The following is a 55,603-nucleotide window of genomic DNA, read 5'->3' as shown; positions in this document are numbered from 1 at the left end:
GCGCATGAAAACCTTCAATCAGCAATTCCTGAGATGGGTCCCCAGCGGGCGCAAGTTCGTCATCGGGATTCCGTTCCTGTGGCTGTGCCTGTTTTTCCTGTTGCCGTTCTTCCTGGTGATGAAGATCAGCTTCTCGGAAGCAGCCCTGGCCATTCCGCCCTACTCGGAGATCTACACCTACGCCGAGCAGAAATTCCAGCTGTTGCTCAACATCGGCAACTACTCCCTGCTGGGCGAAGATGAGCTGTACCTCTCCGCCTACCTGGGTTCGTTGAAGGTCGCGCTGTTCAGCACCCTGATGTGCCTGGTGATCGGGTTCCCGATGGCCTACGCCATCACCAAGGCCAGCAAGGAAGCGCAGAACGTTCTGATGCTGCTGATCATGATGCCGACCTGGACCGCGATCCTGATCCGTGTGTATGCGTGGATGGGCATCCTCAGCAACAACGGTCTGCTCAATGCCTTCCTGCTGTGGACCGGGCTGATCGATCACCCGATCGAGATCCTCAACACCAACACCGCCGTCTACATAGGCGTCGTATATGCGTACCTGCCGTTCATGGTGCTGCCGCTGTACGCCAACCTGGTCAAGCATGACCAGAGCCTGCTGGAAGCCGCATCGGACCTGGGTTCGAGCACCTTCAACAGCTTCTGGAAAATCACCGTGCCGTTGGCCAGGAACGGCATCATCGCCGGCTGCATGCTGGTGTTCATCCCGGTGGTCGGTGAGTTCGTGATTCCGGAACTGCTCGGCGGCCCGGAAACCCTGATGATCGGCCGTGTGTTGTGGCAAGAGTTCTTCAACAACCGCGACTGGCCGGTGGCGTCTGCCCTGGCGGTGGTGATGCTGTTGATCCTGATTGTGCCGATTCTGCTGTTCAACCGCAGCCAGGCCAAAGAGATGGAGGCACGGGGATGAAACGCTTCGGATTTTCAAAGTTCATGCTGATTTTCGGCCTGTCGTTTATCTACCTGCCGATGCTGATCCTGGTGATCTACTCGTTCAACGCCTCGAAGCTGGTGACGGTGTGGGGCGGCTGGTCGTTCAAGTGGTATGCCGGTTTGCTCGACAACACCCAACTGATGGGGTCGGTGGTGCGCTCGCTGGAAATCGCCTGCTACACCGCCGTCGCGGCGGTGGCGCTGGGTACGCTTGCAGCGTTCGTGTTGACCCGCGTTACACGCTTCAAGGGTCGTACCCTGTTCGGTGGCCTGGTGACTGCGCCGCTGGTAATGCCAGAGGTGATCACCGGTCTGTCGCTGTTGCTGCTGTTCGTGGCCATGGCGCAGCTGATCGGCTGGCCGCAGGAGCGCGGCATTGTCACCATCTGGATCGCCCACACCACGTTTTGTGCGGCCTACGTCGCGGTGGTAGTCTCCGCCCGCCTTCGCGAGCTGGACCTATCCATCGAAGAAGCGGCCATGGACCTGGGTGCGAAGCCGTTCAAGGTGTTTTTCCTGATCACCATCCCGATGATCGCGCCGTCACTAGCGGCCGGCGGCATGATGTCCTTCGCCCTGTCCCTCGATGACCTGGTGCTGGCGAGCTTCGTGTCGGGTCCGGGTTCCACGACCCTGCCGATGGAAGTGTTCTCGGCGGTGCGTCTGGGGGTCAAACCCGAGATCAATGCCGTGGCCAGCCTGATTCTGCTGGCGGTGTCGATCGTGACCTTCATGGTCTGGTACTTCAGCCGTCGTGCCGAAGAAAGCCGCAAGCGCGCGATCCAGGAAGCCATGGACCAGACCGCCAGCGAATCCTGGCAACAACCGAAAAAGCAAATGGCAGAAGCAGCGGCCTAGCACCACCCCCTGTAGGAGCGAGCATGCTCGCGATGGACGTCAACGAAGGCGTGGGCTATCTGAATGAACGCGTCGTCATTGAGTTTTTCGCGAGCAGGCTCGCTCCTACAAGGAGCGTGAAAGCTTATTTACTGCGTGATTTGAATAAGAAAAGAAATGGAGTTGTACCGATGAAAATGCTTGGCAGGACTCTGCTGACACTGTCCTTATTGGGCGCAATCGCCACTGGCGCCCAGGCCAATGACAAGGTTCTGCGCGTCTACAACTGGTCGGATTACATTGGCCCGGATACCGTCAGGAAGTTCGAAGACGAGACCGGCATCCAGGTGACCTACGATGTGTTCGACAGCAACGAAACCCTTGAAGCACGCCTGCTGGCGGGCAAATCCGGCTACGACATCGTCGTGCCGTCCAACAGTTTCCTGGCCAAGCAGATCAAGGCCGGCGTCTACCAGACGCTGGACAAATCGAAGCTTGCGAACTGGAAAAACCTCAACCCGGTGTTGCTGAAAAACGCCTCCGCGAGCGATCCCGATAACGCCCACGCCATCCCCTACATGTGGGGCTCGATCGGCATCGGCTTCAACCCGCAGAAAGTCAAGGAGGTGCTGGGCAGCAACGCCCCGACCAATTCCTGGGACCTGCTGTTCAAACCGGAAAACGCCGAGAAGCTGAAAGCCTGCGGCATCAGCTTCCTCGACTCGCCGACAGAAATGATCCCGACCGCCCTGCACTACCTGGGCTACCCGGTGAACGATCAGAACAAACAGCACATCGCTGAAGCCGAGGCGCTGTTCATGAAGATTCGCCCGAACGTGGCGTACTTCCATTCGTCGAAATACATCTCGGACCTGGCCAACGGCAACATCTGCGTGGCCGTGGGTTACTCCGGCGACGTGCTGCAGGCCAAGGCCCGCGCCCAGGAAGCCGGGAACAAAGTGAAGATCGACTACAGCATCCCGAAAGAAGGCGCCGCCAGCTTCTATGACATGCTGGCCATCCCGCGCGATGCCGCCAACGTCGAGAACGCTTACCTGTTCATGAACTTCCTGATGCGCCCCGACGTGATCGCCGACATCACCAACAACATCGGCTACAGCAACGCCAACGCGGCGGCCACACCGTTGGTCGATGAGGCGATCCGCAACGATCCGGGCTCCTACCCGCCGGAAGCGGTGATGGCCACGCTCTATGCCGTGCCGGACCAGCCGATCGCCATCCAGCGGATCATGACCCGTGGCTGGACCAAGGTGAAGTTGGGCCAGTAGTTCACTCAAATAATCTGCCGAGTCTGACATTGCCATCGCGAGCAAGCTCGCTCCCACAGGGAGCAGTGTTCCACCGCAGATAATTGTGGGAGCGAGCTTGCTCGCGATGGCGGCCTGTAAGGCACCGTTGATTCAGGCCATAACCCTATTCCCGTTTCCGTTCACGCAGCGCCTTACCACCGCTGCCTCTCCTGCAGTAGAACGGCCTCACCTGGGCTCCCTCGGTCAAGGTGAAGTTTGGCGCCCTCGGGCGCCTTTTTTATTGGGGATCAGTCAACGGCCATTCGGCCAGCGCCCGATAGCGCCCCTTGTGGGATTCGAACAGGGTGAAGCGGTCGGCACGCAGGAAGAATTGCGGCGCGGTCGCGGACTCCGGCACCGGCGCCCGATACTGCCGTGCCAGGGTCAGGTGCGGACGGTATTCCCTGGGTGCTTCCTCCAGACCGAACGGCAACATCGCCTGTTCCAGCGCATACACCAATCGCAACAATGCCGGGGACGCCTGCTCCGGCGCGAGCACCAGCGCCCCTGCCCTGCGCCACACATCCAGCCGGTCCAGCACCACCGTCAAGCGCTCGCCCGGTGAGCGGATGGACGCCGCAGCGGTGCAGATGTCGGCAATCTGCGCCACACCCACAGCGCCCAAAAACTTCAGCGTCAGGTGAAAGTTTTCTGCCGGCACCGGCCGGCCGTTACGCAGTTGCAGAGCACTGCGCCACTGGGCGATGTCCCGGCGCTGGGCAGGCGCGCAATCGAGCGCAAAGAACAGACGCTTGAACGGCTCGCGGGCCCCTTCATTCATGCCGGACACCTCTCGGGAAGACTGTCTGAGTGTACTCAACCCTCGCGTACCGGCCAGCGCATTTCTGACGCCGTCCGGCAGGCGCGTTATAGTTCTAGGGGGCATTCTCAATTAGTTTTCACGCCGCGCCGGGTTGTGCCTTAAAGCGGAGGGGGCCATGCGACAGATCCTCAGCAAAGAGCCATGGTGGGCCAGACCGCCCGAGCCAGGTCAGGATGAACTCAAGCTGGAATGGGGCTGGCTGGTGCATTACAGCGAAGGTGAGCCGCGCTTCGAGTTCATCCGCGAGCGACCGACGGACGAAGAAATCCGGCAGCGCAAGAGTTGCAGGATCACCCCGACGCCGGAGTGATCCCAGGGCCGGCGTCAGACTTCGAGGAGTATTTCAAACCCGCCATACACCAGGCGCTGACCGTCAAACGGCATCGGATTGACGTTCGGCTGCATGCGCGGGTCCTGCATCATCCTGTCCATCCCGGCATTACGAGTAGCCTTGTCCGGCCAGATGATCCAGCCAAAAGCCACGGTTTCGCCGTCCTTGAGTTTCACCGCCATCGGGAAAGAGGTGACCTTGCCCTCCGGCACATCTTCGCCCCAGCATTCGACCACGCTCAAGGCACCGTTTTCCTTGAAGATCGAGGCGGCGATTTCGGCATGTTTGATGTATTGCTCACGGTTGGCGGTGGGTACGGCAGCGATAAAACCATCGACGTAAGACATGAGTGCTCTCCTTGGGTCATGGGGTGTGCTGCTGGATAGTCGGTTGCGCTGGCGTCCGATCGACAGTGCCGGTGCCCAAACCGACCGGCGGTGCAGTGCGGTCCGCCAGGCTGCCTTCGATCTGCGCCGCCATGTAAAGCGTGGCGGCCATGACGCCGCTGGTCGGGCTCTGCACCAGTTTGGTCCAGGCCTTGTCGAAGGTATTGCCCAGGCTACGGCGAATCAGCGCCTCGCTATCAGGCCGGTCAAAGGCCTGGATGAATGCGCGAATGCCAGCCACCCCTAGCGTGATCAAGCCACCGGCCAGTTTCCCCGTCGCTGCGGCCACGGCGCTGGCGGCCCCGCGCGGGGCCATCTCGGCTTCCATCCGCCGGCTGGCGCGCCTGGCCACCGGCGCCATCGCGGTGTCGGTCGAGCCCACCCCCTTGTCGCCACCGGCCTTATGGACTTTGTCGATCAGCGCGGCGAAGGCCGGCAAGGAGTTCAGCGGTTCGGTGTGCACGACCTGGTACAACGAGGCGTCCCTCGTCGGCGGAGGCCCGAGGGCGATGGCCGGGACTTTCTGGATGCGCCCGTTGAGTTGGGCCATCGGCACGCCGTGGCGGTGGGAGATTTTCTGCAGCTCTTCCTTGAGGATGTCGACATAGAACGCCGCTGCCAGGCCGAGAATCGCATCGGGATCGACTTCCACGGCCACCGGCGCCAGGACCTTCTCCTGATAGGCTTCGAGCAGGTACGCCGCCAGGCGTTTTTCCACGGCGTCCTGCTCACCCTTGGTGCTGATGGTGTACCAGCTGACCTTCATCGACAGCCACTCCTGGGTCCAGTAACTGCTGAACCACGGAATGAAATTTTGTTCGGTCAATTCATAGACCCGTGTGCGCCAGTACTCCATGGCGCCGCGGGCGTAGATTTTGGTCTCCTCGGTGGCCGCCTGCGACGCGGCGACGATCTCCCGGTCCACTTGTTGCCAGGTGCTGGCGGGAACGATGACCGGTGCCACTTGCACCACCGGCGCGCGCGCAGACGTGACGCATCCCGCCAACACCACCAGCACGGCAATGATCAGCGAACGCAGGTTCAAGATCGCGGCTTCCTGGAGTTTGCACCGGGCGAAATGCCCGACACGCGTAACCCTCGGATTAAGTATAGGTGGCGGTGTCCCTGAGGACGCCTTCGCGAGCAGGCTCGCTTCCACAGGTAAGCGGTTGGCCACGGACCTGTGGGAGCGAGCCTGCTCGCGAAGGGGCCCGCATCAACAGCGCAAAAACCACCATCACTTGCGTCGATAATCACCATCGCCGCGATTGCCTTCCGCTGGATGGCCGTCAGCGTAGGATCGATCCCAGGCCAACACAAAACCCCGAATCGGAGGGGAACATCATGCTGATCCATCTGCTGACCTGCCTGGCCCTGACGGCGTTCACATTGGGTGTGTTTTCCTGGTACGTCCTGAGCGAGGAGCAAATCTCATGATTCACACCGTCACCCTCGCCGTGCGTTTTCCGGTGTTCGGCAACAATTTCTACGCGCAGGAATTCGAGTCACGTAAAGAGTTGACTCTGATGTTCGACAAAAATTTCGAGGCGTTGCTGATTCCGGCAGCCGATCATCACTTCAGCAACGAAGTGGTCGGGCTCAATGATCAGTTCCGTTTTCTGAATGACGTGCTGGTCGAGCATCTACTGGATGTAGAGCTGGCAAAAGGCTCGGTCCGTTCGTTCGGGTTCTGACAGCGACCGCCGGTTGCCCGGGCTCGAACGGGAACCGCTCACAAGGTTCGCTGGCTATTGCCGATCCCCTTGGCAATATCGATCCCCCAATCCATCGCCGCCTCCATGTCCATCATGTGCGGCCGTGGATCGTGGTTTTCATTGATGACCGTGCCGTCCGGCCGATACACGCCGATGAACATGCCCAATGAACCGTCCTTCAAGATCTCGGCCTTGACTTCGATCCGGCATCCGTTCGACAGCGTTTCCTTGTGGACCTCATGGCGCTCAGTCATTGCTGCTTTCCTCCCGCCTATGGATTGCGAGCCTACCGCCAATGCTAGCTCAGCCCCCGCAAAAGCGCCGACCCGCTGGACCAGAGGCCTGCCCTGACAGCGGCGCAATGCCACCTATACTCAAGACCACCTCCCCCCAAGGGGCCTGCACGTCCAACAATAAAAAGCAGAGGTGGAACATGGTCTGGCAGCAAGTCTACGATCCGTTCGGCAACCCGGTGCTTTCAACGTTCATGGCCGCCGTACCGGTGGTGGTGATGCTGGCGTCCCTCGCGTTTTTCCACGTCAAGGCGCACCTGGCGGCGTTGCTCGCCCTGACCTCGGCCTTGCTGATCGCGATCTTCGCCTTCGGCATGCCGGCGAACATGGCCGGCACGGCGGCGCTGTTCGGTGCGGCCAACGGTCTGCTGCCTATTGGCTGGATTGTGTTGAACATCATCTTCCTGCACCGCCTGACCACCGAGAACGGCTCGTTCAAGGTGCTGCAAGACTCCCTGGCGCGCATCACCGATGACCGGCGCCTGCAATTGCTCCTGATCGCCTTCTGCTTCGGTGCGTTTTTCGAAGGAGCGGCCGGTTTCGGTACGCCGGTGGCGGTGACTGGCGCGATTCTGATCGGCCTGGGGTTTTCGCCGCTCGCCGCTTCAGGGCTGGCGCTGATCGCCAACACCGCCCCCGTGGCGTTCGGCGCCCTCGGTACGCCGATCATCACCCTGGCCAAGGTCACCGGGCTGGATGAAATGGAGCTGTCGATGATGGTCGGCCGGCAGTTGCCGTTCTTCTCGGTGCTGGTGCCGTTCTGGCTGATCTGGGCCTTTGCCGGCTGGCGCAAGATGCTGGAAATCTGGCCGGCGATCCTGGTGGCCGGGGTCAGCTTTGCCGTGCCGCAGTTCCTGGTGTCCAACTATCACGGGCCGATGCTGGTGGATGTGATCGCCGCGCTGATTTCCATGGCCTGCCTGACCGGTTTCCTCAGGGTATGGAAGCCGGCCACGGTACACACTTCCGCCGCCCTGTCCGGCCGGGTCGACAACTCGAAGATCGATGCCGAACACGATGAAAAGCCTGTACCGACTGCAACCTTTGCCAATGAGGCAAAACCGGCCGTGATGCGTGCGTGGATGCCGTGGATCATCCTCACGGTCTTCGTGTTCATCTGGGGCACCCAGGGCTTCAAGAACACCTTCGACACCCGCCCTGCCATCGACCCGCAAACCAGCGCCGCCAAGCTCGACCCCCAGGGCAAACCGCTGCGCGAGGCGAACCCGGTGTTTGCGCCGGTCGTGACCTTCACCACCCTGCACTTGCAGGTCGAGAAAGTCCCGCCCGTGGTGCCCGCACCGAAAACCGAAGAAGCGGTGTACAAGTTCACCTGGTTCACCGCGACCGGCAGCGGCATTCTGCTGGCGGCGATTGTCGGCGGCTTGCTGATGGGCTACTCGATCCCGCAACTGGTCCACCAGTACCTGCGCACCCTGTGGGTGGTGCGTTACTCGCTGATCACCATTGCGGCAATGCTTGCCCTGGGCTTCCTCACACGCTACTCCGGCCTGGATGCCACCATGGGCCTGGCCTTCGCCGCGACGGGCATCTTCTATCCCATGTTCGGCACTCTGCTCGGCTGGCTCGGCGTGGCGTTGACCGGCTCGGACACCGCATCCAACGTGCTATTCGGCGGCTTGCAGCGGGTGACCTCCGAGCAGCTGGGCATCAGCCCGGTGCTGATGGCCGCCGCCAACAGTTCCGGCGGGGTCATGGGCAAGATGGTCGACGCCCAGTCGATCGTGGTCGCCTCCACCGCCACCCGCTGGTACGGCCATGAAGGGGAAATCCTGCGCTACGTGTTCTTCCACTCGATCGTGCTGGCGATTCTGGTCGGTGGACTGGTGACGTTGCAGGCCTACGTTGCGCCGTTCAGCCATATGGTGGTGGGCGGGCATTGAGTCTGCGCGCCCTGCTTACAACGCTTGCAACGCCCGGGCCCAATCGCCCGGGCGTTGGCATTTTCCGCGCACATTCATTGAATGAATGCCCGCTTCAGGCTGACAAATACCCCATGGACAGTTGGCTGTATCAGGCCAATGATGAAGGTCAGTGGCCTTCAGCGAGAATCGTCTACCCATGAACATTCTCTACGATGAACGCGTTGACGGCGCCTTGCCCGACGTCGACAAAGAGGCGCTGTTGCACGCCCTGAAATCCCGCATGCCGAATCTGGAAATCCTCCACCAGCAGGAGGAACTCAAGCCCTACGAATGTGACGGGCTCTCGGCCTATCGCACCACGCCGATGCTGGTGGTGCTGCCCCGATACATCGACGAAGTGCAAGGGGTGCTGCGCGTCTGTCATGAGCGGCACGTCCCCGTCGTGGCCCGTGGCGCGGGCACCGGTTTGTCCGGTGGCGCCTTGCCTTTGGAGAAAGGCGTGCTGCTGGTGATGGCGCGCTTCAACAACATCCTGCACATCGACCCCGCCGCCCGAACTGCGCGGGTTCAGCCCGGCGTACGCAACCTGGCGATTTCCCAGGCGGCGGCACCGTTCGGCCTGTATTACGCGCCGGATCCGTCCTCGCAAATCGCCTGCTCCATTGGCGGCAACGTGGCGGAAAATGCCGGTGGCGTACACTGCCTGAAGTACGGCCTGACCGTGCACAACGTGCTGAAGGTTGACATCCTTACCGTCGACGGCGAGTACCTGAGCCTGGGCTCCAACGCCCTCGATGCCCCCGGTTTCGACCTGTTGGCGCTGTTCACCGGCTCCGAAGGCCTGCTCGGGGTCATCACCGAAGTCACGGTCAAGCTACTGCCCAAACCGCAGACCGCCAAAGTGCTGCTGGCAGCATTCGACTCCGTGGAAAAAGCCGGCCGTGCCGTCGGCGACATCATCGCCGCCGGCATCATCCCCGGTGGCCTGGAAATGATGGACAACCTGGCCATCCGCGCCGCCGAGGACTTCATCCACGCCGGTTATCCGGTGGACGCCCAGGCCATTCTGTTGTGCGAGCTCGATGGTGTCGAAGCTGATGTCCAGGATGACTGCGACCGGGTGCGCCAGGTATTGCAAACGGCCGGCGCAATCGAGTTGCGCCAGGCGAAGGACGAAGCCGAACGCGTGCGTTTCTGGGCCGGGCGCAAGAATGCCTTCCCGGCGGTGGGCCGCCTCTCGCCGGACTATTACTGCATGGACGGCACCATCCCCCGTCGTGAACTGCCCGGCGTGCTGCAGGCCATCGCCGAGCTCTCGAACGAATACGGCCTGCGGGTGGCGAACGTGTTCCACGCCGGCGACGGCAACATGCATCCGTTGATTCTGTTCGACGCCAATCAACCCGGTGAACTTGATCGAGCCGAAACCCTGGGCGGCAGGATTCTGGAATTGTGCGTGAAAGTCGGCGGCAGCATCACCGGTGAACACGGCGTGGGTCGCGAGAAGATCAACCAGATGTGCGCGCAGTTCAACAGCGATGAACTGACCCTGTTCCATGCGATCAAGGCCGCCTTCGACCCGAGCGGCCTGCTCAACCCCGGCAAGAACATTCCGACCCTGCACCGCTGCGCCGAATTCGGCGCCATGCACGTGCACGGCGGGCAATTGCCCTTCCCTGAGCTGGAGCGTTTCTGATGCGCGGCCCTGAAGATTTCGATGACAGCCAGTCGCTGCTGGATCAGGTCAACCAAGCGCTGGAAAACGCCACGCCGTTGCGCATTCAGGGATCAAACAGCAAGGGCTTCCTCGGGCGTGCCACGGCCGGGGAAATTCTCGATACCCGCTCGCACCGGGGCATCGTCAGTTACGACCCGACCGAACTGGTGATCACCGCCCGTTGCGGCACGCCGTTGGCACAGCTGGCGCAGGTGCTGGATGCTGCGCAACAGATGCTGCCCTGCGAACCACCGGCCTTTGGCGACAGCGCCACGGTCGGCGGCATGATCGCCTGCGGACTGTCCGGGCCCCGGCGTCCGTGGTCAGGCTCGGTGCGTGATTTCGTACTCGGCACGCGGGTCATCACAGGGCAAGGCAAGCTGTTGCGCTTCGGTGGCGAGGTGATGAAAAACGTCGCCGGCTACGACCTGTCGCGTCTGATGGCTGGCAGTTATGGCTGCCTCGGGCTGATCACTGAAGTCTCGCTCAAAGTGCTGCCCAAACCCCGGCAGTGCCTCAGCATCAGCCTGGAAATGGACACCGCACAGGCTTTGTTGCGCCTGGCGGAATGGGGCCAGCAGCCGTTGCCGATCAGTGCCGCCTGTCACGACGGTTCACGCCTGCACCTGCGGCTCGAGGGCGGTGAAGGTTCGGTGGCGGCGGCCCATGACCGCCTCGGGGGCGAATGGCTGGACGCTTCATACTGGGACGATCTCAACGAGCAGCGCTTGAGTTTCTTCGATGAAGACCAGCCGCTTTGGCGCCTTTCACTACCACACAACACGCCGCCCCTGTCGTTGCCGGGTCGCCAGTTGCTCGACTGGGGGGGCGCCCAGCGCTGGTTGAAATCCGATGCCGAGGCGGCGTTCATCCGCCAGGTCGTCGACGAGGTCGGCGGCCATGCCACCTGTTTCAGCCACGGTCTGACCGACACTCCGTTCCAGCCGCTGCCCCCGGCCCTGATGCGTTATCACCGCAACCTGAAACAACAACTCGACCCACGGGGCATCTTCAACCCCGGACGCCTGTACGCGGAGCTTTGAACCATGCAGACGACCTTGAGTGAAAACGCCAGCCATCTGCCCCGCGCCGCAGAAGCCGAAAGCATCCTGCGCACCTGCGTGCATTGCGGGTTCTGCAATGCCACGTGCCCGACCTATCAATTGCTCGGCGATGAACTGGACGGACCGCGGGGCCGTATTTATCTGATCAAGCAAGTGCTGGAAGGCAACGACGTCACACAAAAGACCCAACAGCACCTGGACCGCTGCCTGTCGTGCCGCAACTGCGAAACCACCTGCCCGTCGGGCGTCGATTACCACAACCTGCTGGACATCGGCCGAGCGGTGGTCGATGCGGCGGTGCCGCGCCCGCTCGGTCAGCGCCTGTTGCGCGAGGGATTGCGCCAGACCGTGCCGCATCCAGACCTGTTCAAGAGTCTGGTCAATGGCGGTCAGGTGTTCCGTGCGCTGCTGCCCGGCCCGCTGCAAAGCAAGTTGCCGCGCAGAATCTACCCGGCCAAGCCACGGCCCATGACCGTCCGTGAGCGTCAGGTGCTGATGCTCGAAGGATGCGTACAGCCCAGCCTCTCACCCAACACCAATGCCGCGGCGGCGCGGGTGCTGGACCGCTTGGGGATCAGCGTCATCGCGACCCGCGAAGCCGGTTGCTGCGGTGCCGTGGACTATCACTTGGACGCCCAGGCCGCCGGCCTCGACCGCGCCCGGCGCAACATCGACGCGTGGTGGCCGAGCATCGAAAAAGGTGCCGAAGCGATTGTGCAGACGGCCAGCGGTTGCGGCGCCTTCATCAAGGATTACGGCCACCTGCTCGCCAGCGACCCGGCCTATGCCGCCAAGGCGAAAAAGGTCAGTGCGCTGGCCCGGGACCTGGTGGAAGTGTTGCGCGACGAACCGCTGGAAAAGCTCGGCATCCACGCCTCGCAGCGCCTGGCGTTCCATTGCCCCTGCACCTTGCAGCACGGGCAGAAACTCGGCGGCGCCGTGGAAGCGTTGCTGACCGGGTTCGGTTTCAACCTGACGTCCGTTCCCGACGGGCACCTGTGCTGCGGTTCGGCGGGCACCTACTCGCTGACCCAGCCCGAACTGTCACGACAACTGCGCGACAACAAGCTCAACGCCCTGGAAAGCGGCCATCCCGAGGTCATTGTCACGGCCAACATCGGCTGCCAGTCGCACCTCGATGGCGCGGGCCGAACCCCGGTGCGGCACTGGATCGAACTGGTCGAAGCCGCCCTGCCTTAACCGAACCCCGGAGATGCCCATGAACCGCAAAGCCGTCCTGAGCCAGACCGAAGTCAGCCAGATCATCAAAGCCGCCCGCGCCGAAGCACAGGCCAATCAATGGGCCGTGACCATCGTGGTAGTCGATGACGGCGGCCACCCGCTGGCCCTCGAACGCCTCGACGGCTGCGCGCCGGGCAGCGCCTATATCGCTACCGAAAAGGCCCGCACCTCAGCCCTCGGGCGACGTGATTCGAAAAGCTATGAGGACATGATCAACGGTGGGCGCTACGCTTTTCTGTCAGCACCCTTGCTGACCTCGCTGGAGGGTGGCGTACCGATTGTTTTCGATGGCCAGGTGATTGGCGCTGTCGGGGTGTCCGGGGTCAAGCCCGAGCAGGATGCGCAAATAGCGAAGGCCGGGGCGCAGTGCCTGAAATAAAATTCTGGCATCACCCCGCCACCTGTGGGAGCGGGCTTGCCCGCGATGAGGCCATCACAATCAACATCGATGGCGACTGACCCACCGCCATCGCGGGCAAGCCCGCTCCCACAGGGTCTGCGTTGAACCAGCCGAGAGGAACTCCGCCGATGACCCGCCTCACTGCCAAAGACTTTGCCCCGGAACTGCTGGAACTCTACGACTACTACGCCCACGGCAAGATCAACCGTCGGGAGTTTCTCGATCGCGCGGCGTTATTTACCTTCGCAGGTTTGACAGCTGGAGCCCTGCTCGCCGCGCTGAGCCCCAACTATGCGCTGGCCGAACAGGTCTCGTTCACCGATCCGGAGATTGTTGCCGAGTACATCACCTACCCGTCGCCCAAGGGCCACGGCCAGGTTCGCGGTTATCTGGTGCGTCCGGCCAAGGCCACCGGCAAAGTGCCGGCAGTGGTGGTCGTGCATGAAAACCGCGGGCTCAACCCGTACATCGAAGATGTGGCCCGGCGGCTGGCCAAGGCCGGTTTCATCGCCTTTGCCCCGGACGGTCTGAGTTCGGTCGGTGGTTATCCGGGCAATGACGAAAAGGGCCGCGAGCTTCAGGCCACGGTCGACCCGGAAAAGCTGATGAACGACTTTTTCGCCGCTGTCGAATGGATGATGAAACACCCTGCCGCCAACGGAAAAGTCGGCATCACCGGATTCTGCTACGGCGGTGGCGTGACCAACGCCGCTGCCGTGGCCTATCCGGAACTGGGGGCCGCCGTGTCGTTTTATGGACGTCAGCCAGCGACCGAGGACGTACCCCGTATCAAGGCCCCGCTGATGCTGCATTACGGCGAGCTGGATACGCGGATCAACGAAGGCTGGCCGGCCTTTGAGAAAGCGTTGAAGGCCGGGGGCAAGACCTATGAGGCCTACATTTATCCGGGCTGCAATCATGGTTTCCACAACGACTCCACGCCGCGCTTCGACGAGGCGGCGGCGAAACTGGCGTGGGAGCGGACGTTGGGGTGGTTTCGCAAGTATCTGGTTTGACCTGAAGTACTCGGCCAGTAGGGCCGGCCCCATCGCGGGCAAGCCCGCTCCCACAAGGACCTGAGTCGTTCACAGACATGTGCTTCAACTCAGCCCCTGTGGGAGCGGGCTTGCCCGCGATAGCGGTTTGAAGGCAGCCGCAGTTACTTCGGTTGCGCCACGGTCCGCAGATACGGCTTCAGGGTCTTGAAGCCATCCGGGTATTTCTTCTTCGCGTCTTCGTCAGACACCGAGGTCGGGATGATCACGTCTTCACCCGGCCGCCAGTTCACTGGCGTGGCGACGGTGTGCTTGGCATTCAGTTGCAGGGAATCGAGCAGGCGCAGCACTTCATCGAAATTGCGCCCGGCGCTCATCGGATAGACCAGCATGGCCTTGACCTTCTTGTCCGGGCCGACGATGAACACCGAACGCACCGTGGCGTTGTCCACCGCCGTGCGCGCGCCGCCGCTGGCATTGGGGTGGATCATGTCGTAGAGCTTGGCCACCACCAGATTTTCGTCGCCGATCAGCGGATAGTTGACCGCACTGCCCTGGGTTTCGGCGATGTCACCGACCCAGCGGTGGTGGTCACTGACCGGGTCGACGCTGAGACCGAGAACCTTGGTGTTGCGCTTGTCGAATTCCGGCTTGAGTTTGGCCAGGTATCCCAGTTCAGTGGTGCACACCGGGGTGAAATCCTTGGGGTGGGAAAACAGGATGGCCCACCCGTCGCCGATCCATTGGTGAAAGTTGAGGGTGCCTTCGGTGGTTTCGGCGGTGAAATCCGGTGCTTCATCGCCAATGCGGATAGACATGTTCGATCTCCTTGCAGTGATGGACAGGGACGCCGTGAGGACAACGAATGCGCTTTCAACGGCATGGACGCGAAACAGTATAGGAGAGGTTCCGGGACTCGCCGGCCCGCCTACCCCACCAGCGCAATCAGTTGCTGACGCTGGGCATCGGTCAGCATCGGGCCGAAACCGGCCCGGGCATTTTCCGCCATGTAGCGCGGGTTGCCGGTGCCCGGAATCACACACGTCACCGCCGAATGCGACAGCAGGAACTTCAGCGCCAGTTGCGGCCAGCTCTTGACCCCGACTTGCGCCGCCCAGCCTGGCAGCGGCTTGTCCTTGAGCCTGGCCAGCAAGCCGCCACCGCCGAACGGCCGATTGCAGATCACCGCCACGCCCAGCTCACGGCACAACGGCAGCAGGCGTTTCTCGGCACCGCGATCATCCAGGGCGTAGTTGATCTGCAAGAAATCCAGTGGTTCGGCCCTGAGTACCGCCTCCACTTCTTCATAGGCCGCCGCCGTGTAATGGGTGATGCCGATGTAGCGAATGCGCCCTGTTTCTTTCCAGTGGCGCAGGGTCGGCAGGTGAATCTGCCAGTCCAGCAGGTTGTGGATCTGCATCAGGTCGATCCGGTCGGTCTGCAACAGGGCAAAGGATTGTTCCATCTGCGCGATGCCTTCTTCGCGTCCCCGGGTCCACACCTTGGTGGCCAGGAACGCCGGCGAGCGCGGCTCATGGATCGACAGCAGTTCGCCGACGGTCTGTTCGGCACGACCGTACATCGGCGAGCTGTCGATCAGCTTGCCACCCTTGTCGAACAACGCGTCCAGCACTGCGGGCAAGTCTTTGTAAGACGGTTGCGAAGGCTCGACATCGAATCCGCGATAAGTGCCCAACCCTACGATCGGCAAGGACTCGTTGCTGGAAGGAATGGCACGGGTCTGCATGGTCTCGCCTCCTGTTCCCGTCGACGGCACGGGTTGAGCACCCGCCGGACCGAACGTGAAGACCACCGAAGCACCGGCAGCCAGCGTGAGTATTTCTCTACGGGTGTAACCCACAGGATGGCTCATAAAACGTTTCTCACCAGTCGCCCGGATCGGACCTGTTGCACCGACAACCCGGATAACCCGCGCCAAGGGCCGATTGACTACACTCAGAAAGCCTTGCGGCGCCAGCCACTTTCGAACCCCGAGCAGTCAATGCCGCCCACTAACGTTAGCCGAATGTCGCGTACCCTGGTGTTACTCGTTGTCATCATCGCTGCACTGTACCTGGCGCTGTGCGTGGCGCTGTTCGTGTTTCAGCGGGCGCTGATTTATTACCCGCAACCGCGCACCGTCGGCACAGCCGCTACCCTGCTCACACTGCCGGTCGCCGACGCACGGGTGCTGGTCACCATCCGTCCTCACGAAGGTCCCGACGCGCTGATTTATTTCGGCGGCAATGCCGAAGACGTCTCGCGCAACTTGCCCGAGTTCACGCAAGCGTTCCCTGAGCATGCGCTGTATCTGCTGCATTACCGTGGCTACGGCGGGAGTACCGGCTCGCCTTCCGAAGAGGCCTTCGCCCGTGACGCCCTCACCTTGTTCGACCAGGTGCATGCCACCCATCCGCATGTGGCGGTGGTCGGACGCAGCCTGGGTTCCGGGGTCGCCGTGCGCCTTGCTAGCCAGCGCCCGGTGGCACGGCTGGTGCTGATCACGCCCTACAACAGCCTCGAAGGGCTCGCCGCCCGTCGGTTCCGCTGGTTTCCGGTGCGCTGGCTGTTGAAGGACAAATACCAGTCCTGGCAGTACGCCGCCCGCATTACGGTGCCGACGGTGTTGATAGCCGCCGAGCATGACGAGGTGATTCCGCGCTCAAGCACCGAGCGTTTGTATACACACTTCGCCAAAGGCGTGGCATCGCTGCAGGTGATACCAGGGACGGGACATAACTCGATCAGCGAAAGCCCTGAGTACCTCAAGGCGCTGGGGGATGGCTTGTAGCCAGCGGGAAGTTCTGGTTGGAAAAAAAACGGTCCAGGCAAACGCGACCACGCTTGCCCGGACCCAAGGACACTACACGCAATCAAAAACGCGGTTTGACCGCCTTCCACTCCGGTTTGTATCGCTGCATCTGCTTCACGTCATCACGTTGGCGAATGCCGCACGTCAGGTATTGGTCATGCAGCTTGCCCAACTGGTCGTGGTCCAGTTCCAGACCCAGGCCCGGGGCGCGGGTGATTTTCACGCAACCCTCGACAATCGGCAGCTTGCCCCCCTTGATCACCTCTTCATCCGGCTCCTGCCAGGGGTAATGGGTGTCGCATGCGTAATCCAGGTTCGGCACCGCAGCGGCGACATGCGCCATGGCCATCAGGCTGATGCCCAAATGCGAATTGGAATGCATCGACACGCCAAGACCAAAGGTTTCGCACATTTTCGCCAACGCCTGGGTGTCACGCAGGCCACCCCAATAATGGTGGTCGGCGAGGACAATCTGCACGCTGTTCTGCGCCACGCTGCGGCGGAACTCGTCGAAATCCGTGACCACCATATTGGTCGCCAGGGGCAAACCGGTGCGCTTGTGCAGTTCGGCCATGCCCTCCAGGCCCGGCGTCGGATCTTCGTAATACTGCAGGTCATCACCGAGCAATTCGGCCATGCGGATCGAGGTCTCCAGCGACCAGTTGCCGTTCGGATCGATGCGCAACGGGTAACCGGGGAAGGCCTTTTTCAGCGCTTTGATGCACGACACCTCGTGTTCCGGCGCCAGCGTGCCGGCCTTGAGCTTGATGCTCTTGAAGCCGTAGGCCTCGATCATGCGCCGCGCCTGGGCAACGATCTGCTCTTCGTTCAGGGCCTCGCCCCAGTTGTCGGGCTTGTAGGGTGAATCGACGTGTTGCGCGTACTTGAAGAACAAGTAGGCGCTGAACGGGATCTCCTCGCGGACGGCCCCGCCCAGCAAGTCCACCAGAGGCACATTCAACGAGTGCGCCTGCAGATCCAGGAATGCCACTTCGAACGCCGAATAGGCATTGCTGACGGCTTTGCTGGCATGAGAACCCGGCGCCAGTTCGGCACCGGCAATGCTCGCCGGTTTATTCGCCGCCACCGTGGCCTGGACGATGGCGCGCAACTGATTCAGGTTGAACGGGTCAAGGCCGATCAGTTGGGATTGCAGTTGTTGCTGGATCGCCAGTGCCGGAGCGTCGCCATAACTTTCACCCAGGCCGATGTAGCCATTGTCACTCTCGATCTCGATGATCGAACGCAGCGCGAAGGGTTCGTGAATGCCGCTGGCATTGAGCAATGGCGGATCGCGGAAGGCGATGGGGGTGACGGTGACTCGTGTGATTTTCAAGAGGCGGCTCCCGTTGGATCAGATTTCAGGGCTGGATGACTGATTGGCTTTTTTACGTCAGCACCTTCCACCGGCGAATGCAGTGCGTTGCCACGCGGCGCGGTGCGGGCAAAGAAGATCACCACGGCGGCCACCAGCGAAGTGGCGGCCAAGCCGTACAGTCCGCCCTCGATGGAACCGGTGGTTTGCTCCAGGAAGCCAAACGCGGTCGGGGCAACAAAACCGCCGAGGTTGCCGATGGAGTTGATCAGGGCGATCACCGCCGCGGCGATGCGTGCATCCAGATAGCCTTGGGGAATCGGCCAGAACAACGCCGAGGCCGCCTTGAAGCCGATAGCGGCAAAGCAGATGGCAACGAAGGCGAAGACCGGGCCGCCGGTGGTGGACATGAACATGCCGAACGAGGCGATCACCAGGGTCACTGCGACCCAGGCCTGCTGGAACTTCCATTTGCTGGCCAAGGCGGCGAAGCCGTACATCGCGACGATGGAGATGATCCATGGAATCGAGTTGAACAGGCCGACCTGGAAATCGCCGAGGTTGCCCATCTTCTTGATCATGCTCGGCAGCCAGAACGTGGCACCGTAGATGGTCAGGGCGATGGAGAAGTAGATGAAGCAGAACAGCGCGATCTGTTTGTCGGCCAGCAACTTGAACATCGATGGCTTGACCGTCCGGGTGGCGTCACGAGCCTGCTGTTCCAGGTCGATGGCCGCGCTCAGTGCGGCTTTTTCTTCATCGCTCAGCCACTTCGCTTCCCGCGGATGGGATTGCAGCCAGAACCAGACGAAACCGCAAAGCACGATCGAAGCGAAGCCTTCAATCAGAAACATCCACTGCCAGCCGTGCAGGCTCAAACCATTGATGTGCAGCAGCGCACCGGACACCGGCCCCGAAATCACCGAAGCGATGGCCGAGCCGCTGAGGAAAATGGCCATGGCCTTGCCGCGCTCGGACGATGGCAGCCATTGGGTGAAGTAGTAAATGATGCCGGGAAAGAAACCCGCTTCGGCAGCGCCGAGGATGAAACGCAGTACATAAAAACTGGTTTCGCCCCGGACAAAGGCCATCGCCATGGCGGCAGCGCCCCAGGTGAACATGATGCGCGTCAGCCAGGCGCGGGCGCCGTAGCGTTGCAGCAGCATGTTGGATGGCACTTCGAAAATCGCGTAGCCAACGAAGAACAGCCCGGAACCCAGGCCATAAGCGGCAGCGCCTATGCCCAGGTCGGTTTCCATGTGGCTGCGCACGAAGCCGATATTGACCCGGTCGATGTAGTTGACGATGAACATGATCACGAACAGCGGCAGGACGTGGCGCTTGACCTTGGCGGCAGCACGGGCGAGCACATTCGGGTCGGGTGGACTCTGCAGGGTATTCAAGGGGCGACTCCCGATCATTGTTTTTTTAGGGATGATTTTTAGGCCTGGTCCGATGATGGACGCGCACATTGATCCCGTCTAATCTAACTTGGCATTCGATTGATACCTGGATTAGATCAATGTTCGAACTGACTCAACTGCGCTGCTTCACCACTGTGGCCACGGAACTGAATTTCCGCCGTGCCGCCGAACGGCTGAACATGACCCAGCCGCCCCTCAGCCGGCAGATTCAATTGCTGGAACACCACCTGGGCGTCGAGTTGTTCACCCGCAGCACCCGCAGTGTCGCGCTCACCGCCGCCGGTCGGGCTTTCTTCATCGAAGCCCAGAACCTGCTGGAGCGCGCCCAGCAAGCGGCAGTGACAGCCCGGCGATTCGCCGAGGGCGACATCGGTTCGGTCAATATCAGCTTCGTCGGTAGCGCGGTTTACGAGTTCCTGCCCAAGGTCATTGCCGAAGCGCGACTCAAGCAGCCCCACGTCAAAATCGACCTGTCGGAGATGAACACCTACCAGCAGCACGAGGCCCTGCGCGCCCGCCGCATCGATCTCGGCATCGCCCGTGCGCCGCTGCTGGAGCCGGGCTACTCCACCGAATGCCTGGTGCGCGAGCCGTTCGTGCTTGCGGTGCCCAGCACGCATCGCCTGGCCGGTGCCGCAACGGTATCGGTCCAGGACCTCGATGGTCAGCCGTTCCTGATGTACTCCCACGCCGCCTACCCGCCGTTCAACGAACTGCTGACCGGCATGCTGCGCTCGGCCCGCGTCGCCCCGGATTACGTGCAATGGCTGGGCTCGTCCCTGACCATTCTGGCGCTGGTCAACGCCGCCATGGGCCTGGCCCTGGTGCCGCGTTGCGCGACCAGCGTGGTGTTCAGGAACGTGGTGTTTCGCGATATCGATCTGGGCGAAGGCGTGCAGAGTGAGTTGCACCTGATCTGGCGCGAGAACAACGACAACCCGGCGTTTGCGATGTTGCTGGAGGGCATTCGGCGCGCAGTACAGGAGGGATGGGGGGGTATAGATCAGATTTGAATGGCCGTCATCCGCCTGTTCCCCCCTGATTGAGTCCAGCGACCGGCCATGACCGTTAATCCGAGAATTCGCCAGCGCCCAATAAAAACATATTTTTATGTCTATATTGATATTGTCGAATGTTCCCATTCTCAGAGGGTGCCATCATGAATATCAAAACCCTGGCTTTGCTCCTGCTGGCTTTGTGTGCGCAACCGGTCTGGAGCCAGACGCCCACCGCCTCACCCGCTGCTGCCGACAGCCCCGCGCTGACCACGCGCCTGGCCGAGCGTGACCTTTGGGTTGAACACATTTTCTGGATCAGAAACTACGCGTTGGCCAATCAATCCGCCGACCACAAGCAAGCCAAAGTGGCGGCGGACCAGGTGGTCGACAACGCCACCAAAATCGCCAATAGCATCGCCCCGCTCTACGGCCAACCGGCGGCGGATCAATTGCTCAAGCTGCTTGCCGGCCATTGGGGGGCAGTGAAACACTACAGCGATGCCACGGTGGCCAAAGACGCCAAGGGCAAGCAGGCCGCCGTCACCGAGTTGACCAGCAATGCCAAGGCGATTGCGGCGTTCCTGGCCAGCGCCAACCCCAATTTGCCTGAAGCCACACTGGTCAATATGTTGTCGGCCCATGGCGGTCACCACATTGCCCAGATCGATGAATTTGCCGCGCACGATTACGCCGGCGAGGCCCATACCTGGGCGATGATGCGTACGCACATCCTGGCCTTGGCCGACGCGTTGACCGGCGCGCTGGTCAAGCAATTCCCGGACAAGTTCTGATATCGCGCGAGGGCATCCCATGCTGGAAGGACTGGGCCGAACACAGCAAGACCTGCTCAATGCGCTGCTGCACCATGCGGGCGGCATGAGCATTGACGAGCTGGCTGAACATCTGGCCGTCACGCGCACGGCGATCCGCCAACATCTGGCGGCGCTGGAGCGTGACGGCCTGGTGCTGCGCGGCGACACCCGGCCGACGGGTCGTCGCCCCGAGCAGCTGTATCGGCTCACCGACCACGCGCGGGAGCAGTTCCCTCGCCACTATCAGCTACTGGCCAGTGTATTGATCGATGAAGTGGCGGGCATCATCGGGCCTGAGGCCCTGGCCACGCTGATGCGCAACATGGGGCGCAAGTTGGCTCTGGAGCGTGAACAACAGGTCGTGGATGAAGCCAGGATCGTGCAGCACATGAACCAGGCGGGCTACGAAGCCGAAGTGTTTTTTCGCTCGTCCGGCACCCCGGAAATCGTTGCGCATAACTGCGTGTTTCATCGACTGGCCGCCGAGCACCCGGTGGTCTGCGAACTGGACCTGGCCTTGATTGGCGCGTTGGGCGGCGGTGAAGTCGAGCACAGCGAGTGCATGGTGCGTGGCGGGCATGTCTGTCGCTTCAGGCTGCGACCGAGCGAAACCCCGGACACCGCGACAGAGGCTGCTTCAGTCAATACCGATCAACCGGCTTAGCGCTTGCGCGACAGCCGTTGCTGCCAGTTTCCGGCGTTGTCCCGCTGGCAGGCTTCTTCAGAGTCGAACAGCACATGGGCCGCCACCGGGCTGAGCTGAACCTGCGCCTCCCCCAAGGCCATAGCGGTAAATTCGACCATGCGCTCGCCCTGCCCCTTGGCTAGCGCCCGCTCCCTGTTGGCCTGGGTATCGAAGACCCAAACCACCTTAAGGCTGGCCGGGAACCGGGCGTAGTCGACGATATGGGTCAACCACTGAAACCCGACGATTTCCGCTTTGGCCGTCTCGCACGCTTCGGTCAGGGTGGTGACCAGACGCCGTTCGATATGCGCCTGATCGCGTTTGCTCAAACCCATGGATTGATCCTTGTCGGGCGCGAAAAAATCTCATCATACAGCCCCGCCGCCCCCCTTCGTCGGACTCATGGCTTCGCCCGAAAATAGACAGGTCTGCAGCGTGAACCTTGTTTCAAGGCACCAGTCATAGCCCAGCGTTTTTCCCCACTTTCTTCGTTGTCATCTCATCAGAGTTGTCCGTCCATGCGCCAAACCGTCGTTGCCTTGCGCTTTTCTTCACTGTGCCTGTTTTCCCTGCTCCCCGTTTTTTCCAGCCCCGCCCATGCCGATGGGCAGCGGCAACTGGTCGATGCCATCAACGACTATCGCGCCCATCCACAACGCTGCGACCGGCGACCGACGCAACGTTTATCCCCTCTGAAGCTCAAGTCGAACCTGGCCTTGCCCGTTGGCTATGGCGGTGGGCTGAGGGACCGGTTAAAGGCTTCCGGCTACCAGGCAACCATGGTGCGGTCGATCCGCGTGGTAGGTGCACGGGACGCCGATGAGGCGTTCGATTTGTTCCAGGACGAACATTGCGCAGCACTGCTCGACAACCAATACGCCGACATCGGCGTCAGCCGCGCCGGCAGTGAGTGGCAAGTGGTACTGGCGCGCCCGGTGCTCGACGGGCAAACCGGCGATCCACGCAGCGCCGCCCAGGCGTTGCTGGCGCAGGTCAACGCGGCCCGGGCCAGGCCGCGCCTGTGTGGTCGCCAACGCTTCGCCGCCGCGCGGCCGCTGTCCTGGAACGCCGCCCTCGGCGCCGCCGCCCAGGGCCATAGCAAGGCCATGGCCTACGGCAACTATTTCGCCCACCAGGACCCCGACGGCGACATGCCCTACGACCGTGCCAAGGCCGCCGGTTACCGAGGCCGGCAGATCGGTGAAAACATCGCCGCCGGGCAAGGTTCACCGAGTAAGGCCATGGCCGGCTGGCTCGCCAGCCCCGGGCACTGCGCCAACCTGATGAACCCGATGTTCACCCAGGTCGGTGCCGCTTACGCCGCCAACGCGCGCAGCGACAACGGTGTTTACTGGACGATGCTGTTTGGCGCGCCTTGAGACACTGGCCAGACCCACCGTGCGGGCATTAAAAAGCCCGCACTGGGCGGGCTTCGCGGGTGAGTATAAGTAGGTGGCCGGTGCTGGTCTCCGGCTTACAAGGTTTATCAGGCCTCCCACAAAAGAGTCATGAAACTGTAATGGAACTCTTCTGCTTCACACGGCATAAGGGCTGGATCCCAGCGCGGAGATCTTTCTAACCGTGTACCCTTCGGAACGCGCCCCACGTCTCCTTGCTATCCTTTTGCGCATCAGTCTGCGTCTTCACCTACAGTTCTGAGGATAGCAAAACAGGCGCGATTGCCAACTGGGCTTTTAGACCGATTTCGACCAGCAGAAAACAGCGCAGGACGGAAAAATACTATCAATGCGCAGATACCTGCGATGTGGCCGGCACAGCCAGATTTATAGCGCCTGACACACCGCCATCGTCGGATCGCCGCCCGGACCAAGCCCGCTCCCACAGTTTGATCTCCGGTGAACGTGAATCCTGCGGCCGCCAAAAATACCTGTGGGAGCGGGCTTGCCCGCGATGGCGGCGTGTCAGGCTGAATGCAATGTTGCGGGACGGCACCGAATGGTGGTGACGAAAGCAAACTGCAGACAATTGATCCCTCAGACTGTACCTGGCAATCCGTGCCTCATTCAGGCCGACGCACCACTCTCACCTTGCCGCTATCCCCACCGCCGCAGAACAACCGCTCGCCACCATCGGACTCAAGCCCCGACACGCCCATGCCTTCGGGCATTTTCAGGCTCTGCAGCACTTCGCCCGATTGCGGATCGATCCGGCGTAACTCGCTTTCATCGCCCTCCCAGGTACCGTGCCACAGCGCGCCGTCCACCCAGGTCACGCCGGTGACGAAACGGTTGGATTCGATGGTGCGCAGGATCTTGCCGTTCTCGGGGTCGATCTGGTGAATCCTGCGTTCGCGGTACTGGCCCACCCACAACGTCCCTTCGGCCCAGGTCAGCCCCGAATCGGTGCCTGCGCCAGGGGCAGGAATCGTCGAGAGGATGCGGCCGGTGCGCGGGTCGATTTTGTGGATGCGGTCTTCGGCGATCTGGAACAGATGCTCACCATCGAACGCGGTGCCGGCATGGGCCGCGACATCGATCGTGCTCAGCACCTGGCCGCTTTCCGGGTCCAGGGCGTTGATTTTGCTGTTGCTCGCGAACCAGACCTTTTCGCCGTCCCAGGTGACGCCACACACATGGTCGACATCGGCAAACGGGCCATACTCACGAATGATTTCAGCAGTTGCGTGTTTCATCTGGCATTCCTCGATGGGGGTTGGTGGCGTTCATCCTAGCCACCGGGCAGCGGCGCCGGGAGTAACAAGGTCGTCGCGAATCCCGGCACGGGCGGTGTCATCCAGCGCCGCGCGCGACCACGGCCAAACCACTGCACCTTGCCCTGTGCCGCCAGCGTATCGAGCGCCCGTTGCACCGTGCGCTGGCTGGTACCCAGCGCCAATGCCAGGGCGGAACTCGACCACGACTCGCCATCGGCGAGGCAGGCACATACCGCGGCAAATTTTTCCTCGACCGGTTGCGCCAGTGTCACCACGTCCGTACACACCGGCGATTGCAGGGCAAAACCGCGCGCCGTCGCGATGACGCCGGCCAAGGGCTTGAGTGCTTTGCGCAGCCTGCCGATTTCCACGCGAAGCCGGGCGCGATGGGATTCATCCGAGAGCTTCAAACGGAACGCCCGGGCGATCAGCGTTTCCCGCGCAACGTCGGCGGGCCACGCTTCGGCCAATACGCGGACAAGCATGAACAGGATCGGCCGCGTCGCGAGCGATACCGACATGCCACAGCCGCGCACAGCATACCGGCAGGCATCCACCACCAGTGACGTTGAACAAAGCAAGGCTTCAACTTCATCGAGCAACAACGGTCGTGCTTCACCCTGGGCAATCAGGCGTGCCGCCGGGGCATCGAGCAAACGCGCAGCCTGCTCCACCTCCGCCATCAGCGCGGCAATCCCGGTTTGACTGGCAGCCTGCCCGGCCCTCGTCAACGCCTCCCGTGCCTCGTTCGATTGCAGGCGTCGAATGGCGATTCCCGCCAGCACCAGTTCATGGGTTGCCCGCAACGTCGGCGGCAAGGGGCCGGGATCGAGTTCGGCCAATAACTGCTGCGCCTCATCGAGCTGACCGATCAACAGCAGACGGCGGATTTGCAGATAACGCGCATGGGCGGCATTGACCCGGTCACCGTGCTGGTCAAGGGTGACCCGCGCCGTTTCGAGCGCCTTGACCGGCCACCCGAGTTCCCGCGAGGCCAGGGCGATTTCGGCCTCGGCCACCACGCATCGCGCCCGGGCCAGCACTTCCCTGGGCGCAAAGGCCTGTTGCGCACGCTTGACCAGCGCCCTGGCCCGCACTAGATCGCCCAGTTGCGCCATGGCGATACCGCGCAGGGCCAGCGCTGGCGCATCGTCGCGCAAGGCCACGCGGTCCAGTGCGCCCAGCGGGTTCCCCGCCGCTAACGCCTGGGCGGCCGCCGCGATCATCGAGTCCATCGAAATCCCGCCACGCTTGTCACTCCCGCCGTTCGATACCCGGGTTTAGTCTAAATCACGACCTTTCACCAGGAGCGTACAACGATGAACACGCACAAAACCGCGAGCCGGGAACAATGGCTGGCAGCACGCTTGCAATTGCTTGAAGCGGAAAAGGCCCTGACCCGACGCAGCGATGAAGTGGCCAGGCAACGCCAGGCATTGCCATGGGTTCGCCTCGACAAGGCGTACCGCTTCGATACCGACAGCGGCAGCGCAACCCTGGCCGAGCTTTTTCAAGGGCGCTCGCAACTGCTGGTCTACCACTTCATGTTCGGCCCCGACTACACGGCCGGCTGTCCTTCCTGCTCCGCCATCGCCGATGGCTTCGACCCCATCGTCATCCACCTGGCTAACCACGACGTGACCCTGATGGCGATCTCCCGCGCGCCGTTGGCGAAACTGCAGGCCTACAAGCGCCGAATGGGCTGGACTTTCCCCTGGGCCTCGGCCGCCGACAGCGACTTCACCGCCGACTTCAACGTCTACTTCACCGAAGCGCAGCAGCGTGAAGGCTTGGTCGAATACAACTACCAGCGAGGCGGCCATGCCATGGACGCCAGTGAAATACCGGAACCGGTGAAACAGTTCGCCGCGACCTGTGGCACCGACGCGCCGACCTACACCCGCGACAGGCCAGGGCTGAGTACGTTCGTGCTGGAAGACGGCGAGATTTATCACACCTATTCCACCTACGCGCGGGGCCTGGACGGATTGTGGGGCATGTACCAATGGCTCGACCGCGCACCCAAGGGGCGCAATGAAACGGGGCCCTGGTGGCGTCGGCATGATGAGTACAAGTGAGTGCCAGCGGTGTCACTGGCTGCCGATAAAGACATCCGCCAGTTTGTCCACCAGCGCCGGCTTGGTCTGCGCGAACCAGCGTCGGGTCGCCCATTCCTGCCATTCCTCGGCACGGTCCAGGGTGTATCGCGGCACAAAGTCGCCGAGGAACCGGCCGAGGTTATGCAGGGTGACGTCATGCCCGGCGTTGGCCATTTGCTCCAGCAAATCCCTCAGGGCCACTTCGAATTCGGGTGGCCACTGTTCACCGGCCAGCACCTGCTCGACCGAAGGATGTCGATCATGACCAAGCGAATGGAGGACTGGCATTGGCATTTTCCTCGGTACGACGTGGTGGATGAGTCAACCAAAGATGCTGCACAGCTCAATGTTGCGCAACCACTTCACCTGACGAGCCCCGGAATGACGATCGCTTCCCGATACCAATGAAAGGTGTTCGCCGAGCTCCGTCTGCCCGTGCGAATGTTGTCGGTACACCACCAGCACCGCATCGCCCACGTCGGTATTGATCAGTTCGTTCCAACTGAACAACGCGACATAGCCGTCACTGGCCCGCGCCACCACATAGGCGCGTTTCCAGCCTTTGGGGTCGTCGCTCTTCAGCCCGGCCTTGAGGACAATTTCCCGCAGCAGCACCCCGCGATAACCCTTTTTCTGTGCTTTTTGCGCATTGCCCTCGCAGGTATTGCTGGTCAGTCTCACCCAGTCATAACCTGGCATGGCTTGCAGGTCGGCCACGCTCAAGCACAGCGGGTTCTGCACCTGCCCGACCACCTCCAGCGCCTGCCCGGCCACTTCGATGGCTGAGCTTGGCAACAACAGGGGTTTTGCGCTGGGGCGAACAAGGCTTTGCACAGTCGAAAAAATGGAACGCATGGCGATGCTCCTGTCTTGGTTGACCAATCACCGGGGACCCTGGCCGCGCAATGGCAGCCAAGGACCGGTCCGCCGTGCTTAAAGCAACGGCAGGCTGTAGCTGAGGATCAGGCGGTTTTCATCCAGGTCGCTACTGGCATTGCCACGCAAGCTGGCGTTACGCCAGGAAATGCCCACCCCCTTGAGTGGACCGCTTTGCAGTGCGTAGTCGATGCGCAGGTCGCGCTCCCACTCTTTGCGATCACCGGCGGCGGAATCGATGTTGTCGCCGCTGAGATAAGTGACCACGGTCTTGAGCCCCGGCACGCCAAGCACAACGAAGTCATACCCGTACTCGGCCAGCCAGGTGCGCTCGCCGGCACTGAGGAACTTGCCGATCTGCCGGTCGGTGATCAGGTAAGCGGTGGCGCCATCACCCTGGTTGACGAACGGGAACGCGCTGTCACCGGAGACTTGCTGATAGCCCGCGCTGAAGGCATGACCACTCAGGCTGTAGGTAAACAGGGCGCTCCAGGTGTTGTTGTCCACCTCACCGGCGTGTGTGTCGCCCGCTCGCCAGAAACCGCTGCTTTTGTAGCCTTGGGCACGTCCGGCGGCGTTGCCGTTCTTGCCATCGGCGCTGCTGTTGAAATAGCGCAGGTCAGTCTTCAGCGCGCCGGGGCCGATGGCCAGGGTGTGGATCAGGCCGAGGAAGTGCTGCTTGTAGAAATCTTCGAGACTGCCGTAGTAGTACTGGGCGGTCAGGTCCTTGGTGATTTTGTAGTCGCCGCCGGCGAAGACGAAGCTGTCCGAATCGGCCAGCGCGGTGCTGGCCGGGGTACCGGCGGGACGCGTCGCGCCGCCGATGCGCAGATCGATATCGTCGGTGGAGCTGCGGGTCTTGGTGCTTTGCAGTTGGCCGGCGGTGAGGGTCAGGCCGTCGATCTCGCTGGAGGTGATCTGCCCGCCTTCGAAGGTTTGCGGCAGCAGGCGACCGTCGTTGAAGTTGATCACTGGCAGCCTGGGTTGCAGGGTGCCCAGCCGCGCCTCGGTCTTGGAGATCCGTACCTTGCCGGTCACACCACCCTTCGAATATTCATCGACCGCATGGCCGTCGCTGTCCGTGGGAAACAGCGCCCCCGGCGTACGGTCGATGCCGGCCTTGCCCGCACGACCGCCGCTGTCCAGCTTCAGCCCCGTCATGGCGATGGCATCCAGACCGAAGCCGACGGTGCCCTGGGTAAATCCGGAGATCACGTTGAGTTGCAGCCCCTGCCCCCACTCCTTGGCCTGGCTGGCGTAGGCGGCATTGCCCACACTGCCCTGGCTTTCCCGGTTGTCGGAGTTGAAATAGAAATTGCGCAGGCTCAGCGAGGCCTTGCTGTCATCGATAAAACCGGCGGCGATGGCCTGGTGGGTCAAACCACCCAGGGTGATGGCCAGGGCCAGGGGTTGCAGCTTCATTGTGTTTACTCCAGTGCGGGTCTCTTGTTTTTTTGGTGTCCAGGGTCCGGTTTTGCTTGAGCTCTGGCGGGTGGCATTCGCTATATATTTTTGTATACAGCGATAGGCGCGGCGAGAGCCTGGAAACCGGCTGGTCGGGCGGCATCTTTCAAGATCCTGACTTTTAAGTCAAATTAATTTCGGCTGGGCATGCAGCCGTTCAAGGAGGTGGCCGAGTCGCTGGGCGCTACCGGGGCGTCATAACCAAAAACTACTACTGGTATGGTTTTCTGAGGTACACGCGAGCGTTTTTTTGCATGCGATAATTTGAAAAAACAACTAACTTTAGTTCTTCAGGCTACGGGCAAATACAGATTCAATAATAGAGAATGTGGAGCTCATGCAATTTCCAGCCTGAAAAGTTAAATAGGGAAAGCATCCTGTAGGAAATATCTCTCTTGAAAAAAAGAAAAGTTACTTAATGTGTAGGACGAAGCTGACTTAACAAACGATCTACACACCTTAAAATTCTTTCGTACAGCGCCTGACCTGTATAGGTAGACTCACACTAACTTCGGCCAACTAATCGTTCGATCCAACTAGCTATTAGAGAAATAAAAATGCGCGAAATTACGTTAGAAGAAGCCAAAATTATTAGTGGCGCTGTCGGTCCTGCAGGTGCCGTAGCCGGCGGTGTAGCAGACGCTGCGGGATATGTTGGGGGTCTCCTTGGCGGGGGTACGTTCAACAAAAGTGGTTTTTTAGCCTCTGTGGGGACAGGGGCATTGGCTGGTGCAATTTCCGGACCGGCAGGCATAGCCGCGGCTTTGCATAATGCAGGCGTGGGTTTCGGCAGCGGCGTCATAATAGGAAACGCAGACCGGGTCGGTGCTTAGAACAGAAGACAGCAAAAACATATCGTAGACTTTGATTTAATATGCAATACCTATTAATAGGTATTGCATATTAAGATAGACACTCAACTCTATTCCGGAGAGTTTGTTTTGGATATATATGATATCACGCTAATAACTCTTTCACTCGGAATTGCATTACTCCTGAGTCTCACTGCAAAGGGATGCGCATTGCTTATAAATACAAACTTCAATCGAAATATTCAAAGCGGAGACTTACACGTATTCGTCGTACCGATTATCATTTCTATAGTAAATTACTTCGTTCCAAAATTGATGGTTTTCCTAGGCATTCATCAACCATGACAGGTTGATTCTGATGTACAACAAGATAGCAAACGAATTACCAGCACTTTGTCAATCTCGTGTTTTCGAGATAATTCCATACCCCTTCATCATAGGTATGTTGTTGCCCACACTAAAATAACAATAGTGAGCAGATATACTTACCAAGTCGGAATTTAAAAATGCGCCAACAACGATTTACCGTACCACTTCTTCCGCTGATTGAATTTCACTCTGTTGCTGGCTGCGCCTCACCACCGCATTGCATTGGGTAGTTGGTCGACTTCGCCTCACGGTGGTCTGGAAGGCTGCGACTTCGATCCGTCACATCCGAACTTTGAGGAGTTTCCGGCTGCAAAACCGGTGAATTTTCTTGAAGTGCATCTGAAACCTGGCGATTTGCTTTTTTTACCTGAAGGCTGGTTTCACCAGGTAAGGTCATTGACTTCGTCTCTCTCGATAAACTTCTGGGTAAATTCGGTGCGCGAGAAAACCGAAGGCGAATGAGCATTGCAATCGTTGGACACCATGAACATCAATTGTCCCAGTTATCGTCGACGGCCGATCTCTTCGCCCCGAGCTCACCAAGGGTGCCGACTGTGATGGGATGGCTGAACTTAAGTGACGCTTGATAACCGTCGCCTTTCCCTCCCTGACATAACTGGCAATGTTGATTCATCAGCAATCCGGCAACAGTGTTTATCCCGCCGACCGATATTTGCGCCCCCGCCAAATGCCTAATATCGGCTCTACCCAAGTGAGTAAACCCAGTTAGAAGCAACCCGCTCACAAGGTAACAGACCCCTTGCAGGACAACGTTTCAACCACGAGGTGAACATCATGAAATTGGTAAGAATCGCACTCTTTGTCGCGCTTGGCGCCGCCGCGGCCCAGGCCTTTGCAGACAACAGCCACTCAACCTCCGCCACCGGCCAATCACCGGTTGAAACCTATACCTATGGAACCAAACTGGATATCAAGCGCGTCATCGAAGTATCGGAAATCGCCAGCGAATGCGCACCGGTCCCGGCGCGCATGACCTATGAAGACTCTCAAGGCCAACGCCACACCCTTGAATATGAAGTCATGGGCACTGGATGCTCGAACGGTTGAACACTGTACGGACGATGGAGGGTCGACACTCCATGCGTACAGCCTTTTCCAAAGCTTCAAGGTTATTCGGCGGCACCCACAATTTTTTCATCGGACGCCAGCAGCCCCGGAATGGAATGCTTCAGGAATTCCACCCAGGTTTTTATTTTTGCATCCACGAACTTGCGTGACGGGTAGATCGCAAACAGGCTCAACTCTTCAAGCCGATAGCCCGGCAATACGCGCATCAAAGTCCCCGCCCGCAGCCCCTCGACGGCCGAAGCAATCGGTTGAATGCCAATCCCCATCCCGTTCTTGATCGCGAATGTCATGGCGTCAGCCGTGTTGACGTGAAAGGGAGACACGGGAGTGCTGAACGTTTCTACCCCAAGCGGGCCTTCAAACACCCAGTTCTCGGCCGGCATAACCGTGTTAACGATTCGCAGGCAATCATGGCCGCCGAGTTCACTCGGCGTCTCGGGAATCCCGCGTTTGCTCAGGTACGCCGGCGAAGCGCAGAGAATGCTGTAGGTGATGCCCAACCGCTGGGCGACAAATCCGGAATCGGGCAGGTCCCGCGCCAACACGATCGACATGTCATAGCCTTCCTCCAGCAGGTCCGGTAACCGATTGGTCACGGTCAGGTCAAACAAAACCGAAGGATAGGTTTCCCGGTAGCGGGCAATGGCGCCGATCACGTAATGGTTGCCAATGGCCGACATGGCATGGATTTTCAGCCGGCCTGCGGGCATGACCTGAGCGGTGCCCGCCTCTTCGTCGGCCTCGCGCATGTCCTGCAGAATCCGTTCGCAGCGCTGCAAATAGCGCACACCGGCTTCGGTCAATGCCAGGCGTCTGGTAGTCCGGTTGATCAGCCGTGCCTGCAGCCTGGCCTCGAGGCTGGAAACGGCTTTGGAAACGTTGGTCGTGGTGGTGTCCAACATCGCGGCCGCCGCGGTGAAGCTGCCGCTTTGGGCCACCGCCACGAAACACCGCAGAGTCTGGAATACATCCATCGTTTCACCTCAAAGGGATTGGCAAACAGGACGGCCCTGTGACGGACCGCCCCGGCGTCAGGCACTACGGCTTGCGCGGAATGAACCCGGGGACGCCGGTTTCAACCACCGAGTTGAAGCGTATACGGGTTGTGATGTCTTGTTGAATCTCGACCATGGCCCTGTGCGGCAAGGTCGAGATATCGATATTTTCCCGGATATGGCCTGGCGTTGCCGAGGTGGTCAGGAACGCCACTCCACGTTGTACCGACCAGGCCAGTGCCACCTGGGCCGGCGTTTTCTGCAGGCGCCGGGCGATGCCGGTGATCACCGGGTCCTGCAGCACATTCGGCTGCATGCCATGCCCCAGTGGCGCGAACGCCAGCACGATAATCCCGTGTTCCTTGCAAAACTCAAGCAGTTCCCACTCCGGTAAATAAGGATGGGACTCCACCTGCACCACCGCAGGTTTTATCCGGGCGACGGCGACAATCTCCTTCAGCGCCTCCAGTGTGATATCGGACAGGCCGATGGACCGCGCCCGCCCCTCATCCACCAGCCGCTCAAGCGCTCGCCACGTCTCGATCAATGTCACGCCGTTGTCATAGATGACGTTGCCCTGCTCGTCCCTCGGGTCCTGGTTTTCACCGGGTTGAAAGGCAAACGGCGTGTGGATCAGGTAGCAGTCGATGTAGTCCACTTGCAGGCGTTGGCAGCTGGCTTCGAACGCGGGCTCGACGCGCTCGGGACGATGGTTGGTGTTCCACAGTTTGGTGGTGATGAACAGCTCTTCGCGCCGGACTTTTCCGGCCTCCTGCACTTCCTTCAGCGCTACGCCAACCTGCGCTTCGTTGCGATAACGCTCGGCACAATCGAAATGGCGGAAACCGGCGGCCAGCGCTTCCTTCACTGCCTGGGTCGTGGTGGCGAGATCGCGGAACAAGGTACCGAATCCAACCGCCGGCATCTCGACCGCACCGTGGTTGAGTGTGAACCTGGTGTCACGCAGGCCGTCGTGAAAGGCTTCATAGGTCATGTGTCTACTCCAGGCCGCAGCCATTATTGATACGAAGGTTTTTGCCCGTCGCCAGACGCAACGCGTTGCTCGAAGGCACCGACCGAATTGCCGCCCAGTGCAATGAACAACTGCACGGTGTCGAGGTACTGCGCGGTTTTCACGCGGATCTGTCCCAGCAGCGCCTGTTCATAGGCACGCTCCGCTTCGAGGACCTGGAGAATGCTGTTTTCACCCTGGGCAAAGGCTTGCTGGTTCAACTGCAAACTGGTTTCGGCCGCTCGCAAGGCATCGGTCTGGGCCAGGTGTTCCTCGGCGTCATGGTTGATCGCCTGCAAGGTATCGGCGACCTGCCCGAACGAGGTAATGACCGTCTGCCGGTAACCGGCTAGCGTGGCGTTGTAACCGTCGACGGCAGCCTGCCGCTCAGCCTTGAACGTTCCGCCATCGAAGAGCGGCCCGGCCAGCCCGGCAGCGAACCCCCAGAGTGCCGCACCGCCATTGCCGGAAGCCGCCTGCGCCAGGGACGCCGACAGTGTGACGTGGGGATAGAGGTTCGCCGTCGCCACGCCGACCGCCGCGCTGGCCATGTGCAGTTGAGCTTCGGCTTGCAGCACATCCGGCCGGTCGTGGGCCATTTCCGAGGGCAGGCTCACCGGCATGTTCGATGGCAGGACAAACTCGCCCAGGTCGAAGTCGGGAGCGATCCAGTCCGCCGGCCCCTTGCCCGTCAGAATCGACAGCGCATGACGTGCGGCGTCACGCTGTTGAGCGAGGGGCGGCAACAACGTACGGTCCTGAGCCAGCCGTGTCTCGGCCAGCGATACATCGATCTGCGTGGTGCTGCCATTGAGGTGGGCCATGCGCACCAGCTCAAGGTTCCTCGTGTCATTGGCCAGCAGCTTTTCCACGGCCTGGATCTGCGCGTTGGCGGAAGCCACCAGCAACGCCTGGCTGGCGACGTTGCCGGTCAGGGTCAGGTAGGCCGCTTCGTACCGGTGTTTTTGCAGGTCGGCAAACGCCTGCTGCTGCTCGACCAATCGCTGGTTGCCGCCGAACACATCGAGGTCGAAACCCACCCGCGGACCTATCGCGTAGAAATTGCTGATGGAGGGCTCCTTGGCGTTGTGCACCCGTTGACGGCCAGCCACGGCAGCAAAATCGACCTGCGGATAGAGCGCACCCTGCGCCGCCGCAACAGAAGAAGCGGCTTGCCGGATCGTGGCATCGGCGGCCACCAGGTCGAGGTTGCCGTCGATGGCGCGACGAACCACCTGGTCGAGCTTCTGCGAGCGAAAGGCAGACCACCAATCGCCGCTGACCTTCCGGCCGAGGTCGATCCGTGGGGCGGCACCTTGGGCCAGACGTTGTTCGGCTTGCGGGTCATAGTGCTGCGACGTACTTGCCGCCGGTGTTTCATAGTCCGGGCCAACGGTGCAGGCCGTCAGCAATACCAGCGCCGACAACCCCGTGAGTTTCGTTTGTATCCAGTAGCGGTTGAGGACCAGCGCATAGGACTTCATTTGGCAAACTCCACGAAAACTAATTGGCCGCAACCGGCTTGCGAAGAAACAACACCAGCGGGCTCACCACCAGCATCACCACCATCAGGATCTTGAACTGGTCGATCACGGCGATGAACGCGGCCTGGCCGGTGATCATTTCGTTGAGCCCACCCAGCACCTGCAACGGCGCTGAAGCCAGCGAATGCGCAGCAGCGCGGTACGGCGTCAGGTTGCTGGCCAGCGCCATGTGCATCGCCTGGGTGTTGTTGAAGAAAAACAGCTGCACGATCGCCACCCCCAGCGTGCTGCCATAGACACGGGCCAGATTGAACAGACCGGTGCCTTCGGGGCGCAGCGTGGGGTCGAGGGTACTGAACGCGACCTTGCTCACCGCCGGCATCAGGATGCCCAGGCCCGCGCCCTGGATCGCACCGGCGACAGCCACGGGCCACTCGTCCATCAGCGGCGAATAACCGAGCATCAGCCAGTTGGCATAAATCACCAGGGCGACACCGGCCGCCACGAACAGGCGCCGGTCGAAACGCTCGGGCAGCCGCCCCATCAGCAGGAAGGCGCCGACCAGGCCGATGCCACGGGGAATCGTCAGGGCACCGGTGGTGTCAGGCGGGTAGCCGAGAATTTCGTCCAGCATCGGCGAGGTCAGGGCCATGGTCGACAACAGCACGAAACCGAGGGCGAAAAAGATCACCGTCGACAACACGAAGTTACGGTCCTTGAGCAGGCGCTTGTTGAGGAAGTGCACGTTCGAGGTCAGCACATGCACCACGAACAGGTAGATCCCCAGCGCCGACGCCACGGCTTCCAGCCAGATTTCGGGCGCGGCGAACCAATCCAGTCGCTCACCCCGGTCGAGCAGCATTTGCAGGCTGATCATGCCGAGGGTGAAGGTGCCGAAACCGAAGAAATCGAACGCCGGAGGTTTCTCGGCTTTCTTCTCGATCAACAACAGCGCCGCCACCAGGAAGATGAACGCCGACAGTGGCACGCTGAGGTAGAACATCGGCCGCCAGCCAAAATGCTCGGCGATCCAGCCACCGATACTCGGGCCGCTGACGATGCCGAACAGCACGATGGCGGTCCAGCTCGCGGCAAATTTTGCACGCTTGTCCTGCGCCAGGGTTTCCGTGGCAATCGCCATCGACAGCGGCGCCAGTACGCCACTGGCAATGCCTTGAATGATGCGCGCCCCCACGAATTCCAGCGGCATCGTCGCTGCCGTACCAAGCAACAAGCCAAGGACGAACAACACCAGCGCCGCCTGATACACCCACTTCAAGCCAAAGCGTGCGGCCAGCCACTGCGCGAGCGGCATGCTGATCGCACTCGCGGCCAGGTACGAAGTGAAAATCCACCCTGCCTGATCGTCGCTCATCGACAGGCTGCCCTGGATCAACCTGAGTGCCGAGTTCGGCAGCGGCAGGTTTGCCGATTGCATATAGGTCGCCAGCAAGGCAGCGAACCTGAGCGAACGCGCGCCCTCCCCACCGGGGCTTACCATCGGTTGGGCGTTCATCAGAAGTTACCTGCGGTCAGCAATGCCTTGAGCGGATGCCACCACGGGCTGCGAAACCGGGTGTCGATCCTCACCGTGGCGCTGGTCCCGGAGAACAGCGGCAGCGCCGGGTCCACTTCGTCGAGCTCAAGCCGTACCGGCACCCGCTGCGTCACCTTGACCCAGTTACCGGTGGCATTTTCCGGTGGCAGCAGCGCGAAATCCGACCCGGCCCCTGGGCTCATGCTGGTGACGTGGGCCTTGAACACGCGATCCGGGTAGGTATCGATACGAATGGTGGCTTCCTGGCCCGGACGCATGTGGGTCACGTCGGTTTCGCGGAAGTTCGCCTCGATCCAGATCTCGTGACCGGACAACAAGGCGAAAGCCGGCGCGCCGTTGTTCACGTAGTTGCCCACCTGCAGGTCGTCGACCTTGGCCACGGTGCCATCCTGCGGCGCATACACCGTGGTGTACGAAAGGTACAACTGCGCCTCGTCGAGCTGCGCCCTGGCCTCGCGAACCGTCGGGTGGCTATCGGCATCGATGTCCGGATTGCCGTTCAAGGCCACCACGGTGCTGGCGATCTGTTGTTCGATGGACGCGATCCGTTGCCGTGCCACTTTCACGTCGGTGTCGGCACGTTCGTAAATCGATTTCGAAACGAACTCGGACGCGACCAGTGCTTTCTTGCGGGCAAAATCCTTTTGGTCGAAATCGGCCGACTCTTTCGCCGATTGCAGTTCCGCCTGTTGCTGGTGATAGCTGGCCTTGAGCCCGTCGATACGCAGCCGCGCCACGCTCAGTTGTGCCTGTGCGCGGTCGACGGCGATCTGGAACGGTTTCGGGTCGATCCGGAACAGCACCTGGCCCTGGTGGACCTGCTGATTGTCCTCGACGGCGATGTCCACCACTTGCCCGGAGATCCGCGCATTGATCGACGCCTTCGCCACCCGGGCGTAAGCGTTATCGGTCGAAACATAAGCCTGCCCCGACACGTAATGGGCATAGCCCAGCGCCGCGAAGAGAACGGGAACACCCACCATCAGCCAGGGACGCAACCGCTGTTTCAGCGGTTTTTGGGTGGGTGCGCCGGCCGGGTTTGGGCCAGGCTGCCCGAAGGTCTGTGAAGCCGGAATATCGAACGCTTTGGTCATGGTCGAGTACGCCTTTAGCCGAGTAATCGGGCCGGCGTCGGCAACAAGCGCCAACGGCCCGGATGTCAATAAATGCTGGAAACAAGCAAGCCCGTGCGCGGTCGGGAGGATCGCTCCCAGCGCGTCGGTTTCGTCGCCGCAACACTCAGTTCGCGCTCGGCTACAACAAACCCTGGATCAAGGAATTTCTGATTCCTTAATTTTGTGCGATGGTGTAAGAATATCCCTCGACCTACATCCCTACAAGGATTTTGTACGACATGGCACAAAATAAAACGACAGAAGGCAAAGGCCGTGGCCGCCCCCGGGCATACGACCCGCAGACAGCGTTGCAGCAGGCACTGGGTGTGTTCTGGAACACCGGCTATTCCGGCGCATCGCTCGATAGCATCGCCACCGCCGCCGGCATGAATCGCCCCAGCCTCTATGCGGCATTCGGCGACAAGCACGCGCTCTATATCAAAGCGCTGGAGCAATATTGGGAATTTGCCGCGGCGTCCATGCACGAGGCGCTGACGGACCTGGACGTGCCGTTGGCCGAGGCCTTGCAGCGTTTCTACGAGGGGCAGTTATCGATTTACTTCTCGGGCGACGGCCAGCCCCGTGGCTGCTTCGCCATCGGCACGGCAACCACCGAAGCCGTCGAGGACCCGGAAATTCGCGAAGTGCTGTCCGACCGCTTGAGTCGGCTGGATGCCGATCTGGAGGTTCGCCTGCAAGCGGCGAAAAATGCTGGCGAATTGAAAGGCGATGCCGACCCGGCGGCCCTTGCCGTGCTCGCCTCGTCACTGCTGCACAGCATTTCGATACGTGCCCGGGCCGGTAAATCCCGAACCGAGTTGACGGAGCTGGCACGCCAGGCGATCAGAGTGATCTGCGGTGAGTGAAAAACTCGAAGATATCCTCGCCGGGCAGTTGGCCGTGATCTTCTGCGGCATCAACCCCGGAATGAGTGCCGCCGCCCAGGGGCACCATTTTGCGGGGCGCGGCAATCGCTTCTGGCGCACGCTGCATCTCGCCGGGTTTACCACCGAGCAAGTGCTACCGGAAAACGATCGGACGATCTTGAGCTACCAATGCGGATTGACCGCAGTGGTCGAGCGGCCGACGGCCAGTGCGGATCAGTTGTCGTTGCACGAGTTCACAGCCGCCGCAGCGGACTTCGAACAGAAAATCGCACGCCATGCGCCGCGTTTCGTGGCGTTTCTGGGCAAGGCAGCTTATTGCGCGTTGTCCGGTCAGCGGGACATCGCCTGGGGCCTGCAACCGAAAACCTTCGGCAATGCGTCGGTCTGGATCCTGCCCAACCCCAGCGGGAGAAATCGTGGGTTCAGCCTTGAGCAACTGGTCACGGCGTACCGCGAACTGCGCCTGGCCGTCGACGAAAACCGGCGGGTGTAATCACCCCGGTGGAATCGTCGCGAGCACACCGATCAGGATGGTCAACACCAGGAAACCGCCGAGAAAAATCGTCATCTTGGCCATATGGCCTCCCACACTATGAATTGGCGGTACAGGGGCGTCCTGCGCTGCCCCAACGGCGTACCGAAGACTTATTGTGGGCTGGCGGCTGTATCCGTTACAGAGGCAGATTGCCCTGAAAAATACGGATCAGATCGTCTTTCAGGTTGTACCTTCGGGCGTTTTGCCGGGAAGCATTTGCGGGCGATGTCCACAAACGGCGTGACGATCAAACCCCGCATCGTCAGGTAACGCTCGTGATCCTGCTCACCGGTGCCGAATTGAATGGACTCGGGTCTGGACTGCGTGACGTAGAGCGTGCCGAACATCCAGTCCCACAGCGACAGATTGATGCCGAAGTTCTTGTTGAAGTGGCGCGGCGCATCACTGTGATGAATCTGGTGTTGCGCCGGGCTGCTCAGCACCCGCTCAAGCACCGGCCCGAAGGAAAACCAGACATGGCTGTGTCGCAGGTTGGCCGCCAGGCTATTGAAGATGAACACCATGTAGGTCACGCCAAATAGCGTATAGCGGCTGATCTCCCCGCCGCAGGCGTACCAGAAGGCACCGGCAAACGCGCTTACACAGACGATGTCGGTGAGCTTTTCCACCACCTCTTCCAGAAAGTGCACCCGGCTGGCCGTCGCTGGCACCAGCACGGGCGCCGAATGATGGACTTTGTGGAAGGCCCACAGATAGCGCGAATGAAAAGCGCGATGGCCCCAGTAATGGCTGAAATCCTTGACCAGGAAAACGCCCAGCCCATAGAGCAGGGTCAGCGCCAGGTTCTCCTCCACCTGCGTGCGCGCGCCCCACAGGTTGGTGAAGAACGCTATGTAGTCCGCTGAACGCAAGACGTACGGATCGACCAGGCCGACGATGGGCAGCACCAGGACAACCTTGAGGATGGCCAGAACAAAGTAGTAGCGGTAGTCGAGCAGCGCCGAGCGATGCAGATACACCCGGCAGCCGCCGATGAACTGCCCGAATGAGTGTGCGTCGGTCAGGCCCCGGGATTTGCGCCAGCGAAACAGGCCATAAGCGACGCCGTAAGACATGCAGAGAAAGGATAGACCGAGCCGACCGTTGAAGTCGAAAATGCCCAGGAACTGCCCGGTGACCGGTTCGATCACCCACTTGAGTAAATGAAAATGGATAGTGGCAAGAACATCCATACCAGGCTGCCCGACGTAAATGGAAGGGCAAGTGTAAATGAGAACGAGTCTTTAGTGTGTTGAATTATCCCCAGTGGTTATCCACCCAGCGCAATGATTGCAAGGATCAGCACCGCCCCCGTGGCGGCCATGATCACCCCACCCTGCCATTGCGTGGCGCCCGCGTATCTGGCGAGCATCCAGCCGGCAATGAACAGCACCACAAGTCCGATCAGGTTGGACAGGCGGATGGCGAGTGCCGTCTGGTCGAGCAATATGAACGGCACCACCAGCGGAAATGTCGAGCACACCACCAACAGGAAAACACCCAGAGCACCCTTGAAGTCATTCCAGCCGAGACCGGCCCTGGTCGGCAAGGGGGGCTGTTCGAGCAGCCGACGGCGCAACAGTTCCAGGCCCTCGCTACCGGCCGCCGCGGCGAATTGCAGCGGCAACACTTGCGCAACGAGCGCCTGACCGGCCGCGGCGTCCGTGTCATTGCGCAGGTCGAGGTACAGCTTGATCCGGCGCGTGCGCTCGACCAGTGCGCGCAACAGGTACATGACCGCATCAGCCAGTCCCCAGGCGAGATTGCATCCGAGTGCGGCAAGCATCATCGTGCGTTCGGCCGCCTGGTCTGCCGTGGACACGCTGATGGTACCGGTGAACGTCATGGCCATCAGCAGGCCGAAGATCACCTCGGTAATGCGCTCGACAGGGTCAAGCACAGGCGCCCTTTCGAATTGACCATGGGTTTGCATGAATTCACCTCGCCAGGATCTGCCGGCACGATAGCGGTCAACGCTTCGTCCAGGCACCGGTTGTTCGAGCTGGATATCCGCGTTTCCGTCAAGTGTAGATTGAACGGCTACACTCATGCGGACACGTCACCTGCTGTAAAAGGAGCGATTCATGCTTGATTACTTCGCGCTGGGCATACTGATATTTGTCGGGCTCGTCTTGTTCTACGGAATCATCGTGCTCCATGACATCCCCTATGAAATTTCCGTTCACCGCAACCACCCGCACCAGGATGCGATCCACGCCACCGGCTGGGTCAGCCTGTTCACCCTGCATGCACTCTGGCCGTTCCTGTGGATCTGGGCAATGGCCTATCGAGAGGACCGGGGCTGGGGTTTCAGTGACGGACACTCAGGCAAAAGCCATGTGGTGCACCTCGAACAACAGGTCGCCGAACTGCAAGGGCGGATCGAGCGCCTCGAGGCGGCAACGGGCACGGCACAGACCAGGCTGCCAACGGACAATCACGGCGAGGGCCTCTGAGCCATGGATCTTTTACTCATTCTGACGTATGCCGCACTCTGCGTTGCCATCTTCAAGATCTTCCGCATCCCCCTGAACAAATGGACGGTGCCCACAGCGGTACTGGGCGGGATCGTGATCATCGGCGCGCTGATTTTCACCATGAACTACAACCACCCCTACTCCGAGGTGGCGCGTACCTATTTCGTATCGGTGCCGGTCATACCCGTGGTCAGCGGCCCGGTGATCGACGTGCCGGTGAAATCCAACCAGCCCCTGGAAAAAGGCGATGTGCTGTTCAGCATCGATCCCGCGCCTTTCGAATACCGGGTCAGATCCCTCAAGGCGCAACTGATTGCCGCCCAGGCCGACCGCGCCCGGATCACCGAGTTGATCAAGCGTAATTTCAGTACCCAACGGGAACTGGACATTGTGGTCTCTCGCAGTGATGACCTGAAGGCCCAACTGGACAACGCGCAATACGAACTCGACAACACCACGGTCCGTGCGCCGAGCAAAGGCTTCGTCACCCATGTTTCGCTGCGTCCGGGTATGATGGCGACCAAGTTGCCGCTGCGCCCTTCGATGGTCTTCATTCCCGATGAAGGGCATTATTTCGCCGCGTGGATGCGCCAGAACAGCCTGTTGCGCCTGACCGAGGGCGACGAGGCCGAAGTCGCCTTTGACGGCATTCCCGGGAGAGTATTCGAAGGCAGGGTCAAAACCGTGGTTTCGGTCATCGCCGAAGGCCAGGTTCAACCTTCGGGCACGCTGATCGGCTTCACCGGTTCACCACCGGCCGGCCGGGTCCCGGTGATCATTGAGATCACCGACCCCGACTATGCCCAATACAGCAGCCAGATGCCCGGCGGGTCCTACGGCCAGGCGGCGTTGTACAGCCAGCATTTCCATCACATCGCGATGATGCGCAAGATCCTTCTGCGCATGGCCGCATGGATGAACTACATCTTTCCGTTCCACTGATCCGGCAGCGCCGGCAACTGGCTCAATCCTTGAATTTGTAGGAGCGAGCTTGCTCGCGATGGACTCAAGAGCGCCGCGTTTATTCAGTAAACACGCGGCATCGTTAACGACCATCGCGAGCAAGCTCGCTCCTACAGGTCGCGGTGCTTTCGGTATCGGGAGTTGTTGAGCGTGGCATCGAGGGTCGGCGCTAGAGAATCCAGCTCAGCAGCAGGTGCGAGGCAATCCAGGGAGACGCCTGGGCCACACCCCATGCCAGCAGGGCACACACGAACAGGTAGCCCGCAACGAACCTGAACATCGAGTCGTTTTCCATGCCACCCTCCCGGCTTTACAGCCATGCCGGGCGTTCAATGCGAATGCGTAACCCCTGGGTCGCCCGTGAAAGTTACGAGTGCAAGAACGGTTTTCAGTTCCACAGGCGTACAAATCGGGAAAACATGACGTCTACTTCATCCTCGGCTAACGGGCCTCGACCGGTACGTCGGGTTGCTGACGTACCTGATTGCGCCCGTTGCGCTTGGCCTGGTACAGCGCGTCGTCGGCGCGGGTCACCAGGCTTTCCGGGGTGTCGCCGGGTTGTGCATGGGCCACGCCGAACGACGCGGTGATGGTGTCCAGCACGGTGTCGGTGCCCCGGGCCTTGACCCGCAGCGCCTGGACTTTCAGGCGCAGGCGCTCGGCATAAGCACCGGCAGCCGCCAGATCCGGGCAATCCTTGAGCACTACACAGAATTCTTCACCGCCATAACGCGCGGCAAAGGCCTCGGCCGGCAGCGAATCGCGCAACACCTGGGCGACATGCTGAAGCACCCGGTCGCCCAGGGGATGGCCGTACTGGTCATTGAATTGTTTGAAGTGGTCGATATCCAGCATCACCAGCGCCACGCCGGTCGCCGCGTTGCTCATTGCCTGTTCAAGTTTGCGGTTGAAAGTGGCACGGTTGAGCAGCTCGGTCAGGCCATCGAGGGTCGCCGCCAATTGCGCGCGCTCCAGTTTGTCCCGCAGGCTTTTGATTTCGTGCTGTGCGGACTGCAACTGGGCGAGGAAATGCTCCTGCTGACTCTGCATGAGCTGGGTGCTCTTTTGCAGTTGGCTCAGGATGCCCGGCAAGCGCTCGCTGGTCGGTTCTTCAAGCATTTGCAGGTATTGGCCGAGGCTGGCCTGGAAATTCTGATTGCCCTTCACGCTGCGCGAAACATCGCGCTCCATATCATCAACCAGATTGATCGCGTCCTGTTGCCCGGCGCGAGCGTCCGCCAGCTCATCACGGATGATGTACTCGCGAAACAGTTTAGCGGCGGACTCCGGAGGAAAGTAGTCGAAATCGTTGACGACCCGGTCCAGGTGCCGATTGAGTTCCGGCTCCTGGCCTTTGCTGTAGGTGTACCAGAGCGCGTAATGCACCGGATTGGGCGGAATGTTGTGGCGAACCATCAGCGGCACGGCCTGCTTGAGCAATGCCGCTGCCTCACGGGAGTCTTCTGGATACAGCGCTAGAACAGTCGCACGTGTGTCTGATTGGCTCATGGCTTCACTGTGGTTGTTTTTATCTGGCGATTGGCAAACGCGCTGAGCATAACCATACGCCCGAAAAACAGCCATCCCTGGCGTTCACAACCGTTCAACCCGGTAAATCTGTTCCAGATACCCGATCAGCTGTTGGTTGGCATCAACCCGGCCATGGTCTGGCGCCGACGATAAGCCGTGTCACGGTTGGCCAGCCAGTAGTACAGCGGTGTGGTGACCGCCAGGCCGACCAGCCACGACAGATCCGCACCGTCGATATGTACCGCCACGGGGCCGGTGTAGATCGGCGTGTTCATGAACGGAATCTGCACCACGATGCCGATGGCGTAAGCCAGCAGGGCCTGCGGATTGAAGCGGCCATAGATGCCACCGTCGACACGGAAGATCGAGGCGATGTCGTAGTCACCCTTGTGGATCGCATAGAAGTCGATGAGGTTGATCGCGGTCCAGGGCACCAGCACCACCAGCAACGCCAGCACCAGGTCGACGAAGTGCCCGATGAAGTCCGCCGAGGCGCCGATGGCCGCCACACAGCAACCGGCCAGGATGATCAGCGACAGCACCGCCCGGCTTTGCGCCGTCGGAATCCAGCGGTGGGCGAAGGTTTGCAGCAAGGTGATCACCGACAGCACGGCACCATACAGGTTCAGGGCGTTGTGGCTGATCACGCTGAGCAGGAACAGCACCAGCATCAACGGGCCGATGGCACCGGTTGCAAGCTTCACGGCGTCCATGGTGTCCATGCCCTCCGGCGTTGCCAGCACGGCGACGGCGCCGAACACGAAGGACAGGATCGAACCCAGCGACGAGCCGAGGTAGGTCGCCCAGAAGGTCGCGCTGACTTTCACGTCCTTGGGCAGGTAACGCGAATAGTCGGACACGTACGGTGCGAACGCGATCTGCCAGAGCGCCGCCAGCGACACCGTGGCCAGCCAGCCGGAAATGTTGAAACTGCCGCGGGTCAGGAAGTCATCGGTCTGCACGTGGGTCAGGATGTAGCCGAAGCCCAGCACGATGCCCAGGCCCAGCACCCAGGTGCCGATGCGGTTGAGCACGTGGATGAAGCGGTAGCCAATGATGCCGATGATCCCCGAACCGAGACCGCCGAGGACGATGCCGACCGATACCGGCACGCTCTCGACCACGCCATGCAGCGACTTGCCGGCCAGGACGATATTGGAGGCGAAGAAACCGATGTACATCACGCCGGCAATCACCACCACCAGCAACGCGCCCAATGAACCGAACTGTGCGCGACTCTGGATCATCTGCGGAATGCCCATCTGCGGGCCTTGCGCCGAGTGCAACGCCATCAGCACACCGCCGACCAGATGGCCAACGATGATGGCGACAATGCCCCAGACCAGGTTCAGGTGGAACAACTGCACGCCGAGCGCGCCGGTGACGATGGGCAACGGCGCGATATTGCCGCCGAACCACAGGGTGAACAGATCTTTGACCTTTCCGTGGCGATCCTCAGGGGGGACGTACCCGATCGTGTGTTTCTCAATGAGCGGGGCGGATGAAGCGGTGGTGGACATGACGAACTCCAAGGCAAGGATGAGTACGTGTTCGTACTTCGGTGTGCGCAGACGGGACGGCGCATTTCTTGTTGGGAGCGATCATGGACAAAGAATGAAGAGAGGAAAATTAGTTAATTTGTGCCTTTAAACGTTAAAAAAGATTGCGCTGTTATCAGGTTTATCCAGCAGAAAAACTCAATTACAGCTAAAAACAAAGCACAACAGATCGCGCCATTCACTAAACAATTGAACGACGAAATCCCTGTGGGAGCGGGCTTGCCCGCGAAGAGGCCGGCACATGCAACATTAATGTTGACTGGCCCATCGCCTTCGCGGGCAAGCCCGCTCCCACAGGGTTATGCGGTGCCTGTATCAGCGCGCAGCCCAGGCGTTGAAGCGCTGCTCAAGCTCCTCGCCATGGTCAACCCAGAACTCCGCATCCACTGCCCGTGCACCGGCCAGGTTGGTCTCGGCGGTCGGTAACTGCTCTTGCACGGCCTTGGGCAGCAATGGCAGGGTCTGGCGATGCACCGGCCCGTAAGGGATGTTTTCCGAGAAGACTTTTTGCGTCTGCGGCTGGCTGGCAAACGCGATGAAGTTTTCGGCCAACGCCTTGTTCGGCGTGCCTTTGACCACCGCCCAGTATTCCGGGTCGTACAGGCTTTGCGGCCAGACGATGCTCAGTTTCATGCCTTCTTTTTGCGCCGAGGCAATCCGGCCGTTGTAGGCCGCACTCATCACCACGTCCCCGGCCACCAGCCACTGCGCCGGTTGTGCGCCCGCCTCCCACCACTGGATGTTCGGCTTGATCTGGTCGAGCTTGGCAAAGGCCCGCGTCACGCCTTGCGGGGTGTTCAAGACTTTGTACACATCGTCAGCCTTGACGCCGTCGGCCAGCAAAGCGATTTCCAGGGTGTACTTGGCGCTCTTGCGCAGGCCGCGCTTGCCCGGGAAGTCGGCGACATTCCAGAAGTCCGCCCAGGATTGCGGCGCCTTGGCCTGCTTGCTCTGGTCATAGGCCATGACCATCGACCACACGTAAGTGGCCACCCCGCATTCGGTCAGCGCACCCGGCACGAAGTTCGCCGAATCACCGAAGCGTCCCGCATCGAGCTTCTCGAACAGACCCTCCTCGCAGCCGCGCAACAACTCGGGGCTTTCGACTTCCACCACGTCCCAACTGGTGTGACCGGCCGAGACCATGGCCTTGATCTTCGACAGCTCGCCGTTGTATTCCCCGGCGATGATGTTGCCCGCGCCGCTGGCGTTGAAGGGCTGGAAATAGGCTTTATCCTGAGCCTGTTTGGTAGCACCACCGAAGGAAATCACGGTGAGGTCCTGGGGGGCCGCCCACACACCGGCGCTCAACAACGCCAGGGCAAACGGAACACTGCAACGCAAGGATCTGGACATGGATCGCTTCCTCGGGCCTGAATGGCCCTTTGTTGTTATGGGTGTTCGGATTCACTCAAGTAAGCCGCCAGGCGATCCATCAAGCGGTCACAGGCCGCCATCTGTTCGACGCTGACAAATTCATCGGGCTTGTGCCCCTGGTCCATACTGCCGGGGCCGCAGACCACCGACGGTATGCCGGCCTGATCGAACAGCCCGCCTTCGGTGCCAAAGGCCACGGTGCTGAAATCATTGCTGCCGCATAGCTCGGCAATCAGCCGCGCCGCCGCGCTGTCGGCGGGTGTCGCCAAGCCGGGGTAGGCCGAGATTTTTTCAAAGCGGATAGCCGTATCGGTATCAACGGCCTGCATGGCCGGCAGCAACATCTGCTCGGCGTAGTCCCGCAGCTCATCGACGACCACTTGCGGGGCGAAGTCCGGCAAGGCGCGTATCTCGAAATCGAAACGGCAGTCCGCTGGAACGATGTTCAGCGCCGTACCGCCCTGGATCACCCCGACCTGCACGGTCGAGAACGCCGGATCGAAGCGCTTGTCGTGCAATGGCGGGCGGGCCAGCGTGGCGCCGATTTCACCCAGCCGACCGATCAGCCGTGCGGCCTGCTCGATGGCGTTCACCCCATAAGGCGCGTAAGCCGAATGGCACGGCGCACCGTGTACGTGGCAGCGCATCGCCAGCTTGCCCTTGTGACCGAGCACCGGTTTGAGTTCGGTCGGCTCGCCGATCAGGCACAACGCCGGTGCCGGGATACGCTGGGGCAGCACCTCCAGCAACCCGCGAACGCCAAGGCACCCGACTTCTTCGTCGTAGGAAAACGCCAAATGCACCGGGCGCTTTAAAGGGCTTTCCAAAAACATCGGCACGGCCGCCAACACAGAAGCCAGATAGCCCTTCATGTCCGCGGTGCCGCGCCCGTAAAGTTTGCCGTGCGCCTCGCTCAGGCAGAACGGCTCGACCGTCCAGGCCTGACCGTCCACCGGGACCACATCGGTATGTCCGGACAGCACGATGCCGCCGGCCACGCGCGGGCCGACCGTGGCCAACAGATTGGCCTTGGTCCGCTCGGCGTTGTAGATCAGTTCGCAATCCACGCCCAGTTCGTGCAGGTAGTCACGCACGAACTCGATCAGCGCCAGGTTCGAATCGCGGCTGACCGTGGCGAACCCGATCAATCGCGCGAGCATGGCGCGGCTGCGCAACTCACTCATCGCCGGGCACTCCATAGCTCGGAGCCACGGTCGGATTGAGGGCGCGGGTCAGGTAGTCCTGCAGTTGCGGCTCGTAGGCAGACCACAGTTTGCCCAGCTCGCCGATCGGGTTTTCATCGGCCCAATCCACCCGCAGGTCGACAATCGGCCAGGTCAGGTCACCGACCACCGACAACGCCGCCGAGTGCACCGCGCCGGCTTCGCCCCCAGCATCCTGCCCGGCTTGCAAGGCGCTCATCAGGCGGGTGGCGAGGCAGCCTTCGCTGTTTTCGAACGCCGCGACCATCGCCTCGATCACCCCACTGTTGGCCAGCAGGTTGCCAGCCGCCACGCATTGGTCGCCGGCCAGGGCGTTGTTGATGCCCAGCGCATGGTTGCCGCTGAACACCGCCGTGCGTCCCTGGGCATCGACCACCGCCACCTGGCGGTACTGGCTGTAGCCATTGCGGGTCAATGAGTGGTCCAGCGCCTGGGGCGGCGCCGAGCCGTTGGCCAGTTCATCGAGGATCTGCGGGCCGAGGGCCGGCAGCGTGATGTTCTGGCTCGACACTGCGCCGACACCGGCCCGCAGCCAGGGGCAACGCGCGCCGACGGCAATGCTCGATGAGCTGATGGCAATGCCCAGCTGGCCGGTCTCGGCGCAGCGACCAACGATGGAAAAGGTCATGGCGAATTCCTTATTCAGGGATGACAGCGATCACATCGATTTCCATCAGCCACTGCGGCTGGCCGAGGGCGCTGACCACAAGGCCAGTGGAAATCGGGAACACACCCTTGAGCCACTTGCCGACTTCCTGGTACACCGGCTCGCGATAGCGCGGGTCGATCAGGTAAGTGGTGGTCTTGACGATGTGGCTCAGGTCGCTGCCGGCCTCTTCGAGCAGTTGCTTGACGTTGCGCATGGCCTGTTCCGCCTGGGCGCGCGGATCACCGAGGCCCACCAGTTGGCCGTTGAAATCGGTGCCGACCTGACCACGGACATACACGGTGTTGCCGGCGCGCACGGCCTGGCACAGGTCGTTGTCGAGCGTCTGGTTGGGGTAGGTGTCTTTGGTGTTGAACATGCGGATGCGGGTATGAGTAGGCATTAACGAACTCCCATGAGGCTGGCTTTCTGAAGAGGTGCACGGGCGGCGTCGGCTTGACGCTGAGTCGCATCCCGATAGTTGAAATAAGTGCGCTGTTTAACGATGTGATCGGCAATGTGCTTGGCGTCGTGCCAAACGCCCCAGATAAACGCGGAGCCACGACGGGACTGCCACGGCAAACCGACGAAATACACGCCGGGCTCCGCCGACACGCCGCGTTGGTGCTGCGGCTTGCCGTTTTCCTTGAAGGCATCGACCTTCAGCCAGCTGTAATCGGTGGAGTAACCGGTGGCCCAGATGATCGTGGTGACACCGGCCTTCACCAGGTCGAGCTCAAGAATCGGCTTGGTCACGCAGTCCGGATCGGCCAGCATGGCGCGGGCTTCGGGCTCCAGCGGCAGGTCCAGGCCGTTGCGTTCGATATAGGCGTCGGCCTTGTCGAGCAGCGCGAGGTAGTTTTCATCGCCGCGCCGGATGTTGTCGGCGAGGTTATTTTCGAAGCTCACCACCGCGCCGTTGAACGCTTGGGTCAGACCGACCAGGGTCATGCCTTGATGAGCCAGCCGGCGGAAGTCCACGGTGTGGCCACCACGGGCACCGCTCACGGCGATGGTCACATGCTCCTTGCCAGGTTGCATGGCCTCGGCATCCCACTCGCCGAGCACCCCCAGCCACCAGCAGAAATCGCGGTTGCGGTAGGCGCGCGGCGGACGATCGTGGGCACCCACCGAGAGGTAGACCTGCTTGCCGGAACGTTGCAGTTCATCGGCGATCTGCACGCCCGAAGAACCGGCGCCCACCACCAGTACGGCGCCTTCGGCCAGTTGCTGCGGGTTGTAGTATTGAGCCGAGTGAATCTGGCTGATGCCAGCGATTTGCGGAGCAATCGGCGGAATGGCCGGACGCTGGAACGGACCCGTGGCGACCACCACGTGGCGGGCCTCGATCACGCCATCAGAGGTTTCAACAGTGAAACCCGGGCGATCCGCGTTGCGCTCTACTGTCTTGACTTCAACACCGGTGCGGATCGGCGCGTTGAACTTGCGGGCGTAGGCCTCGAAGTACTCAGCCACCTGCTCTTTTCCGGCGAAGGCATCCGGGTCCAGGCCGTCGAATTCCAGGCCCGGGAAGCGGTCGTGCCAGGCAGGACCGTTGGCCACCAGCGAATCCCAGCGGCCAGTGCGCCAGGCCTCGGCGATACGGTTGCGCTCCAGCACGAGGTGGGGCACACCGAGTTTGCTCAGGTGTTCACTCATGGCCACGCCGGCCTGGCCGGCGCCAACAACAAGCGTATCAATTTCGGTTTTATCAACTGTCATGGCTGTGCACTTCTGAAAGGTGGTTTGATTCAGGTCGGTCATGGCTGCCGCCTCGATTCTGATCACTGTTGTTCTTCTGCTACGGCTATCGGTGTCAGGGTGTTGGCCGCATTCTGTTCGGAGCCGGGAATTAGCGAAATTATGTTTTTTGTGGTCGCTGGCGAGGAAAAAGCGTCGAGGCGACCGGCTGGCCACATGAGGTTGTGGCAGACCCGATCCCGGCCTATGGTTCTAGCGATGCAATGCCTGCGATCGATGCCTGATGGCACACCGCAGGCCACTGTCCACCCAGTGCGTATTTGCGCAAGGAAGTGACGACATGCCTGACAACTCCCGCCCTGCCGTGCTCGAACTGATCGGCAACACACCTCTGGTACGGGTCAGCCGGTTCGATACCGGCCCGTGCACGCTGTTTCTCAAACTCGAATCCCAGAACCCCGGCGGTTCGATCAAGGACCGTATCGGTCTGGCAATGATCGATGCCGCCGAGCGCGATGGCCGCCTGCGCTCCGGTGGCACCATTGTCGAAGCCACCGCCGGCAACACCGGCCTCGGCCTGGCCCTGGTCGGCCGCGCCAAGGGTTATCGGGTGGTGCTGGTGGTACCGGACAAGATGTCCACCGAGAAGGTCCTGCACCTCAAGGCCATGGGCGCCGAGGTGCACATCACTCGCTCCGATGTCGGCAAGGGCCATCCCGAGTACTACCAGGATGTCGCCGCGCGGCTGGCCGCGGATATTCCCGACGCGTTCTTCGCCGACCAGTTCAACAACCCGGCCAACCCGCTGGCCCATGAATACAGCACCGCGCCGGAGATCTGGGCGCAGACCCAGCATGATCTGGACGCCATCGTCGTCGGCGTCGGTTCCGCCGGGACCCTGACCGGGCTGACGCGCTTTTTCCAACGCGTGCAGCCGGATCTGGAAATGGTCCTGGCCGACCCGGTCGGTTCGGTAATGGCCGAGTACAGCCGCAGCGGCACCCTCGGCACGCCCGGTTCGTGGGCGGTGGAAGGCATAGGCGAAGACTTCATTCCATCGATTGCCGACCTGTCCAGCGTGCGCCACGCCTATTCGATCAGCGATGAAGAAAGCTTCGACCACGCCCGCCAACTGCTGCGCGCCGAAGGCATCCTCGGCGGTTCCTCGACCGGCACCCTGCTGGCTGCCGCACTGCGTTACTGCCGCGAACAGACCACGCCGAAACGGGTGGTGAGCTTCGTCTGCGACACCGGTACGCGTTACCTGTCGAAGATCTACAACGACCAGTGGATGAACGATCAGGGCCTGCTGCAACGCAAGCAATACGGTGACCTGCGCGACCTGATCGCGCGGCGCTTCGAGGACGGCCGGGTGATCAGCGTCGGCCCCGATGACACCCTGCTCACCGCCTTTCAGCGCATGCGCCTGGCGGATGTGTCGCAACTGCCGGTGCTGGTGAACGGCAAGCAACTGGTCGGCGTGATCGACGAGTCCGACATCCTGCTGGGGGTGCATGAAGACGTTGCGCACTTCCGCAAAGCCGTGGCCAGCGCCATGACCGACAAGCTGCAAACCCTGTCCCCCGATGCCACGCTGGCTGATCTGGAGGCAGAGCTGGGCCGTGGGCTGGTGGCGATCATTAAGGACGCCTCGGGTTTCCACGGCCTGATTACCCGAACCGACATGCTCAACCACCTGCGGAGATCCCTGCCATGAGTCAGCACGATGAAAATGCCCCACCGCGCGGCTTCGCCACCCGCGTGATCCATGCCGGGCAAACGCCGGACCCGTCGACCGGGGCGCTGATGCCGCCGATCTATGCCAACTCCACCTATCTGCAGCAGAGCCCCGGGGTGCACAAAGGCCTCGACTACGGGCGTTCGCACAACCCGACGCGCTGGGCGCTGGAACGCTGCGTGGCCGACCTGGAAGGCGGCACCCGGGCCTTTGCGTTCGCCTCGGGCCTGGCGACCATTTCCACCGTGCTGGAACTGCTCGACGCCGGCTCGCACATCGTCTCCGGCAACGACCTTTACGGCGGCACCTTCCGCCTGTTCGACAAGGTGCGCCAGCGCAGCGCCGGGCACCGCTTCAGCTTCGTCGACCTGACCGACCTGGCGGCGTTCGAGGCGTCCCTGCAGGACGACACACGGATGGTCATGGTCGAGACCCCGAGCAATCCGCTGCTGCGCCTCACCGACCTTGCCGCCATCGCCCGCACCTGCCGCGCGCGCGGCATTCTCTGCGTGGCCGACAACACCTTCGCCAGCCCGTGGATCCAGCGCCCGCTGGAACTGGGTTTCGACATCGTGCTGCACTCGACCACCAAATACCTGAACGGCCACTCCGACGTGATCGGCGGCATCGCCGTGGTCGGGCAGAACGCCGAACTGGCCGAGCGCCTGGGCTTCCTGCAAAACGCCGTCGGTGCCATCGCCGGCCCGTTCGATGCGTTCCTCACCCTGCGTGGCGTAAAGACCCTGGCATTGCGCATGGAGCGTCATTGCAGTAATGCGCTGGACCTGGCGCAGTGGCTGGAGCGTCAGCCGCAAGTCTCACGGGTCTACTACCCCGGTCTGCCCTCGCACCCGCAACACGAACTGGCCCAACGGCAAATGCGCGGTTTTGGCGGGATGATTTCCCTCGACCTCAACAGCGATCTGGCGGGCACCAAACGCTTCCTCGAGAGCGTGCGGATCTTCGCCCTGGCCGAGAGCCTGGGCGGCGTGGAAAGCCTGATCGAACATCCGGCGATCATGACCCACGCCACCATTCCACCCGATACCCGCGCAGAACTGGGCATCGGCGACGGGTTGGTGCGGTTGTCGGTGGGGGTCGAAGATGTCGAGGACTTGCGTGCCGATCTGGCGCAGGCGTTGGCGCGGATGTAATCACCTGAACGGCGGCACACCGCAAAACCTGTACCTGTAGGAGCGAGCTCGCTCGCGATGGACTCAAGAGCGCCGCGTTCAGTCAGTAAACACGCGGCATCGTTAACGATCATCGCGAGCGAGCTCGCTCCTACAGTTGCATCAGCTTGCAGGTCAGGAGTTTCTGGAAGGTATCCACCAGCAATGACTAGCTATACAGGGTCAAGGACTCGTCCATGGCGTGGCCAGTGACAGCCAGATGAGGTAGTGCTCTTGCGTAAGGCGCTTGTTGCCCCGAAAGCGACTCACTACCAACAGCACTTGAGACAGCCATTCAATCGCTGACAGCGTCAGGAAGGATGCGACCGCCAGTGCCAACGCACCGCACCGCACCGCACCGCCAGCCTATGCACTGCAACAAACTCATTGCACGCCCCGTGATCGGTGGATTCCCAATGTGATGAGGTAGCGTTCCTCGGTGGGACGCTTGTTGTCCCTGAAGCGACTGACCACCAGCATCAGTTGGTACTTGTCACCTGCTCGCCAGTAGGCTTTTTCAACGTTGTTTGTCTCTCGCAATCGATCACGCCATTGCGGGGTGTCGGCGAACGATGGGAACTCCTTGACCCGTATGGGCACCCAGCCAGCGTTGCGCCATTGCTCTTGCAGGTCCAGCACGACCTTGAGGGTGTCATCGAGCAATAGCGGCTCGACCTGTGGGGACATGCGGACGCTGATAATCATCTCTTTGTTATAAAAAATCACAAAAAATCGGGCCGGCGGAGTTACAAAGCCATACTGGGTATCTATAAATCGCAGGCGGGCATCGGACTTCGGAATGTTGAACGATACATGTCCGGGAATGGCCGGATCGATGCCTGCGCTGGAGCGCTGGCGCATGGTTTCGTATGGCTCGCCAATCACCAAGGCGATTTCCGGCTCGTCCGACAGGAGTTGAATCACCACCACTGTCAAGAAAACCGTGACTGCTAGTACCACGAGACCACGTCGACAACCCACGCGATGCATCAGGCTCATCGGATGCCCCCACCTAGAGCGATATCCCGAATCGACTGCTCAATCTGTTCACGTTTGTCGCTATGCAGGAGATCATCAAACTGCTTCGCCGCCCTCAGCACGAAAACCATGCGTTGCTTGATATCGGCCAGGTTGGCAACGGGGTTGTTGCTAAAACCTATGGTGCGCTCGTCATCAATGCGCGGGGTCAAGGATTCACCCATGGCGTGGCGAGCCCCAGCGTTATGAGGTAGCGCTCTTCCGTAGGACGCTTGTCGTCCCTGAAACGCCCGACTACCAGCATCACTTGATACTGGTTACCTGCTTGCCAATAGGACGTGCCGCCCTTGTTCACGTCCCGCAATCGGGCTCGCCACTCTGGCGTGTTGGCGAACGGTGGATCTTCCTTGACCCGGATGGGTGTCCAGCCAGCTTTGCGCCATTGCTCTTGCAGATCCAGCACGACCTTGATGGCGTCGTCGAGTAGTAGTGGCTCGATTTGTGGGGACATGCGGACATTACCAACTCGCTCATCATCGAAACTTACGCTGAGGAAGCGCGCCAATGGGGTCAAAAACCCGTATTGAGGGTCTACGAAACGCAGGCGAGCATCGGTACTGGGGATGTCGAACCCATAATGCCCCGGGATAGCTGGACCTATGGTTGCAGTGGAGCGCTGGCGCATATCTTCCCAAGGCTCGCCAGTCACCAACGCAATTTCTGGCTCATCCGACAAGACTTGAACTGCTGCGACTATCAGGAGGGTCACGACGGCCAGCGCCAACACTCCACGTCGCCAGCCCACACGCTGCAAGAGACTCACCGTACGCCTCCACTGAAGGCAATTTCCCGAATTGACTGCTCAATCTGGTCGCGCTTGTCGCTGTGCAGTAAATCGTCAAACTGCTTCGCCGCCTTCAACACGAAGGCCATGCGTTGCTTGATGTCGGCCAGGTTGGCAACGGGATTGTTGCCAAAATCTATGGTTCGCCCGTCATCGACGGGATGGCATTGACTGGCCAGGGTCAGCTCGATGGCTTGAGCGGCACCAGAAGGCAAGTTGGTGACGTAGGAGGCGTGGTTACCGCGCAGCAACCATTGCAGACCTTTGTTGTTGTACATAGCAGGTTGCAGAATGTTCCGTTGTTCGTGTACGGCAAGATGCTCAACACTTTTGGCGATGTGACCGGCCTCAATCGCCTCGAAGGCTAGGAGAATTTCTTCATGGTTAATCCCGAACCTCAGCGTTTCCTGCCCCACTGGCCACAACACCGGATATTCAC

At 61.0% G+C, this 55,603-nt stretch carries 58 protein-coding genes and 1 pseudogene (1 of these 59 cut by a window edge); 26 read left to right on the top strand and 33 right to left on the bottom strand.

Annotated elements, in window-relative coordinates; genetic code table 11:
• The 4 genes from potA to PMI31_RS18150 form a co-directional block, all read left to right on the top strand.
• Positions 1–8, top strand: the 3' portion of a protein-coding gene (gene potA, locus PMI31_RS18165) for a polyamine ABC transporter ATP-binding protein (RefSeq protein WP_008019692.1). The gene continues 1,135 nt to the left of window position 1, outside the view; the window shows 8 of its 1,143 coding nt (coding positions 1,136–1,143); its start codon lies beyond the left edge, outside the window; the stop codon is at positions 6–8.
• The gene (locus PMI31_RS18160) at positions 5–919 is read left to right on the top strand and encodes an ABC transporter permease subunit (RefSeq protein WP_008019691.1); all 915 of its coding nucleotides are present in this window, start codon (positions 5–7) and stop codon (positions 917–919) included. The genes potA and PMI31_RS18160 overlap by 4 nt, the downstream gene beginning before the upstream one ends.
• Positions 916–1,800 carry an ABC transporter permease subunit gene (locus PMI31_RS18155; protein ID WP_008019690.1) on the top strand — a complete coding sequence of 295 codons (885 nt, stop codon included), beginning with the start codon at positions 916–918 and terminating at the stop codon, positions 1,798–1,800. The genes PMI31_RS18160 and PMI31_RS18155 overlap by 4 nt, the downstream gene beginning before the upstream one ends.
• A 170-nt stretch (positions 1,801–1,970) precedes the next feature.
• Entirely contained in the window at positions 1,971–3,068 is a 1,098-nt protein-coding gene (locus PMI31_RS18150; protein WP_043302467.1) for a polyamine ABC transporter substrate-binding protein, read from the top strand.
• A gap of 259 nt (positions 3,069–3,327) precedes the next feature.
• Here PMI31_RS18150 and thpR read toward each other — a convergent pair whose 3' ends face one another.
• A complete protein-coding gene (gene thpR / locus PMI31_RS18145) occupies positions 3,328–3,870 on the bottom strand; it encodes an RNA 2',3'-cyclic phosphodiesterase (protein WP_008019688.1) in 543 nt (180 codons plus the stop codon).
• Positions 3,871–4,027: 157 nt separating this feature from the next.
• On the opposite strand from thpR, the gene PMI31_RS18140 reads away from it, so the two are divergent.
• Complete coding sequence (locus PMI31_RS18140) at positions 4,028–4,222, top strand: hypothetical protein (protein WP_008019687.1); 195 nt, start codon at positions 4,028–4,030, stop codon at positions 4,220–4,222.
• A gap of 14 nt (positions 4,223–4,236) precedes the next feature.
• Here the strand turns inward: PMI31_RS18140 and PMI31_RS18135 are convergent, their stop codons facing one another.
• Positions 4,237–4,590, bottom strand: a complete 354-nt coding sequence (locus PMI31_RS18135) for a DUF1428 domain-containing protein (RefSeq protein ID WP_008019686.1) — start codon at positions 4,588–4,590, stop codon at positions 4,237–4,239.
• A gap of 16 nt (positions 4,591–4,606) precedes the next feature.
• Positions 4,607–5,674 (bottom strand): hypothetical protein, encoded by a 1,068-nt coding sequence (locus PMI31_RS18130; RefSeq protein ID WP_008019685.1) that lies wholly within the window; start codon positions 5,672–5,674, stop codon positions 4,607–4,609.
• Between the two features lie 388 nt (positions 5,675–6,062).
• On the opposite strand from PMI31_RS18130, the gene PMI31_RS18125 reads away from it, so the two are divergent.
• Complete coding sequence (locus tag PMI31_RS18125; RefSeq protein ID WP_008019683.1) at positions 6,063–6,323, top strand: hypothetical protein; 261 nt, start codon at positions 6,063–6,065, stop codon at positions 6,321–6,323.
• A 38-nt stretch (positions 6,324–6,361) separates the two neighbouring features.
• Here PMI31_RS18125 and PMI31_RS18120 read toward each other — a convergent pair whose 3' ends face one another.
• Complete coding sequence (locus PMI31_RS18120; protein WP_008019682.1) at positions 6,362–6,598, bottom strand: hypothetical protein; 237 nt, start codon at positions 6,596–6,598, stop codon at positions 6,362–6,364.
• Positions 6,599–6,777: 179 nt separating this feature from the next.
• Between PMI31_RS18120 and PMI31_RS18115 the strand changes: the two genes are divergently transcribed.
• The 6 genes from PMI31_RS18115 to yghX all read left to right on the top strand — a co-directional run bounded on the left by PMI31_RS18115 (position 6,778) and on the right by yghX (position 13,962).
• Positions 6,778–8,541, top strand: coding sequence for an L-lactate permease (locus PMI31_RS18115; protein ID WP_008019681.1), 1,764 nt, complete (start codon positions 6,778–6,780; stop codon positions 8,539–8,541).
• Between the two features lie 178 nt (positions 8,542–8,719).
• Positions 8,720–10,219, top strand: coding sequence for a glycolate oxidase subunit GlcD (glcD, locus tag PMI31_RS18110; protein ID WP_008019679.1), 1,500 nt, complete (start codon positions 8,720–8,722; stop codon positions 10,217–10,219).
• Positions 10,219–11,283 (top strand): glycolate oxidase subunit GlcE, encoded by a 1,065-nt coding sequence (glcE, locus tag PMI31_RS18105; protein ID WP_008019678.1) that lies wholly within the window; start codon positions 10,219–10,221, stop codon positions 11,281–11,283. The genes glcD and glcE overlap by 1 nt, the downstream gene beginning before the upstream one ends.
• 3 nt (positions 11,284–11,286) lie before the next feature.
• Positions 11,287–12,504, top strand: a complete 1,218-nt coding sequence (gene glcF / locus PMI31_RS18100; protein WP_008019677.1) for a glycolate oxidase subunit GlcF — start codon at positions 11,287–11,289, stop codon at positions 12,502–12,504.
• Positions 12,505–12,523: 19 nt separating this feature from the next.
• Positions 12,524–12,925, top strand: a complete 402-nt coding sequence (locus PMI31_RS18095; protein WP_008019675.1) for a heme-binding protein — start codon at positions 12,524–12,526, stop codon at positions 12,923–12,925.
• Between the two features lie 149 nt (positions 12,926–13,074).
• Positions 13,075–13,962 carry a YghX family hydrolase gene (gene yghX / locus PMI31_RS18090; RefSeq protein ID WP_008019674.1) on the top strand — a complete coding sequence of 296 codons (888 nt, stop codon included), beginning with the start codon at positions 13,075–13,077 and terminating at the stop codon, positions 13,960–13,962.
• Between the two features lie 143 nt (positions 13,963–14,105).
• On the opposite strand, the gene PMI31_RS18085 is transcribed toward yghX, so the two are convergent.
• Together PMI31_RS18085 and PMI31_RS18080 are read right to left on the bottom strand one after the other, a co-directional pair.
• Positions 14,106–14,759, bottom strand: a complete 654-nt coding sequence (locus PMI31_RS18085) for a peroxiredoxin (RefSeq protein WP_008019673.1) — start codon at positions 14,757–14,759, stop codon at positions 14,106–14,108.
• A gap of 110 nt (positions 14,760–14,869) precedes the next feature.
• Entirely contained in the window at positions 14,870–15,814 is a 945-nt protein-coding gene (locus PMI31_RS18080; protein ID WP_177323572.1) for an aldo/keto reductase, read from the bottom strand.
• 129 nt (positions 15,815–15,943) lie between these two features.
• On the opposite strand from PMI31_RS18080, the gene PMI31_RS18075 reads away from it, so the two are divergent.
• Positions 15,944–16,732, top strand: a complete 789-nt coding sequence (locus PMI31_RS18075) for an alpha/beta hydrolase (protein WP_008019670.1) — start codon at positions 15,944–15,946, stop codon at positions 16,730–16,732.
• Positions 16,733–16,814: 82 nt separating this feature from the next.
• Here PMI31_RS18075 and PMI31_RS18070 read toward each other — a convergent pair whose 3' ends face one another.
• Complete coding sequence (locus PMI31_RS18070) at positions 16,815–18,089, bottom strand: glucarate dehydratase family protein (protein WP_008019669.1); 1,275 nt, start codon at positions 18,087–18,089, stop codon at positions 16,815–16,817.
• Positions 18,086–19,471, bottom strand: a complete 1,386-nt coding sequence (locus PMI31_RS18065; RefSeq protein WP_008019668.1) for an MFS transporter — start codon at positions 19,469–19,471, stop codon at positions 18,086–18,088. Before PMI31_RS18065 ends, PMI31_RS18070 begins: the two co-directional genes overlap by 4 nt.
• A 119-nt stretch (positions 19,472–19,590) precedes the next feature.
• On the opposite strand from PMI31_RS18065, the gene PMI31_RS18060 reads away from it, so the two are divergent.
• The 3 genes from PMI31_RS18060 to PMI31_RS18050 all read left to right on the top strand — a co-directional run bounded on the left by PMI31_RS18060 (position 19,591) and on the right by PMI31_RS18050 (position 21,966).
• The gene (locus tag PMI31_RS18060) at positions 19,591–20,505 is read left to right on the top strand and encodes a LysR substrate-binding domain-containing protein (protein ID WP_008019667.1); all 915 of its coding nucleotides are present in this window, start codon (positions 19,591–19,593) and stop codon (positions 20,503–20,505) included.
• A gap of 146 nt (positions 20,506–20,651) precedes the next feature.
• Positions 20,652–21,281 carry a hypothetical protein gene (locus PMI31_RS18055; protein WP_008019665.1) on the top strand — a complete coding sequence of 210 codons (630 nt, stop codon included), beginning with the start codon at positions 20,652–20,654 and terminating at the stop codon, positions 21,279–21,281.
• 19 nt (positions 21,282–21,300) lie between these two features.
• Positions 21,301–21,966, top strand: coding sequence for a helix-turn-helix transcriptional regulator (locus PMI31_RS18050; RefSeq protein ID WP_008019664.1), 666 nt, complete (start codon positions 21,301–21,303; stop codon positions 21,964–21,966).
• On the opposite strand, the gene PMI31_RS18045 is transcribed toward PMI31_RS18050, so the two are convergent.
• Entirely contained in the window at positions 21,963–22,322 is a 360-nt protein-coding gene (locus tag PMI31_RS18045; RefSeq protein ID WP_008019663.1) for a hypothetical protein, read from the bottom strand. The two genes, PMI31_RS18050 and PMI31_RS18045, sit on opposite strands and share 4 nt — an antisense overlap.
• A 183-nt stretch (positions 22,323–22,505) precedes the next feature.
• On the opposite strand from PMI31_RS18045, the gene PMI31_RS18040 reads away from it, so the two are divergent.
• The gene (locus PMI31_RS18040) at positions 22,506–23,366 is read left to right on the top strand and encodes a CAP domain-containing protein (protein ID WP_008019662.1); all 861 of its coding nucleotides are present in this window, start codon (positions 22,506–22,508) and stop codon (positions 23,364–23,366) included.
• Positions 23,367–24,007: 641 nt separating this feature from the next.
• Here the strand turns inward: PMI31_RS18040 and PMI31_RS18035 are convergent.
• Together PMI31_RS18035 and PMI31_RS18030 are read right to left on the bottom strand one after the other, a co-directional pair.
• Positions 24,008–24,640 (bottom strand): Vgb family protein, encoded by a 633-nt coding sequence (locus tag PMI31_RS18035; protein ID WP_008019660.1) that lies wholly within the window; start codon positions 24,638–24,640, stop codon positions 24,008–24,010.
• A 35-nt stretch (positions 24,641–24,675) separates the two neighbouring features.
• Entirely contained in the window at positions 24,676–25,896 is a 1,221-nt protein-coding gene (locus tag PMI31_RS18030) for a hypothetical protein (protein ID WP_008019658.1), read from the bottom strand.
• 84 nt (positions 25,897–25,980) lie between these two features.
• On the opposite strand from PMI31_RS18030, the gene PMI31_RS18025 reads away from it, so the two are divergent.
• Entirely contained in the window at positions 25,981–26,739 is a 759-nt protein-coding gene (locus PMI31_RS18025; RefSeq protein ID WP_008019657.1) for a DUF899 domain-containing protein, read from the top strand.
• Positions 26,740–26,751: 12 nt separating this feature from the next.
• On the opposite strand, the gene PMI31_RS18020 is transcribed toward PMI31_RS18025, so the two are convergent.
• From PMI31_RS18020 to PMI31_RS18010, 3 genes are all read right to left on the bottom strand, one after another.
• On the bottom strand, positions 26,752–27,048 hold the full coding sequence (locus tag PMI31_RS18020; protein WP_008019656.1) for a hypothetical protein: 297 nt from the start codon (positions 27,046–27,048) through the stop codon (positions 26,752–26,754).
• A 33-nt stretch (positions 27,049–27,081) separates the two neighbouring features.
• Complete coding sequence (locus tag PMI31_RS18015; protein ID WP_008019655.1) at positions 27,082–27,615, bottom strand: molybdopterin-dependent oxidoreductase; 534 nt, start codon at positions 27,613–27,615, stop codon at positions 27,082–27,084.
• A gap of 78 nt (positions 27,616–27,693) precedes the next feature.
• Positions 27,694–29,058, bottom strand: coding sequence for an OprD family porin (locus PMI31_RS18010; protein ID WP_008019654.1), 1,365 nt, complete (start codon positions 29,056–29,058; stop codon positions 27,694–27,696).
• Between the two features lie 1,409 nt (positions 29,059–30,467).
• Between PMI31_RS18010 and PMI31_RS30095 the strand changes: the two are divergent.
• A pseudogene (locus PMI31_RS30095) lies at positions 30,468–30,743 on the top strand (cupin-like domain-containing protein); the annotation flags it as partial.
• Between the two features lie 333 nt (positions 30,744–31,076).
• Positions 31,077–31,349 (top strand): DUF2790 domain-containing protein, encoded by a 273-nt coding sequence (locus PMI31_RS18005; protein WP_008019650.1) that lies wholly within the window; start codon positions 31,077–31,079, stop codon positions 31,347–31,349.
• A 62-nt stretch (positions 31,350–31,411) separates the two neighbouring features.
• Here PMI31_RS18005 and PMI31_RS18000 read toward each other — a convergent pair whose 3' ends face one another.
• The 5 genes from PMI31_RS18000 to PMI31_RS17980 form a co-directional block, all read right to left on the bottom strand.
• Positions 31,412–32,344: a LysR family transcriptional regulator gene (locus tag PMI31_RS18000; RefSeq protein ID WP_008019649.1), complete on the bottom strand. Its 933-nt coding sequence runs from the start codon at positions 32,342–32,344 to the stop codon at positions 31,412–31,414.
• A gap of 64 nt (positions 32,345–32,408) precedes the next feature.
• Positions 32,409–33,359 carry an aldo/keto reductase gene (locus tag PMI31_RS17995; protein ID WP_008019648.1) on the bottom strand — a complete coding sequence of 317 codons (951 nt, stop codon included), beginning with the start codon at positions 33,357–33,359 and terminating at the stop codon, positions 32,409–32,411.
• 23 nt (positions 33,360–33,382) lie between these two features.
• Positions 33,383–34,861 (bottom strand): efflux transporter outer membrane subunit, encoded by a 1,479-nt coding sequence (locus PMI31_RS17990; protein WP_008019646.1) that lies wholly within the window; start codon positions 34,859–34,861, stop codon positions 33,383–33,385.
• A 19-nt stretch (positions 34,862–34,880) separates the two neighbouring features.
• Positions 34,881–36,377 (bottom strand): DHA2 family efflux MFS transporter permease subunit, encoded by a 1,497-nt coding sequence (locus PMI31_RS17985; RefSeq protein ID WP_008019645.1) that lies wholly within the window; start codon positions 36,375–36,377, stop codon positions 34,881–34,883.
• On the bottom strand, positions 36,377–37,513 hold the full coding sequence (locus tag PMI31_RS17980; RefSeq protein WP_008019644.1) for an HlyD family secretion protein: 1,137 nt from the start codon (positions 37,511–37,513) through the stop codon (positions 36,377–36,379). Before PMI31_RS17980 ends, PMI31_RS17985 begins: the two co-directional genes overlap by 1 nt.
• A 260-nt stretch (positions 37,514–37,773) precedes the next feature.
• Here PMI31_RS17980 and PMI31_RS17975 point away from each other — a divergent pair, with 260 nt between their 5' ends.
• Together PMI31_RS17975 and mug are read left to right on the top strand one after the other, a co-directional pair.
• Positions 37,774–38,400 carry a TetR/AcrR family transcriptional regulator gene (locus PMI31_RS17975; protein ID WP_008019643.1) on the top strand — a complete coding sequence of 209 codons (627 nt, stop codon included), beginning with the start codon at positions 37,774–37,776 and terminating at the stop codon, positions 38,398–38,400.
• Positions 38,393–38,914 carry a G/U mismatch-specific DNA glycosylase gene (gene mug / locus PMI31_RS17970; protein WP_008019642.1) on the top strand — a complete coding sequence of 174 codons (522 nt, stop codon included), beginning with the start codon at positions 38,393–38,395 and terminating at the stop codon, positions 38,912–38,914. The genes PMI31_RS17975 and mug overlap by 8 nt, the downstream gene beginning before the upstream one ends.
• A 152-nt stretch (positions 38,915–39,066) precedes the next feature.
• On the opposite strand, the gene PMI31_RS17965 is transcribed toward mug, so the two are convergent.
• Both PMI31_RS17965 and PMI31_RS17960 read right to left on the bottom strand, forming a co-directional pair.
• Positions 39,067–40,149, bottom strand: a complete 1,083-nt coding sequence (locus PMI31_RS17965; protein WP_008019641.1) for a sterol desaturase family protein — start codon at positions 40,147–40,149, stop codon at positions 39,067–39,069.
• A 77-nt stretch (positions 40,150–40,226) separates the two neighbouring features.
• Positions 40,227–40,889, bottom strand: coding sequence for a hypothetical protein (locus PMI31_RS17960; RefSeq protein ID WP_008019639.1), 663 nt, complete (start codon positions 40,887–40,889; stop codon positions 40,227–40,229).
• A gap of 151 nt (positions 40,890–41,040) precedes the next feature.
• Here PMI31_RS17960 and PMI31_RS17955 point away from each other — a divergent pair, with 151 nt between their 5' ends.
• Positions 41,041–41,412: a DUF3302 domain-containing protein gene (locus PMI31_RS17955; protein WP_008019638.1), complete on the top strand. Its 372-nt coding sequence runs from the start codon at positions 41,041–41,043 to the stop codon at positions 41,410–41,412.
• Positions 41,413–41,415: 3 nt separating this feature from the next.
• Positions 41,416–42,375, top strand: coding sequence for an HlyD family secretion protein (locus PMI31_RS17950; protein WP_008019637.1), 960 nt, complete (start codon positions 41,416–41,418; stop codon positions 42,373–42,375).
• Between the two features lie 190 nt (positions 42,376–42,565).
• Here PMI31_RS17950 and PMI31_RS31635 read toward each other — a convergent pair whose 3' ends face one another.
• From PMI31_RS31635 to PMI31_RS17915, 8 genes are all read right to left on the bottom strand, one after another.
• Positions 42,566–42,691: a hypothetical protein gene (locus PMI31_RS31635; RefSeq protein ID WP_008019636.1), complete on the bottom strand. Its 126-nt coding sequence runs from the start codon at positions 42,689–42,691 to the stop codon at positions 42,566–42,568.
• A 146-nt stretch (positions 42,692–42,837) separates the two neighbouring features.
• Positions 42,838–43,905, bottom strand: a complete 1,068-nt coding sequence (locus PMI31_RS17945; RefSeq protein ID WP_008019635.1) for a GGDEF domain-containing protein — start codon at positions 43,903–43,905, stop codon at positions 42,838–42,840.
• A gap of 125 nt (positions 43,906–44,030) precedes the next feature.
• Complete coding sequence (locus PMI31_RS17940) at positions 44,031–45,446, bottom strand: purine-cytosine permease family protein (protein ID WP_008019634.1); 1,416 nt, start codon at positions 45,444–45,446, stop codon at positions 44,031–44,033.
• 354 nt (positions 45,447–45,800) lie between these two features.
• Complete coding sequence (locus PMI31_RS17935) at positions 45,801–46,841, bottom strand: ABC transporter substrate-binding protein (RefSeq protein WP_008019632.1); 1,041 nt, start codon at positions 46,839–46,841, stop codon at positions 45,801–45,803.
• Between the two features lie 35 nt (positions 46,842–46,876).
• On the bottom strand, positions 46,877–48,046 hold the full coding sequence (gene argE, locus PMI31_RS17930) for an acetylornithine deacetylase (RefSeq protein WP_008019631.1): 1,170 nt from the start codon (positions 48,044–48,046) through the stop codon (positions 46,877–46,879).
• On the bottom strand, positions 48,039–48,713 hold the full coding sequence (locus PMI31_RS17925; protein WP_008019629.1) for a DUF1028 domain-containing protein: 675 nt from the start codon (positions 48,711–48,713) through the stop codon (positions 48,039–48,041). Before PMI31_RS17925 ends, argE begins: the two co-directional genes overlap by 8 nt.
• A gap of 10 nt (positions 48,714–48,723) precedes the next feature.
• Entirely contained in the window at positions 48,724–49,134 is a 411-nt protein-coding gene (locus tag PMI31_RS17920; RefSeq protein ID WP_003201555.1) for a RidA family protein, read from the bottom strand.
• A complete protein-coding gene (locus PMI31_RS17915; protein ID WP_008019628.1) occupies positions 49,134–50,495 on the bottom strand; it encodes a flavin-containing monooxygenase in 1,362 nt (453 codons plus the stop codon). Before PMI31_RS17915 ends, PMI31_RS17920 begins: the two co-directional genes overlap by 1 nt.
• A 277-nt stretch (positions 50,496–50,772) precedes the next feature.
• On the opposite strand from PMI31_RS17915, the gene PMI31_RS17910 reads away from it, so the two are divergent.
• The gene (locus PMI31_RS17910; protein ID WP_008019627.1) at positions 50,773–52,149 is read left to right on the top strand and encodes a pyridoxal-phosphate dependent enzyme; all 1,377 of its coding nucleotides are present in this window, start codon (positions 50,773–50,775) and stop codon (positions 52,147–52,149) included.
• Positions 52,146–53,324 (top strand): trans-sulfuration enzyme family protein, encoded by a 1,179-nt coding sequence (locus PMI31_RS17905; RefSeq protein WP_008019625.1) that lies wholly within the window; start codon positions 52,146–52,148, stop codon positions 53,322–53,324. Before PMI31_RS17910 ends, PMI31_RS17905 begins: the two co-directional genes overlap by 4 nt.
• 402 nt (positions 53,325–53,726) lie before the next feature.
• Here the strand turns inward: PMI31_RS17905 and PMI31_RS17900 are convergent, their stop codons facing one another.
• The 4 genes from PMI31_RS17900 to PMI31_RS17885 form a co-directional block, all read right to left on the bottom strand.
• The gene (locus PMI31_RS17900; protein ID WP_008019624.1) at positions 53,727–54,341 is read right to left on the bottom strand and encodes a hypothetical protein; all 615 of its coding nucleotides are present in this window, start codon (positions 54,339–54,341) and stop codon (positions 53,727–53,729) included.
• Complete coding sequence (locus PMI31_RS17895; RefSeq protein WP_008019621.1) at positions 54,338–54,544, bottom strand: hypothetical protein; 207 nt, start codon at positions 54,542–54,544, stop codon at positions 54,338–54,340. Before PMI31_RS17895 ends, PMI31_RS17900 begins: the two co-directional genes overlap by 4 nt.
• A complete protein-coding gene (locus PMI31_RS17890) occupies positions 54,529–55,143 on the bottom strand; it encodes a hypothetical protein (RefSeq protein WP_008019620.1) in 615 nt (204 codons plus the stop codon). The genes PMI31_RS17895 and PMI31_RS17890 overlap by 16 nt, the downstream gene beginning before the upstream one ends.
• Positions 55,140–55,603 (bottom strand): DUF2515 family protein (locus PMI31_RS17885; protein WP_008019618.1); only part of this gene is annotated, 464 nt, incomplete at its 5' end. The genes PMI31_RS17890 and PMI31_RS17885, both read right to left, overlap by 4 nt.

Source organism: Pseudomonas sp. GM55 (genome assembly GCF_000282395.1).
Taxonomy (GTDB): domain Bacteria; phylum Pseudomonadota; class Gammaproteobacteria; order Pseudomonadales; family Pseudomonadaceae; genus Aquipseudomonas; species Aquipseudomonas fluorescens_CC.
This window is presented reverse-complemented; position numbering and strand designations above follow the sequence as displayed.

Excerpts from the sequence above, each read along its gene's own strand:
- PMI31_RS18160 (WP_008019691.1), top strand. The coding sequence starts at position 5 with ATGAAAACCTTCAATCAGCAATTCCTGAGATGGGTCCCCAGCGGGCGC.
- PMI31_RS18155 (WP_008019690.1), top strand. The coding sequence starts at position 916 with ATGAAACGCTTCGGATTTTCAAAGTTCATGCTGATTTTCGGCCTGTCG.
- PMI31_RS18150 (WP_043302467.1), top strand. The coding sequence starts at position 1,971 with ATGAAAATGCTTGGCAGGACTCTGCTGACACTGTCCTTATTGGGCGCA.
- thpR (WP_008019688.1), bottom strand. The coding sequence starts at position 3,870 with ATGAATGAAGGGGCCCGCGAGCCGTTCAAGCGTCTGTTCTTTGCGCTC.
- PMI31_RS18140 (WP_008019687.1), top strand. The coding sequence starts at position 4,028 with ATGCGACAGATCCTCAGCAAAGAGCCATGGTGGGCCAGACCGCCCGAG.
- PMI31_RS18135 (WP_008019686.1), bottom strand. The coding sequence starts at position 4,590 with ATGTCTTACGTCGATGGTTTTATCGCTGCCGTACCCACCGCCAACCGT.
- PMI31_RS18125 (WP_008019683.1), top strand. The coding sequence starts at position 6,063 with ATGATTCACACCGTCACCCTCGCCGTGCGTTTTCCGGTGTTCGGCAAC.
- PMI31_RS18120 (WP_008019682.1), bottom strand. The coding sequence starts at position 6,598 with ATGACTGAGCGCCATGAGGTCCACAAGGAAACGCTGTCGAACGGATGC.
- PMI31_RS18115 (WP_008019681.1), top strand. The coding sequence starts at position 6,778 with ATGGTCTGGCAGCAAGTCTACGATCCGTTCGGCAACCCGGTGCTTTCA.
- glcD (WP_008019679.1), top strand. The coding sequence starts at position 8,720 with ATGAACATTCTCTACGATGAACGCGTTGACGGCGCCTTGCCCGACGTC.
- glcE (WP_008019678.1), top strand. The coding sequence starts at position 10,219 with ATGCGCGGCCCTGAAGATTTCGATGACAGCCAGTCGCTGCTGGATCAG.
- glcF (WP_008019677.1), top strand. The coding sequence starts at position 11,287 with ATGCAGACGACCTTGAGTGAAAACGCCAGCCATCTGCCCCGCGCCGCA.
- PMI31_RS18095 (WP_008019675.1), top strand. The coding sequence starts at position 12,524 with ATGAACCGCAAAGCCGTCCTGAGCCAGACCGAAGTCAGCCAGATCATC.
- yghX (WP_008019674.1), top strand. The coding sequence starts at position 13,075 with ATGACCCGCCTCACTGCCAAAGACTTTGCCCCGGAACTGCTGGAACTC.
- PMI31_RS18085 (WP_008019673.1), bottom strand. The coding sequence starts at position 14,759 with ATGTCTATCCGCATTGGCGATGAAGCACCGGATTTCACCGCCGAAACC.
- PMI31_RS18080 (WP_177323572.1), bottom strand. The coding sequence starts at position 15,814 with ATGAGCCATCCTGTGGGTTACACCCGTAGAGAAATACTCACGCTGGCT.
- PMI31_RS18075 (WP_008019670.1), top strand. The coding sequence starts at position 15,944 with ATGCCGCCCACTAACGTTAGCCGAATGTCGCGTACCCTGGTGTTACTC.
- PMI31_RS18060 (WP_008019667.1), top strand. The coding sequence starts at position 19,591 with ATGTTCGAACTGACTCAACTGCGCTGCTTCACCACTGTGGCCACGGAA.
- PMI31_RS18055 (WP_008019665.1), top strand. The coding sequence starts at position 20,652 with ATGAATATCAAAACCCTGGCTTTGCTCCTGCTGGCTTTGTGTGCGCAA.
- PMI31_RS18050 (WP_008019664.1), top strand. The coding sequence starts at position 21,301 with ATGCTGGAAGGACTGGGCCGAACACAGCAAGACCTGCTCAATGCGCTG.
- PMI31_RS18045 (WP_008019663.1), bottom strand. The coding sequence starts at position 22,322 with ATGGGTTTGAGCAAACGCGATCAGGCGCATATCGAACGGCGTCTGGTC.
- PMI31_RS18040 (WP_008019662.1), top strand. The coding sequence starts at position 22,506 with ATGCGCCAAACCGTCGTTGCCTTGCGCTTTTCTTCACTGTGCCTGTTT.
- PMI31_RS18035 (WP_008019660.1), bottom strand. The coding sequence starts at position 24,640 with ATGAAACACGCAACTGCTGAAATCATTCGTGAGTATGGCCCGTTTGCC.
- PMI31_RS18030 (WP_008019658.1), bottom strand. The coding sequence starts at position 25,896 with ATGGACTCGATGATCGCGGCGGCCGCCCAGGCGTTAGCGGCGGGGAAC.
- PMI31_RS18025 (WP_008019657.1), top strand. The coding sequence starts at position 25,981 with ATGAACACGCACAAAACCGCGAGCCGGGAACAATGGCTGGCAGCACGC.
- PMI31_RS18020 (WP_008019656.1), bottom strand. The coding sequence starts at position 27,048 with ATGCCAGTCCTCCATTCGCTTGGTCATGATCGACATCCTTCGGTCGAG.
- PMI31_RS18015 (WP_008019655.1), bottom strand. The coding sequence starts at position 27,615 with ATGCGTTCCATTTTTTCGACTGTGCAAAGCCTTGTTCGCCCCAGCGCA.
- PMI31_RS18010 (WP_008019654.1), bottom strand. The coding sequence starts at position 29,058 with ATGAAGCTGCAACCCCTGGCCCTGGCCATCACCCTGGGTGGTTTGACC.
- PMI31_RS18005 (WP_008019650.1), top strand. The coding sequence starts at position 31,077 with ATGAAATTGGTAAGAATCGCACTCTTTGTCGCGCTTGGCGCCGCCGCG.
- PMI31_RS18000 (WP_008019649.1), bottom strand. The coding sequence starts at position 32,344 with ATGGATGTATTCCAGACTCTGCGGTGTTTCGTGGCGGTGGCCCAAAGC.
- PMI31_RS17995 (WP_008019648.1), bottom strand. The coding sequence starts at position 33,359 with ATGACCTATGAAGCCTTTCACGACGGCCTGCGTGACACCAGGTTCACA.
- PMI31_RS17990 (WP_008019646.1), bottom strand. The coding sequence starts at position 34,861 with ATGAAGTCCTATGCGCTGGTCCTCAACCGCTACTGGATACAAACGAAA.
- PMI31_RS17985 (WP_008019645.1), bottom strand. The coding sequence starts at position 36,377 with ATGAACGCCCAACCGATGGTAAGCCCCGGTGGGGAGGGCGCGCGTTCG.
- PMI31_RS17980 (WP_008019644.1), bottom strand. The coding sequence starts at position 37,513 with ATGACCAAAGCGTTCGATATTCCGGCTTCACAGACCTTCGGGCAGCCT.
- PMI31_RS17975 (WP_008019643.1), top strand. The coding sequence starts at position 37,774 with ATGGCACAAAATAAAACGACAGAAGGCAAAGGCCGTGGCCGCCCCCGG.
- PMI31_RS17965 (WP_008019641.1), bottom strand. The coding sequence starts at position 40,149 with ATGGATGTTCTTGCCACTATCCATTTTCATTTACTCAAGTGGGTGATC.
- PMI31_RS17960 (WP_008019639.1), bottom strand. The coding sequence starts at position 40,889 with ATGCAAACCCATGGTCAATTCGAAAGGGCGCCTGTGCTTGACCCTGTC.
- PMI31_RS17955 (WP_008019638.1), top strand. The coding sequence starts at position 41,041 with ATGCTTGATTACTTCGCGCTGGGCATACTGATATTTGTCGGGCTCGTC.
- PMI31_RS17950 (WP_008019637.1), top strand. The coding sequence starts at position 41,416 with ATGGATCTTTTACTCATTCTGACGTATGCCGCACTCTGCGTTGCCATC.
- PMI31_RS31635 (WP_008019636.1), bottom strand. The coding sequence starts at position 42,691 with ATGGAAAACGACTCGATGTTCAGGTTCGTTGCGGGCTACCTGTTCGTG.
- PMI31_RS17945 (WP_008019635.1), bottom strand. The coding sequence starts at position 43,905 with ATGAGCCAATCAGACACACGTGCGACTGTTCTAGCGCTGTATCCAGAA.
- PMI31_RS17940 (WP_008019634.1), bottom strand. The coding sequence starts at position 45,446 with ATGTCCACCACCGCTTCATCCGCCCCGCTCATTGAGAAACACACGATC.
- PMI31_RS17935 (WP_008019632.1), bottom strand. The coding sequence starts at position 46,841 with ATGTCCAGATCCTTGCGTTGCAGTGTTCCGTTTGCCCTGGCGTTGTTG.
- argE (WP_008019631.1), bottom strand. The coding sequence starts at position 48,046 with ATGAGTGAGTTGCGCAGCCGCGCCATGCTCGCGCGATTGATCGGGTTC.
- PMI31_RS17925 (WP_008019629.1), bottom strand. The coding sequence starts at position 48,713 with ATGACCTTTTCCATCGTTGGTCGCTGCGCCGAGACCGGCCAGCTGGGC.
- PMI31_RS17920 (WP_003201555.1), bottom strand. The coding sequence starts at position 49,134 with ATGCCTACTCATACCCGCATCCGCATGTTCAACACCAAAGACACCTAC.
- PMI31_RS17915 (WP_008019628.1), bottom strand. The coding sequence starts at position 50,495 with ATGACCGACCTGAATCAAACCACCTTTCAGAAGTGCACAGCCATGACA.
- PMI31_RS17910 (WP_008019627.1), top strand. The coding sequence starts at position 50,773 with ATGCCTGACAACTCCCGCCCTGCCGTGCTCGAACTGATCGGCAACACA.
- PMI31_RS17905 (WP_008019625.1), top strand. The coding sequence starts at position 52,146 with ATGAGTCAGCACGATGAAAATGCCCCACCGCGCGGCTTCGCCACCCGC.
- PMI31_RS17900 (WP_008019624.1), bottom strand. The coding sequence starts at position 54,341 with ATGAGCCTGATGCATCGCGTGGGTTGTCGACGTGGTCTCGTGGTACTA.
- PMI31_RS17895 (WP_008019621.1), bottom strand. The coding sequence starts at position 54,544 with ATGGGTGAATCCTTGACCCCGCGCATTGATGACGAGCGCACCATAGGT.